This window comes from Comamonas antarctica (assembly GCF_013363755.1).
Classification (GTDB): domain Bacteria; phylum Pseudomonadota; class Gammaproteobacteria; order Burkholderiales; family Burkholderiaceae_C; genus Comamonas; species Comamonas antarctica.
In genome coordinates this window covers 112,568-170,238 of the sequence record NZ_CP054842.1, presented here as the reverse complement: position 1 = coordinate 170,238, position 57,671 = coordinate 112,568, and the positions used below count along the sequence as shown (strand labels likewise).

At 59.5% G+C, this 57,671-nt stretch carries 48 protein-coding genes and 10 pseudogenes (1 of these 58 cut by a window edge); 36 read left to right on the top strand and 22 right to left on the bottom strand.

All coding sequences use genetic code 11. From position 1 onward, the window contains the following. Positions 1-497 precede the first annotated feature (497 nt). Positions 498-932: a hypothetical protein gene (locus tag HUK68_RS23110; RefSeq protein WP_175506590.1), complete on the top strand. Its 435-nt coding sequence runs from the start codon at positions 498-500 to the stop codon at positions 930-932. Between the two features lie 61 nt (positions 933-993). Here HUK68_RS23110 and HUK68_RS23105 read toward each other — a convergent pair whose 3' ends face one another. Then, positions 994-1,275 (bottom strand): hypothetical protein, encoded by a 282-nt coding sequence (locus tag HUK68_RS23105; RefSeq protein ID WP_175506589.1) that lies wholly within the window; start codon positions 1,273-1,275, stop codon positions 994-996. A gap of 465 nt (positions 1,276-1,740) precedes the next feature. After that, positions 1,741-2,046: pseudogene (locus HUK68_RS23100) on the bottom strand (ABC transporter ATP-binding protein C-terminal domain-containing protein); the annotation flags it as partial. 418 nt (positions 2,047-2,464) lie between these two features. Here HUK68_RS23100 and HUK68_RS23095 point away from each other — a divergent pair. Further along, complete coding sequence (locus HUK68_RS23095) at positions 2,465-3,547, top strand: type IV toxin-antitoxin system AbiEi family antitoxin (RefSeq protein WP_175506588.1); 1,083 nt, start codon at positions 2,465-2,467, stop codon at positions 3,545-3,547. Further along, complete coding sequence (locus tag HUK68_RS23090; RefSeq protein ID WP_175506587.1) at positions 3,535-4,407, top strand: hypothetical protein; 873 nt, start codon at positions 3,535-3,537, stop codon at positions 4,405-4,407. Before HUK68_RS23095 ends, HUK68_RS23090 begins: the two co-directional genes overlap by 13 nt. A gap of 410 nt (positions 4,408-4,817) precedes the next feature. Here HUK68_RS23090 and HUK68_RS23085 read toward each other — a convergent pair. Together HUK68_RS23085 and HUK68_RS23080 are read right to left on the bottom strand one after the other, a co-directional pair. Then, a pseudogene (locus HUK68_RS23085) lies at positions 4,818-5,074 on the bottom strand (PIN domain-containing protein); the annotation flags it as partial. Further along, a complete protein-coding gene (locus HUK68_RS23080) occupies positions 5,071-5,475 on the bottom strand; it encodes a helix-turn-helix domain-containing protein (protein ID WP_244146436.1) in 405 nt (134 codons plus the stop codon). The gene HUK68_RS23080 and the pseudogene HUK68_RS23085, both read right to left, overlap by 4 nt. Positions 5,476-6,229: 754 nt before the next feature. Here HUK68_RS23080 and HUK68_RS23075 point away from each other — a divergent pair. Together HUK68_RS23075 and HUK68_RS23070 are read left to right on the top strand one after the other, a co-directional pair. After that, positions 6,230-9,163 (top strand): DEAD/DEAH box helicase, encoded by a 2,934-nt coding sequence (locus HUK68_RS23075; protein ID WP_175506586.1) that lies wholly within the window; start codon positions 6,230-6,232, stop codon positions 9,161-9,163. A 510-nt stretch (positions 9,164-9,673) separates the two neighbouring features. After that, entirely contained in the window at positions 9,674-10,240 is a 567-nt protein-coding gene (locus tag HUK68_RS23070; RefSeq protein WP_175506585.1) for a hypothetical protein, read from the top strand. Between the two features lie 166 nt (positions 10,241-10,406). Here HUK68_RS23070 and HUK68_RS23065 read toward each other — a convergent pair. Continuing rightward, positions 10,407-10,529, bottom strand: a pseudogene (locus HUK68_RS23065) (ATP-binding protein); the annotation flags it as partial. Positions 10,530-10,807: 278 nt separating this feature from the next. Further along, positions 10,808-11,422, bottom strand: coding sequence for a cation efflux transmembrane domain-containing protein (locus HUK68_RS23060; RefSeq protein ID WP_175506584.1), 615 nt, complete (start codon positions 11,420-11,422; stop codon positions 10,808-10,810). Between the two features lie 551 nt (positions 11,423-11,973). Between HUK68_RS23060 and nadE the strand changes: the two are divergent. Next, positions 11,974-12,176, top strand: a pseudogene (gene nadE / locus HUK68_RS23540) (NAD(+) synthase); the annotation flags it as partial. Positions 12,177-12,418: 242 nt separating this feature from the next. Here the strand turns inward: nadE and cadR are convergent. Beyond that, a complete protein-coding gene (cadR, locus tag HUK68_RS23050) occupies positions 12,419-12,817 on the bottom strand; it encodes a Cd(II)/Pb(II)-responsive transcriptional regulator (RefSeq protein ID WP_175506613.1) in 399 nt (132 codons plus the stop codon). A 97-nt stretch (positions 12,818-12,914) separates the two neighbouring features. Here cadR and HUK68_RS23045 point away from each other — a divergent pair, with 97 nt between their 5' ends. From HUK68_RS23045 to lspA, 3 genes are all read left to right on the top strand, one after another. Further along, complete coding sequence (locus HUK68_RS23045; RefSeq protein WP_175506583.1) at positions 12,915-15,827, top strand: heavy metal translocating P-type ATPase; 2,913 nt, start codon at positions 12,915-12,917, stop codon at positions 15,825-15,827. Beyond that, entirely contained in the window at positions 15,824-16,456 is a 633-nt protein-coding gene (locus HUK68_RS23040; protein WP_244146435.1) for a phosphatase PAP2 family protein, read from the top strand. Before HUK68_RS23045 ends, HUK68_RS23040 begins: the two co-directional genes overlap by 4 nt. Before the next feature lie 183 nt (positions 16,457-16,639). Then, positions 16,640-17,137: a signal peptidase II gene (gene lspA / locus HUK68_RS23035; protein ID WP_175506582.1), complete on the top strand. Its 498-nt coding sequence runs from the start codon at positions 16,640-16,642 to the stop codon at positions 17,135-17,137. Between the two features lie 316 nt (positions 17,138-17,453). Here lspA and HUK68_RS23030 read toward each other — a convergent pair whose 3' ends face one another. Further along, complete coding sequence (locus tag HUK68_RS23030; RefSeq protein ID WP_175506611.1) at positions 17,454-18,422, bottom strand: arsenic resistance protein; 969 nt, start codon at positions 18,420-18,422, stop codon at positions 17,454-17,456. A gap of 187 nt (positions 18,423-18,609) precedes the next feature. Between HUK68_RS23030 and HUK68_RS23025 the strand changes: the two genes are divergently transcribed. From HUK68_RS23025 to HUK68_RS22985, 9 genes and pseudogenes are all read left to right on the top strand, one after another. Next, entirely contained in the window at positions 18,610-18,960 is a 351-nt protein-coding gene (locus HUK68_RS23025) for an ArsR/SmtB family transcription factor (RefSeq protein ID WP_175506610.1), read from the top strand. Between the two features lie 578 nt (positions 18,961-19,538). Then, positions 19,539-19,862: an ArsR/SmtB family transcription factor gene (locus tag HUK68_RS23020; protein WP_175506581.1), complete on the top strand. Its 324-nt coding sequence runs from the start codon at positions 19,539-19,541 to the stop codon at positions 19,860-19,862. Between the two features lie 12 nt (positions 19,863-19,874). Further along, positions 19,875-20,325, top strand: a pseudogene (locus tag HUK68_RS23015) (ArsI/CadI family heavy metal resistance metalloenzyme). Positions 20,326-20,331: 6 nt separating this feature from the next. Further along, positions 20,332-20,838, top strand: a complete 507-nt coding sequence (locus HUK68_RS23010) for an arsenate reductase ArsC (RefSeq protein WP_175506580.1) — start codon at positions 20,332-20,334, stop codon at positions 20,836-20,838. Positions 20,839-20,893: 55 nt separating this feature from the next. After that, positions 20,894-22,183 (top strand): arsenic transporter, encoded by a 1,290-nt coding sequence (locus tag HUK68_RS23005; protein WP_175506609.1) that lies wholly within the window; start codon positions 20,894-20,896, stop codon positions 22,181-22,183. A 24-nt stretch (positions 22,184-22,207) separates the two neighbouring features. Continuing rightward, on the top strand, positions 22,208-22,639 hold the full coding sequence (gene arsC / locus HUK68_RS23000; protein ID WP_175506579.1) for an arsenate reductase (glutaredoxin): 432 nt from the start codon (positions 22,208-22,210) through the stop codon (positions 22,637-22,639). Continuing rightward, positions 22,626-23,342 (top strand): arsenical resistance protein ArsH, encoded by a 717-nt coding sequence (gene arsH, locus HUK68_RS22995; RefSeq protein ID WP_175506578.1) that lies wholly within the window; start codon positions 22,626-22,628, stop codon positions 23,340-23,342. Before arsC ends, arsH begins: the two co-directional genes overlap by 14 nt. 8 nt (positions 23,343-23,350) lie before the next feature. Then, positions 23,351-24,552, top strand: a pseudogene (locus HUK68_RS22990) (MFS transporter). A gap of 739 nt (positions 24,553-25,291) precedes the next feature. After that, a complete protein-coding gene (locus tag HUK68_RS22985) occupies positions 25,292-26,119 on the top strand; it encodes a DUF932 domain-containing protein (RefSeq protein ID WP_175506577.1) in 828 nt (275 codons plus the stop codon). Between the two features lie 93 nt (positions 26,120-26,212). Here HUK68_RS22985 and HUK68_RS22980 read toward each other — a convergent pair whose 3' ends face one another. After that, the gene (locus tag HUK68_RS22980) at positions 26,213-27,379 is read right to left on the bottom strand and encodes a Y-family DNA polymerase (protein WP_279614336.1); all 1,167 of its coding nucleotides are present in this window, start codon (positions 27,377-27,379) and stop codon (positions 26,213-26,215) included. Positions 27,380-27,461: 82 nt separating this feature from the next. Here HUK68_RS22980 and HUK68_RS22975 point away from each other — a divergent pair, with 82 nt between their 5' ends. Together HUK68_RS22975 and HUK68_RS22970 are read left to right on the top strand one after the other, a co-directional pair. Next, a complete protein-coding gene (locus HUK68_RS22975; RefSeq protein ID WP_175506575.1) occupies positions 27,462-28,499 on the top strand; it encodes a tyrosine-type recombinase/integrase in 1,038 nt (345 codons plus the stop codon). After that, on the top strand, positions 28,496-30,748 hold the full coding sequence (locus tag HUK68_RS22970) for a tyrosine-type recombinase/integrase (RefSeq protein ID WP_244146434.1): 2,253 nt from the start codon (positions 28,496-28,498) through the stop codon (positions 30,746-30,748). The genes HUK68_RS22975 and HUK68_RS22970 overlap by 4 nt, the downstream gene beginning before the upstream one ends. A 22-nt stretch (positions 30,749-30,770) precedes the next feature. Here HUK68_RS22970 and HUK68_RS22965 read toward each other — a convergent pair whose 3' ends face one another. The 7 genes from HUK68_RS22965 to HUK68_RS22935 all read right to left on the bottom strand — a co-directional run bounded on the left by HUK68_RS22965 (position 30,771) and on the right by HUK68_RS22935 (position 38,040). After that, positions 30,771-33,164 (bottom strand): copper-transporting P-type ATPase, encoded by a 2,394-nt coding sequence (locus tag HUK68_RS22965; protein ID WP_175506607.1) that lies wholly within the window; start codon positions 33,162-33,164, stop codon positions 30,771-30,773. 276 nt (positions 33,165-33,440) lie between these two features. Then, positions 33,441-33,782 carry a copper-binding protein gene (locus HUK68_RS22960; RefSeq protein ID WP_175506574.1) on the bottom strand — a complete coding sequence of 114 codons (342 nt, stop codon included), beginning with the start codon at positions 33,780-33,782 and terminating at the stop codon, positions 33,441-33,443. 7 nt (positions 33,783-33,789) lie between these two features. Beyond that, positions 33,790-34,290 (bottom strand): DUF411 domain-containing protein, encoded by a 501-nt coding sequence (locus HUK68_RS22955; RefSeq protein WP_244146433.1) that lies wholly within the window; start codon positions 34,288-34,290, stop codon positions 33,790-33,792. Between the two features lie 37 nt (positions 34,291-34,327). After that, positions 34,328-34,819 carry a cupredoxin domain-containing protein gene (locus HUK68_RS22950; protein WP_175506573.1) on the bottom strand — a complete coding sequence of 164 codons (492 nt, stop codon included), beginning with the start codon at positions 34,817-34,819 and terminating at the stop codon, positions 34,328-34,330. 32 nt (positions 34,820-34,851) lie between these two features. After that, a complete protein-coding gene (locus tag HUK68_RS22945; RefSeq protein ID WP_175506605.1) occupies positions 34,852-36,264 on the bottom strand; it encodes a multicopper oxidase family protein in 1,413 nt (470 codons plus the stop codon). A 16-nt stretch (positions 36,265-36,280) separates the two neighbouring features. Continuing rightward, complete coding sequence (locus HUK68_RS22940) at positions 36,281-37,711, bottom strand: TolC family protein (RefSeq protein WP_175506572.1); 1,431 nt, start codon at positions 37,709-37,711, stop codon at positions 36,281-36,283. Next, positions 37,708-38,040, bottom strand: coding sequence for a hypothetical protein (locus tag HUK68_RS22935; RefSeq protein WP_175506571.1), 333 nt, complete (start codon positions 38,038-38,040; stop codon positions 37,708-37,710). The genes HUK68_RS22940 and HUK68_RS22935 overlap by 4 nt, the downstream gene beginning before the upstream one ends. A gap of 158 nt (positions 38,041-38,198) precedes the next feature. On the opposite strand from HUK68_RS22935, the gene HUK68_RS22930 reads away from it, so the two are divergent. The 3 genes from HUK68_RS22930 (at position 38,199) to HUK68_RS22920 (ending at position 40,765) form a co-directional block, all read left to right on the top strand. After that, entirely contained in the window at positions 38,199-38,882 is a 684-nt protein-coding gene (locus HUK68_RS22930) for a heavy metal response regulator transcription factor (protein ID WP_175506570.1), read from the top strand. Beyond that, entirely contained in the window at positions 38,883-40,292 is a 1,410-nt protein-coding gene (locus tag HUK68_RS22925; RefSeq protein ID WP_175506569.1) for a heavy metal sensor histidine kinase, read from the top strand. A gap of 125 nt (positions 40,293-40,417) precedes the next feature. Then, positions 40,418-40,765 (top strand): DUF4148 domain-containing protein, encoded by a 348-nt coding sequence (locus tag HUK68_RS22920; protein WP_175506568.1) that lies wholly within the window; start codon positions 40,418-40,420, stop codon positions 40,763-40,765. Between the two features lie 68 nt (positions 40,766-40,833). Here the strand turns inward: HUK68_RS22920 and HUK68_RS22915 are convergent. Then, positions 40,834-40,947, bottom strand: a pseudogene (locus HUK68_RS22915) (DUF3363 domain-containing protein); the annotation flags it as partial. Between the two features lie 213 nt (positions 40,948-41,160). On the opposite strand from HUK68_RS22915, the gene HUK68_RS22910 reads away from it, so the two are divergent. From HUK68_RS22910 to HUK68_RS22885, 6 genes are all read left to right on the top strand, one after another. Next, positions 41,161-41,553: a hypothetical protein gene (locus HUK68_RS22910; RefSeq protein ID WP_244146432.1), complete on the top strand. Its 393-nt coding sequence runs from the start codon at positions 41,161-41,163 to the stop codon at positions 41,551-41,553. Positions 41,554-41,628: 75 nt separating this feature from the next. After that, entirely contained in the window at positions 41,629-42,861 is a 1,233-nt protein-coding gene (locus HUK68_RS22905; RefSeq protein ID WP_175506567.1) for a TolC family protein, read from the top strand. Further along, complete coding sequence (locus HUK68_RS22900; protein ID WP_175506566.1) at positions 42,858-44,357, top strand: efflux RND transporter periplasmic adaptor subunit; 1,500 nt, start codon at positions 42,858-42,860, stop codon at positions 44,355-44,357. Before HUK68_RS22905 ends, HUK68_RS22900 begins: the two co-directional genes overlap by 4 nt. Beyond that, positions 44,354-47,572 carry an efflux RND transporter permease subunit gene (locus tag HUK68_RS22895; RefSeq protein ID WP_175506565.1) on the top strand — a complete coding sequence of 1,073 codons (3,219 nt, stop codon included), beginning with the start codon at positions 44,354-44,356 and terminating at the stop codon, positions 47,570-47,572. Before HUK68_RS22900 ends, HUK68_RS22895 begins: the two co-directional genes overlap by 4 nt. A gap of 708 nt (positions 47,573-48,280) precedes the next feature. Continuing rightward, the gene (locus tag HUK68_RS22890; protein ID WP_175506564.1) at positions 48,281-48,622 is read left to right on the top strand and encodes a four-helix bundle copper-binding protein; all 342 of its coding nucleotides are present in this window, start codon (positions 48,281-48,283) and stop codon (positions 48,620-48,622) included. Positions 48,623-48,649: 27 nt separating this feature from the next. Then, positions 48,650-49,072 carry a DUF305 domain-containing protein gene (locus tag HUK68_RS22885; RefSeq protein ID WP_175506563.1) on the top strand — a complete coding sequence of 141 codons (423 nt, stop codon included), beginning with the start codon at positions 48,650-48,652 and terminating at the stop codon, positions 49,070-49,072. Between the two features lie 67 nt (positions 49,073-49,139). On the opposite strand, the pseudogene HUK68_RS22880 reads toward HUK68_RS22885, so the two are convergent. After that, positions 49,140-49,388 (bottom strand): annotated as a pseudogene (locus tag HUK68_RS22880) (transposase); the annotation flags it as partial. A 101-nt stretch (positions 49,389-49,489) separates the two neighbouring features. On the opposite strand from HUK68_RS22880, the gene tnpA reads away from it, so the two are divergent. From tnpA to tnpC, 3 genes and pseudogenes are all read left to right on the top strand, one after another. Then, positions 49,490-49,876, top strand: a complete 387-nt coding sequence (gene tnpA, locus HUK68_RS22875; protein ID WP_175506562.1) for an IS66-like element accessory protein TnpA — start codon at positions 49,490-49,492, stop codon at positions 49,874-49,876. Beyond that, positions 49,873-50,205: an IS66 family insertion sequence element accessory protein TnpB gene (gene tnpB, locus HUK68_RS22870; RefSeq protein WP_175506561.1), complete on the top strand. Its 333-nt coding sequence runs from the start codon at positions 49,873-49,875 to the stop codon at positions 50,203-50,205. Before tnpA ends, tnpB (HUK68_RS22870) begins: the two co-directional genes overlap by 4 nt. 71 nt (positions 50,206-50,276) lie before the next feature. Continuing rightward, positions 50,277-51,569 (top strand): annotated as a pseudogene (tnpC, locus tag HUK68_RS22865) (IS66 family transposase); the annotation flags it as partial. Here the strand turns inward: tnpC and HUK68_RS23385 are convergent. Next, positions 51,568-52,791, bottom strand: a complete 1,224-nt coding sequence (locus tag HUK68_RS23385) for an IS110 family RNA-guided transposase (RefSeq protein WP_434082478.1) — start codon at positions 52,789-52,791, stop codon at positions 51,568-51,570. The pseudogene tnpC and the gene HUK68_RS23385 sit on opposite strands and share 2 nt — an antisense overlap. Before the next feature lie 247 nt (positions 52,792-53,038). Here HUK68_RS23385 and HUK68_RS22860 point away from each other — a divergent pair. Then, positions 53,039-53,278: pseudogene (locus HUK68_RS22860) on the top strand (transposase domain-containing protein); the annotation flags it as partial. Positions 53,279-53,302: 24 nt separating this feature from the next. Here HUK68_RS22860 and tnpB (HUK68_RS22855) read toward each other — a convergent pair. The 3 genes from tnpB (HUK68_RS22855) to HUK68_RS22845 all read right to left on the bottom strand — a co-directional run bounded on the left by tnpB (HUK68_RS22855) (position 53,303) and on the right by HUK68_RS22845 (position 55,786). Further along, a complete protein-coding gene (tnpB, locus tag HUK68_RS22855) occupies positions 53,303-53,605 on the bottom strand; it encodes an IS66 family insertion sequence element accessory protein TnpB (RefSeq protein ID WP_175506560.1) in 303 nt (100 codons plus the stop codon). A 342-nt stretch (positions 53,606-53,947) separates the two neighbouring features. After that, a complete protein-coding gene (gene copM / locus HUK68_RS22850) occupies positions 53,948-55,435 on the bottom strand; it encodes a CopM family metallochaperone (protein WP_244146431.1) in 1,488 nt (495 codons plus the stop codon). Between the two features lie 24 nt (positions 55,436-55,459). Beyond that, entirely contained in the window at positions 55,460-55,786 is a 327-nt protein-coding gene (locus HUK68_RS22845) for a cupin domain-containing protein (RefSeq protein WP_175506559.1), read from the bottom strand. Positions 55,787-55,906: 120 nt separating this feature from the next. On the opposite strand from HUK68_RS22845, the gene HUK68_RS22840 reads away from it, so the two are divergent. The 3 genes in view from HUK68_RS22840 to HUK68_RS22830 are tightly spaced (at most 13 nt apart) and all read left to right on the top strand, a layout consistent with a single transcriptional unit that may run on beyond the window. Further along, positions 55,907-56,311, top strand: coding sequence for a group III truncated hemoglobin (locus HUK68_RS22840; protein ID WP_175506558.1), 405 nt, complete (start codon positions 55,907-55,909; stop codon positions 56,309-56,311). A 5-nt stretch (positions 56,312-56,316) separates the two neighbouring features. Next, entirely contained in the window at positions 56,317-57,564 is a 1,248-nt protein-coding gene (locus tag HUK68_RS22835) for an NnrS family protein (RefSeq protein WP_175506557.1), read from the top strand. A 13-nt stretch (positions 57,565-57,577) separates the two neighbouring features. Beyond that, positions 57,578-57,671: the 5' portion of an RrF2 family transcriptional regulator gene (locus HUK68_RS22830; protein WP_175506556.1), read on the top strand. The gene runs 362 nt beyond the window's last position; 94 of the gene's 456 nt are visible here — the first part of the coding sequence; it begins with the start codon at positions 57,578-57,580; its stop codon lies off the right edge, out of view.

Sequence of the window (57,671 nt, the reverse complement as noted above, 5' to 3'; positions counted from 1 at the left end):
GCCGATGCCCACTTTGCACCGCGCGCTTGGCTGCACCGACTGCTCGGCATTGCGCGCTCCCACAGTCCTGTCCGAATCGGCATGAAAAACGATCAGCGCCGGCAATGCCTCACCTACGCGCGCGGACGCCAGCTTGGCCGTTCCTCATTGTCGACAGTGCATCCATCAGGTTCCACGCCGCGTAGCCAGTCCTCCGAGCGAAACCAGTTCAAGCATCACTGTCTGATGCAGACTTCGTAAGCTCCTCCCACTCATCCAGCGCTTGCCGCAATGCCTGCCGGTACACGGGTGGAAGCGAAAGATCGTCGACTCGCTACTGATAAAAAGGGAGGTCATCCGCGTTCTTTTGCAACGCCCTTAGTACCGCTTCCTTCACCGATTTAGTAGCTAGCTCGACCATGCAAAATTCTCCAGGTTCAGCAGCATGGCTGCCTCATATGATGAATGTGGTTGCTCAGATCCGAGGTTTGGCCCTCGCCTCAGCCTAACTGCGATGGGTGGATGAAACCTCCACAAGCTGTCTTGGCCTGCACTGGATCGACACCGTTACAGGTGACCTACCAAGAAACTTGTATGTTGTTGCCGTATCTACAGGTGTCAACAATAATGAAGCCTCAAGAAAGAGGGTTCATTTGTCTGACTTTCCATTTTTCATAGCGTCGGCTGTACTTGTTGCCTTTGGCAGTGCACTTGTTCTCATGGCAGCCTTGGGCTTGGCCGACAAAATTTTTTTCTTCCTGTTGTTGATCTTCGTGCTCTCAGCTGGCACAGCCCTTTGGTGCGCTTTCTCAAGGAACTGGATCATCGACTATGCAGTTTGGACGATGTACCTTTCCGGCCTGGTCCTGGCGATACTGATGGTTTTACGAATGACACCGAAGCGTAGGTCGACACGACGCGAAGACTTCCAGAACTCCCGAGCTGACAACTGAACCTCAGAACCCTACACAAACCGCTAGAGGCGGTTTTTTTTCGCACGTTCGGAACAGAGGATCATGGGTAGGCAGACCAGATGAGCCACCCGACTAAAGCAACAACGGCACCCACCATGACAACCACCTCTACAACCCAGTTGTTCCGATGAGCCAGCCTGCGTTGTTCTAGCCACCTGTAGCAGAGCAACCGTTCCACCGGATCACGCGAAAAAAGACCCTCGTCGAGATGCTGCCGGATGATGTCCAGTCCGTGATTTTTCTCCCATGACATCAGAATTTTCAGGGTGCGCGCGGAGAGTTGGTTCGGCTCTTGCTCGGCCTTATTCGGAGTGATTCGCATCTGCCCAGATTATTGATTGAGCGCCCACTTCGCTGTCAGACGCTTTCCAGTAAACGTTTTGACTCATTCAATGCTCATCGCTACTCGACTTTCGACAGCTGTCTAAGGTGCAGAGACGATGTACACAATCGCAACCATACTCGGGCTGCGCTTTACGGATCTCGATGACTGCCTTGACCGACAAGATCTATTCCACACAGCAGGCGACTGTGGGTAGCCTGCTGAAGCTACGCGGCATAGAACATCAGGGATTTGTCCGTGCCCGTAAGTCCTATGGCAGTAACCCGTGGTCAAGGTCCTGAGAGTTGGCGCGCTGCCGTTTAGTACCAGGGCTATGGCCTGGGCCGCGGCGCTTGCCGCGTGCGACGGCACCTCATTCCAATGATGGTCCTGGGGCAATACGTTTGGCGCCGAGGAGGCAATGCGTTCAATTTGGCACACGCGCCGAGCGTCTTAGGCGTTTTCTCAGTGCTTGCCTAAATAGGCTTCGCGCACGGCGGGATCCGCCAACATCTCGCGGGCAGAGCCGGACGAGGCAATTTCGCCCGTCTTGAGCACATAGGCACGGTCGGCCACTTTCAGCGCCTGGTTCGCCATCTGTTCGACCAGCAGTATCGTCACACCGCGCTCGCGCAACGCGCGGATCACGGAAAAGATCTCCTTGACGATCAGCGGCGCCAGGCCCAGCGATGGCTCGTCGAGCAGCAGCAGCTTGGGACGGGCCATCAGCGCACGCCCGATCGCCAGCATCTGCTGCTCGCCACCGCGGATGGCCGCGCACCGCAAGATCTTGCGCGCGTTGAAGGCCCGGGATGGCACTGCAGCGCGCGCCGGCATCGAAGACGATATCCGCGAATCCGCATCTCACCTGTCATTGCAACTGCTGCAGGGCGACCGCCGGCGGCCCGTCAAGTAGATCGCCCAAGCGTTTGCAGCCCACACACCGGAGAGTAGCCTATCGGCCTGGCGCCTGGGGTGGCCTCAACCCCACGCTGCGCCCGCCTAGCTAGTCAGGATGTTGAGAAATTCCCTAAAAAGAGTAACTTGGTGTCTTGAGAGACGGTTGCATGCCACTTATCCAATCCACGGCTCATGAAATCTCAATGCGTAGAGTAGTTTCAGCAGATGCTGAAAAAGCTTTTTTGAGTGAAATATATCCAAAAGGCTAAAAATGTGGTAATTTCAGCAGATGCTGAAAAGTGCAAATCCAGTGAAAACCTCAGAGACTCATGCTGGGGAAGCCTTGCGCATCATGCTTGAAAAAATCCCCATTCTTCAGGTGGTGAGCATCGAGAGTGAAACGATACACGCCGATTGGGCGCCTGACTTCTGCGTTCGCTTGCTTGTGCACGGACGACCGCACAACCTCATCTGTGAGTACAAATCGAACGGTCAGCCCCGTTATGCAAGATCGGCAGTTCTAGAACTTAAGAACTATGTCACGCACCAGGCCCCGCAGGCGACGCCCATCTTCATGGCCCCTTACCTCTCACCTGCGGTGAGGCAGATGTGCAAAGAGAACGGCGTGGGCTATCTGGATCTGGAGGGCAACGCAAGCATTGCGTTCGACAGTGTTTTCATCGAACGTGAGGTAGCGGACAAACCTTCCGCGGTGCAACGCGAACTCAAATCGCTGTTCAGCCCCAAGTCTGCACAGGTGCTGCGCGCCATGCTGCGCGAGCCCGGTAAAGCATGGCGCGTCACAGAGCTCTCCGAAATCTCCAGGGTCAGTTTGGGACACGTCAGCAATGTGCGTAGCGGTTTGATTGACCGGGAATGGGCGCGCACCACAGACGACGGCTTGCTGCTGTCAGAACCAGATGCCCTGCTTGATGCATGGCGGGACTGCTACAGCGCACCGCCAGGCGAGCGACTGCGCTTTTACACGCCTATGCATGGCAGTGCGTTTGAAGATGCGGCGCGGCGCGCATGTAGCACCGAGAAGAGTCCCGGACATGCTGCCTTCGCGTCGTTCTCAGCTGCACATTGGCTCGCTCCGTACGGGCGCACCGGCACGCACTACTTCTTCGCCGACGAGGATGCCCTGAGCAAGCTGCAGAAAGCACTGAAGCTCGCACCAATTGCGAAGGGCGAGAACGTGGTTGTCACTGTGCCCAAGGACTTGGAACTGCTGGCCGACACAGTCGAGCCGGCGCCTGGCGCTGTCTGCACGAGTCCGATTCAGACCTATCTTGACTTATCCATTGCCGGCGAACGCGGTGCGGAAGCCGCCGAACATTTGCGCAGAGAAAGGCTTTCGTGGCCCAAATAAGCCCCCCGCAAGAACCTCAGTCTGCCGCAGAATACGGCGACCGCACGACCGCAGCCGTCAAATCCGTGCTGATCGAGATGGGGCAGATACTTGGAAGTTTCCAGGGGAAGTTTGCCATCATCGGCGGCGCGGTTCCTTGGCTGCTGCTGGCCAGCGAAGACATGCCACATGTCGGCACGCTCGACGTGGACATTGGACTGGATGCAGAAGCACTCGGCGACGGCGAGTATGCAACGTTGATCGGCGCACTCCAAGCCCATGGGTACGCCCAGCGCACTGAACTAAGACGCTTTCAACTGGTGCGCAAAGTTGCGGTGCAAGATGGCGGTGAAGCGATCGACATCGTGGTCGACTTTCTGATGCCGCGCGACGCGGCAATCATTAAGAATAATCCGCCCTTGATCAACGACTTCGCTGTGCAGCGAGCGCATGGTGCCGACCTGGCAATGCGGTTTTACCAACTGGTAGCGGTGTCCGGACCGATGCCCGACGGAGGGACAAACCGCGTGGAGATAGCGGTATGTTCGATCCCTGCATTGTTGGCAATGAAAGGCCATGCGCTGGCGGGTCGCTACAAGCAGAAAGACGCCTATGACATCTACTACTGCGTGCGAAACTATCCTGGCGGCATTGATGCTTTAGCACAGGAGTGCTTGCCACTTCTAGGGCATCCCAGCGGCGAAGTTGGCTTCCGACACATCGCCAATAAGTTCGATACCTTGGAGGGGCATGGTCCCACCTGTGTGAGGCGTTTCGTCGCAGACACCCAGGCGTTGGGTGATCGCACGCCAGAGCAGTGGCAGCAAGATGCATTCGGGCAGATTGACGCGCTGCTGCGTGCCATGAAACTGCGCGCTTGAGACTCGCTTACGCGCCTCATCTGGCGCGCTGCAGCATGCCTTGGGCGACGCGCTGAGGCCGGCCGCCACCAGGCGCTTTATAGCGAATAGGACGGGGCCAGGAATACAGGGGCAACATCAGGCTGGCTCAGCGACAGCTCATCCCTGCTGCGTTGGAAGAGGCTGGAACATGCGTATCTACTCGCATCTATGCCTTAATCTCATCATTGCCGCATAGCAGCGATAAGATTAACGCCCAATCTTGTCACTTTGACAAGATTTCCAACCAATGATTTCCCCGCCCCTATCACCCCATCACAACGCGTTGCTTGTAAGCTGCGGGGTGCGCCGATGGACATCCTGCGCCAATACATCAAAGAGCGGCAAACGCCCCATTAGGACACCTTCGGTGTCCGCGTTCTCAGCCCCGGGCCTTCGGTCAAGTCCTGGTAGCCTTCAACCAATCCATCAGGTATGGCGCGATCCATCAAGCCCGACGTCCGATTCAATTGCTCAACGGTTAAATCCGGCCTGTTGATCAGCAGATTGCGCTTCCACTCATCGTGAATTTGTGCGCTCCAGCGCGCCCGAAGACGCCCGAGAGCCCGAGCCACATTAAAAAATCTCGCATTGGTGCAGGATAAAGAACGCAGGCGTCGTAGACCGCCGTGAACGGCGAATGCCTCATTCGTACCCCATTCCCAATTCCTGGGCTTGCTGTGCCAGGGCCTCCATGGCGAGCTGACTGGCCTCGTCGCGACGCTCTTTGAACGCAATCAGATCCGCAAATCGCACCCGGCGATGTTTGCCAGTGCGATGGAAGGCAAGTTGACCATCTTCCAGCAGCTTGACCAGGTGCGGCCGCGAGACATTCAGTATATCCGCCGCCTCCTGGGTGGTCAGCTCTGCATGAATTGGCACCACCTTCACGGCATTGCCATCGAACAGCTGGGCCAGGATATCAAGCAGCCTGGTGCGTTCGCCACATCGGTCAACACGCCCATGCCGCAGACGCTTCGTGCGCTTTTTTGCGGCATGAAGTGCCTGGTGAGGACTGCACCTTAGAGCTGCACTGCGATTAATCAACACGCACCACAATGAGAGATATGATGCGTCGATAAATTCAAATTAAATCCAGCGAGAGAAAAAAAGCTACAGGAAACGGGTTTTGCAGCTCCGATAACCGGACGTCAGAATGGCATGGCCGCTGTGTGGCGGTCACTTATCGCGAGCTATTGGAAGTGGACGCGTTACCCGTGCCAAAGAGTCATATCAGTTCATATCGCACGTTCGAGGCGAATGCCAGTCTGCGGATCTGTTGCCTCTCAGTGACCTGAGCGCAGCCAGTAGTAGAAAGCAACGAATCAGCTCGCTCTCGTAACTGTATGGTGCACGCTGACTGCTGCCATTTACTCCTGTGTCAACTGTGGCTCCTGTCGAGAACAGACCGTGTGGGTCGGTTGGACATGGTTTCCACATCCCATCCCAGACAAGTAACTCGATTTTTTAGCATAGTAGACACCGTTCGGATTACTGCTATAGCAAACGTCAAGATGGCGCTTTTGAACCCTTGCGGACAATCGTAAAAGGCAGATTTCCATTGAGAGTGGATATCGGATCTGACTCGTCGGATCAGCACGAGTCGTCGCGTGCAGACCTTTTACGGGTATTGCAATCCGTTAGTTAGTGCTTCCACTCATCCAAGACAGTACAAATTATTGAATTGGTATGCCTTCCTACTCGTTAGCCCGCGGTATTACTATAAACGCTGCCCTGGAGCTTCATATACTGATACTATGACTACTAAAAGCGGTACGTATCTTTCTTGATAGGGGCTGACGCAATGGATGAAACGGCAGGGAAATACTCAGACGTTTATGGAAGCTGGCAGCAGCACCTATTCAACTTTAACTTGGCCAATCGTGAAACCTGTATGCCCGGCCTGCGCAAGCCTCAGTTGGCTGCGCTCTACTCATCGCTGGGTCATCTCGTCATGTCGCCCTCTTCGACCGCCACGGTTGTGATGCCTACGGGCACAGGTAAGACAGATACTATATTGGGACTGCTCATCGCTGGAAGGTTGGCCAGGACATTGGTGCTTGTTCCATCTGATGCGTTGCGTTCGCAACTTGTTAAGAAATGCGATCTTAAAAAGCTCCGTGAGATCGGTGCAGTTTCTGAAACTGCACTCAACCCTGTGGTCATGGCCGTCCGTACTGGAATGTCGATAGAAGAAGTACAGCAGTTTTCTGAGGCGAATGTCATTGTCGCGACACCTCAAGCTCTGCAGCGCTTCACTACTGATGCGCTTCAGGCCCTGGCTGACTTATGTAGCCATCTAATCATTGACGAGGCGCACCACGTGGCCGCTAAGACGTGGGAAAGAGTTAAATCTGCGTTTAAACAAAAGCCCCGCTTACAGTTCACTGCTACGCCGTTTCGTGAAGACAACCAAGCGCTGGACGGCACAATCATCTACAACTATCCGTTGAAGGATGCTCAAAACGATGGGTACTTCAAAGCGATCGAATTCCATCCTGTGCGCGAATACAACCTCGTGTTGGCGGACCAAGCGGTGGCTGACAAAGCGGTAGAACTGCTGCGAAGCGATCGCGAGCAAGGCTTCGACCATCTGCTGATGGTGCGTGCACGATCTCAAAAACGCGCCGAAGTGTTGTTTGATATGTACAAAAAACATGAAGATCTCACACCCATTCTCATCCATAGCAAGGTGCCAGGTCGCGCTAAGCTGATGGACGATATTGTTGAGAAAAAGCACAAGATCATCGTCTGTGTTGACATGCTTGGCGAGGGGTTCGACTTACCTGAATTGAAGATAGCGGCGATTCACGATCAGCATCGAAGTCCTGCCGTCACGCTCCAGTTTATTGGGCGACTTACCCGAGTTGATCAGGCCCTTGGTGACGCTAAATTCGTTTCTAACATCGCGAATCAGAATACGGATTACCAAATGGCTGCTCTCTACAAAGAGAGCGCGGACTGGAGCGCGATCATCCGCGACGTTAGTAATGACAAGATTGAGCGCGAGATTAAAAAGGAGGCGTTCAACGGACAATTCTTAAACGATCCCGATTCCGATGAAATATTAGGGCTTAATCCAAATCCCAAAATCAGCGCGATTGCCTTTCATGTCGACCTAGACAAGTGGCAGCCCAAGAAAGCACGGCACTTTTCGCAAAAGAAGGAGCAATTGCAGTTTCTCTCCATCAACGATGAACAAGACACTGTCATCATGGTTACGCGTCGCGACACGCCGGTTGGGTGGGCCCAAACCTCTGCGATCGTAGATACGACCTGGCTTCTTTACCTTGCGTATTACCATAAAAATGACCAGACTCTTTTTATCCACTCTTCAGGTGATGAAACGCAATCTGCGCGATTTTTAGGCTTGATCGCGAAGGACGCTAGGCGTATCACCGGCGAGCCGGCGTTCCGCACGTTACATAACATTAAACTTCTGAAACTGCAGAACGTTGGTCTGTCCAGAGTGCGCAAGGATCTAAGATTTACCATGCATGTTGGGCGCGATGTCAATGCCGTCATCAATGAAATTCAAAATGGAACGGCCAAGAAGTCCAACATCTTCGCAACGGGATTTGAGAATGGACAACGCATTACCGTAGGCTGCTCTCACAAGGGTAAGATTTGGGAGATGAATTCCGAGAGCATCATTTACTGGATCCAATGGTGTAAGCAAGTCTCCCTAAAACTCAACAACGCATCGATTAAATCCTCTGACGTGCTCAAGGATGTGATGCGTTCGGACAAAATTGAAGGCATGTGGCCGAAAGGGATTTTTTATGTTGACTGGCCAGAAACTATAGCGATAGAGAATGAGCAAAAGATTTTATTGTCGTACAACGCTGAGGTTTTCAATCTGCTCGACATAATGCTCGGCAGGCCCCTGCGTACCGATGATCTCACGCTGAGTGTACCCGTCATTGCAGCAGCGCCGGATGGCAATCGGTATCTCCCGGACATCACGATTCGCCTACTAGACGATGGTTACAAGGTAAGTTGTCCGGGGGTGAAGATCATCTTCGCAGAAGAAAAGGCGCTTGAGCATTATCTTGATGCCGAACCACTGGTATTTCTGGCGGTGGATGGATCACTCGTGGAGGGGAACTATCGCTCCTATGCTCCTAACAGCTTGGATTTGAAGCTGCCTACAGCGCTCATTGAGTCTTGGAACTGGGGAACAACCCCAATTCACAGCGAGTCGATGAAGGCAGCACGAAATCTTGAAACCGTGCAAGGATTCACTTTTAGTAAAATTCAGAATGACTACTCCTTTATCTTTAATGATGACGGCGCTGGTGAGGTCGCCGATCTAGTGGCCATTAGGGAGAGCACAGACGCTATCTATGTCGACCTCTACCACTGCAAGTACTGTCCAAAAAAAGACGGAGTCGCTCGACCTGGCGCACGCGTGGAGGACGTTTATGAGGTTTGTGGGCAAGCATCACGTTCGGTGAAATGGCTGCATACCCATGAAAAATTCTTTGATCGCCTGATGCTCCGATATCAGCAATCATTGTCTAACAATTTCCAGCGAATTCTAAAGGGCACTCCGGAGGACTTGGAACTACTACGAAATAAATGTCATGACCACGAAATGATTTTCAAGTTTGTGATTGTTCAACCTGCCATTTCAGCAGCAAAAATCTCTGCAGAACAGCTTGCTGTACTGGGCACTAGTTACTCCTACATCAAAAGTGTGTCATCTGCAGATGTGAAAGTGATCACCAGCCCCTAAACCGGACCCCGCAGGCTAGATTTTAATTTGGAAGTTTCATCTAACAGAAATACTTGGATGACAACCAAAATATTGCGGCATTTCATCAGCGTCGCTTGAACACAGAACAATATAAAAATTCCCCATGCGTAGCGTGCTACGCCTAACAATGCAGCCTAGGCGCGGGCACCGCCGAGCCTGATTTTTTTCGTAAGAGTTTTGAGGGATTTATCATGCCTGTTTCAATAAAACACTGGGTTGAACTCAGGGAGCTTCCATCGAGTCAGAAATCTGAAATATCTATTTTGCGTAGTAAAAACATAGAACGAGTTTCAATGATTGAAAGCAGATCAGATGAGTTTCATGTCTTGGTTCATGCTCTCCAACAGACTTTCCTTCATTCAACACATGAAACCATGAACGAAGCTCAAACCACCTTGATCGCCCTCGTACGCTCACTAGAAGACTAATTTTTCAAGTTATCACTCAGGCCACCGTGCCCTTGGCTCGTTCAATGAAATAGGAGAGATCTTGAAGATACAAGATATTAACTACATCTGCAAGCAGATGCTCAATATTAATCCTCCCCCCATACTTGATAGTAACGTTCTCAGAATATTGGCTAAATGCGACTCCAAGCTGGAACAGATGTTTATTCTGGGAGCCTATGAATTCATTCGTCAGCGCTGCCCAGCGGCTCCAACGTTATCTACATCCTCAGTCCGCATAGGTGAGCGTACATATGAGGGAATTTGGCTTTGGGAGCCTTGGTTCGCTTGGGATCTCGATGACCTTCCAGAAGACAAGCGCGGCGGGCCGTCGGCGCTCCTCTTTGTTCCTCAATTTCAATCTCCAGAAAAGAATATCACACACGACTTGGCCCTATTCTATGGAGATGATAACGGGAGTCCAAAATGGTTGCTAAAGCACGTGATCGAGATAGATGGGTATGGAGTTCACAAAGACAGAAGAGTTAAAGACGATTTGAGGGACTTCGGCCTTTCTTATAGCGTTTATAGATTCTACGAAGAGACTGACAAGCCGTTAGATTGGTTCAGAAAGATAGTTTATAACGATGCTGAATCCGGTGGTATCTAACCCTTCTATCGGATGGACCCGGCCCTCCAAGCCGCTTCGGGCCTCTCAAACGTTCTCGTGGCAGTCTGCTCTGGATCGAGAGCTAACCACTCGCTAAGAATAGCTAACGATAAGTCAAACGGTTATCGCGATCTATTGCAGCAGCGCATCCAGTGGAGCCTGCAAGCAGCTTGTAGCGCTGGTCCACGATGGATTGCAGCGGCTCGGCCCTCACATCGGCGATGCGCTCGGTCAGGAAGAGATCATCGAGCACCAGCAGATCGGGTGCAATCCAGCCCTTGAGCTGCCGGCCAACCGTAGCGGGCGAACTCGGTGACCGGATATAAGTGGGGCACATCGGGGGCCCGAAAAGCAGCCGTGCTGAATTTTTTCTGGTTTCTTGCGCTTCGCCTCGGTCAAAAGAATATGTGTTTATCTGTCTTGATGCATTTGAAATGCAAAAATTCGATCCTGAGGGATGTAACGCGTTGTGAAGGGGCGCATTCGAAGATGGCGCCGCAGCTCTAACGACTGAGCGCGATGCTTTTATGCACCATGGTCCCAATTACGATTTCGCAGAAGCCCGCATCACTCCGGTACGGCTTTCGATGCTTCCTTAAGTATTTCGCGTCCTCCGTTCGCTGCAATTGCAGCTACAACGATCCCCAATATCAAGTCCGGGATATTTGATCCCAGCCACATGACCAACGCACCGGACAGGACGATGGCACCGTTGACGATGGAATCGTTATTCGTGAAGATTGCTGAGGCCTTGAAGTTCACGTCATCACCTTGGTGACCGCGCAGCAGCCTCAGGCACACCAGATTTAAAGCTGCGTTCGCCGCAGCTATAACCATCATCGCTGGGCCCACAGGCTCCTCGTCCCCGGCAAAGCGGCGTAAAACCTCCACCATCAGCAGCACGGCAAGGCCTATGAGCAAGAAGCCCGACAAACGCGCTGCGCCTACCTTGACCATAGCCGTTCGGCCGACGGCGTACAGGCTGACTGCATAAACCGAAGCATCGGCTAGGTTGTCTAGGCCGGAACCCATGAGTGCGGTAGAGGCAGCCCACATGCCAAGGCCGATGCCGGCGGCGGACTGTGCCAGGTTGATCAGCAACACAGTCCTCAAGATCTTGCGGTCAGCCTCATTATTTACGTCACGCCCGCCAAGTTCGCCGTGTTCGTCTTTTTCAGCCATGCTTGTTCCTTTCGAGTACGCACATCATGAGACCTACAGTGACTGGAGAGTCAAGCGCCAAGCCTAACAACTACTGCGGAGCACTCGGAGCTGGTAGCGACAAAACCGAGGGCAAAGCCGAGAGCGTTGCGCAAAGTTCGGCCGCGCTCCACTATCTCCGACAAAATTTGCGCAGGCGCATTCCGGTGTCGAGCTCGTACAAAGGTACGCCGCTTCGCCCTTCAACCGGCAATAGCACAGCGTGCTCATAGGGCATACGCAGTTTCTCTTGGACTACGCGCGTGGCGGCACGGCCGGATCGCTAGTGCTTGGGGCCAGTGGTGGGGTGGACTCCACTGTCGCCGGGACGGCTCTGCCAACTCGCGGCAGAGCGGCTGCGCATCCTCAGGGATGCAAATTCGCTTCTGCGCGATGCGACTGCCGTATGGAGCATAGGCTGATCAAGAGGACGAAGAGGACGCGCAAAGCTATCCGAGTGAGACGCTGGAGGTAGATATCAAGTCGGCCTCCGACGCAACCCCAGCTAAAGGCCGGCGGTCTCAAATTCCGCGATGGCAAGAGGACTTGTGCTCGGCAACATCAAGGCGCTCCAGCGGATGATTTCGCAGTATGCGGTAGCGGGAACAACAGGGGGCCTTGTGGTTGGCTCGGACCATGCCGCAGAGGCACTGATGGGCTTTTTTCCAAATTCGGTGACGGAGGGTTTGACCTCAGCCCGCTGGGCGGTCTCACCAAGCGTCGTGTTCGGGCGATGGCTTCGGCACTCGGTGGTGACGAGGTTCTAGCGCATAAGACTCCCACAGCCGACCTGGAATCTTGCGACCACTGCGCCCGGATGAAGTCGCAATTGGCGTCAGCTACGGTGCGATCGACGACTTTCTGGAAAGTAAGCACGTGGACCCGGCAAGCGCAGCAGTCATCTTGGAAACTTACCGTTGCACGGCCCATAAGCGGGCATTACCTGTCGTTCCTTCTACCCTGCATGCCGCGTGAGTCTCAAGCGGGTTCGGCCAGCCCCTTAAGAATTCCGCACTCACGCGCAGTGCGGGCGGTATCGCAGGAACGCCGCAAGTCCGTCAACTCGCGCTCCAGCTCCCGCAACTCCTTGATTTTGGCCCGTACCTGGATGATATGGGAGTCCACCAGCGAGTTCACCTCACCGCAGTCCAACTCGGGCCGATCCCGAAAGCTCAGCAGTTGCTGGATTTCGGCGAGGGTCATGTCCTTGGCTCGACAGCGGCGAATGAACAGCAAGCGCTTGAGGTGGGTATCGTCGTACAGCCTGAAGTTGCCCTCGCTGCGTGCCGGCTCGAGCAGCAGGCCCTCGGATTCATAAAAACGCACCGTCTGCACCAGACAGTCCGCCCTTTTGGCCAGCTCACCGATCCGCAGCATCATTGTTCTCCCCACAAATACTTGACTCTACATCAACTAGAGATTGTTCAATCATGCCATCCGGGGAAAATCCTCGCCAACCAACAGTGAGCGATCCATGAACAAAGACCCGTTAAATACCTGCGGCTGCTCGGGGGGCAATGGCCAACCTGTGACTTTTTCTGAGAAGCGGGCCGGCACGGATATAACTATTTTTCATGTCAGCAACATGGACTGCCGCCGCGAAGAGGGACTGGTGAGATACACGCTAGAAGGGATACCGGGCGTGGAACGAATGGAATTTGACCTTCCTCAGCGCAAACTTACCGTTGAGCACAGCTTGGTTACGGCCGACGCCCTGGAAGACGCATTGAACGCGGTAGGCATGAAGGCGCAAGCCGTCCGAGAAGCGGCGGTCTTGATCACCTACCGCATCGAGAACATGGACTGCCCGAGCGAGGAGAAGATCATCCGCTCGAAGCTGGGTGAGGTCAAAGGGGTCCAGGACCTGGAGTTTGACCTAGCTGGGCGCACTTTGTCGGTCAAGCACCTCGCCGAGTCGCGCACCCAGATTGAGCAGATTCTGGCTGCCATTGGCATGCATGCCAAGGAACAAACCGCCCATCCCGGGGGGACGGTGGCAGCCGTGGCGATGGTCGAGTCCCCGGCGTCTCAGCTTCGGCCAACCGTGCCGACTTCCGCGACACCTGCCGGCGAGCGCGTAACGTACCGGATCGAGAACATGGATTGCCCAACCGAGGAGGCGCTGATCCGCAACCGCTTGGGCAAGGAGCCTGGCGTAACTGCCCTGGACTTCAATCTCATGCAACGGGTACTGGGCGTTCAGCACAACCTTCCCTCGCCAGCGCCGATCGAGAACGCGCTCAATTCCATCGGTATGCGCGCCGAGCGGCTGGATCCGCACACCGTCACCACGCAGCTGCGCATCGCAAAAATGGACTGCCCGACCGAGGAAAGTCTGATCCGAGGCAAGCTGCAAGGCATGCCAGGTGTGCTAGGCCTTGACTTCAACCTGTTGCAGCGCACGCTCACAGTCCAACACGCGCCTGACGCAATCAAGCCAGTGGTCGAAGCGATCGAATCGCTGGGTATGGAAACCGAGGTAGACAAGGCCGATGAGCCGTGCGCTTCTCAGGCATCCGCGCACAAAGCCAGTTGGTGGCCAATGGCAGTCTCCGGCGTCACGGCAGTGTTTGCTGAAGGAGTCTATTGGGCCAACGACGGATTTCACTGGGCAGTGGTCGTGCTCGCCCTTGTCTCGATTTTCACTGGCGGCCTGAGTACCTACAAGAAGGGCTGGATCGCCCTGAAAAACCGTAACTTGAACATGAACGCGCTGATGTCCATCGCAGTCACAGGCGGTATGGCAATCGGCCACTGGCCCGAGGCAGCCATGGTCATGTTCCTCTTTGCGCTGGCCGAAGTGATCGAGGCGAAGTCACTAGACCGCGCACGCAATGCGATTCGCGGACTGATGGACCTAGCACCTGAGACCGCGACCATGCGGCAGCCCGACGGCTCGTGGAAAGAAATGCCCGCCAAGGAGATCGGCAAGGGGGCACTGGTTCGCGTCCGTCCCGGGGAGCGCATTGCACTGGACGGCCTCATCACGGCAGGCCGTTCGGCCATCAACCAAGCCCCCATCACCGGCGAGAGCCTTCCAGTCGAGAAGGCGGAAGGCGACCAGGTGTTCGCTGGCACCATCAACGAGACTGGCTCCTTCGAGTACAAGGTAACTGCTGGCGCAAGCGACTCGACGCTCGCGCGCATCATCCACGCAGTGGAGTCCGCGCAAGGCAGCCGCGCGCCCACCCAGCGTTTCGTGGATCAGTTCGCACGGGTCTACACTCCGGCTGTATTCCTAGTGGCCTTGCTTGTTGCCGTCGTTCCACCACTGGCCTTCGGCGGCGCCTGGTTCGATTGGATTTACAAGGCACTGGTGCTACTGGTGATCGCGTGCCCATGTGCTTTGGTGATTTCCACCCCCGTCACGATTGTCAGCGGTCTTGCCGCAGCCGCTAGGCGCGGCATCCTGATCAAGGGCGGCGTCTATCTAGAGGGCGGGCGCAAACTGAAGGCCTTGGCGCTGGACAAGACCGGCACGCTCACGCACGGCAAGCCAGAGCAGACCGACTTCCTGGCGCTGAGCGGAGATGCCCAGCAGGTGGCCGCCTGGGCTGCAAGCCTCGCTGTGCGTTCGGACCATCCGGTTTCCCAAGCGATTGCTCGTAAGGCGCATCGGGACGGAATCTCGCTGCACGAAGTCGACGACTTCGCGGCGTTGCCGGGGCGCGGCGTGCGGGGCCGCATTGACGGCCGGATGCTGCAAATGGGCAATCACCGTCTCGCGAAAGAGCTCGGCCTCAGCGAGGTCGCGTTGCAATCGCAGCTGGAAGCCCTCGAGCGCCAAGGCAAGACAGCCATCCTGCTGATGAGCGACATCAAAGTGCTCGGCATCTTCGCCGTCGCTGACACGGTGAAGGAAACTAGCCGCGAAGCCGTGGCCGACCTGCAGTCGCTCGGCGTGCGCACGCTGATGCTCACCGGGGACAACCAGTACACGGCTGACGCCATCGCCGCCCAGGTCGGGATCTCCGAAGCCCGTGGCGACCAGTTGCCCGAAGACAAGCTCAAAACCATTGAGAGCCTCATCGGCGATAAGGGCCAAGTAGGCATGGTAGGAGACGGTATCAACGACTCGCCGGCCCTTGCGCGTTCCGACATCGGTTTCGCCATGGGTGCGGCCGGCACAGACACCGCTATCGAGACGGCCGACGTCGCCCTGATGGATGACGATTTACGCAAAATTCCGACGTTCATTCGCCTGTCGCGCACCACCGCCTCGATACTGACGCAGAACATCGTGCTGGCTTTGGGTATCAAGGCGGTTTTCCTCGCGCTGACATTCACGGGTCATGCCACGATGTGGATGGCAGTGTTCGCAGACATGGGAGCCAGCATGCTCGTCGTCTTCAATGGCTTGCGCCTGCTGAAGCTTAAGACGGCATGACGGATATGCAAGTGCCGGCCACCGCAGCACCGTGGACGAAACACTGGCTGTATGACTGGGGTGGTGCCAACTTGGACATCTTCCTTGCCACCCAGCGCGCCTTGTCTGACGGCTGGCTCTGGGTGCCCGAAATCCTGAGCGCGCTCGGCAGCTACTGGGGAGCGCCTGCAGTTGTGCTCTTAATGCTGGTTTGGCGGCGAGCACCGGTCCGGGAGGGGGCAGCTTCGATTGACGTGCCGTTATACAGATTTGCGCTCGGCCTGCCCCTTGCGATTGCCGTTGCTGCAATCTTCAAGACGATTATCGCGCTACCGCGTCCGTTCGTGGTCATGGGAGATGCGGTGTATCGCGCTCACTCCGCACCTGAAAGCCAGTACACGATGCCCAGCGGGCACTCGGTCTACATCGGCGTCCTGACAACAGCACTTTGGCCTTCATTGGGCTGGGCCGGCAGGGTCACTATGTTGGTTTTCGCCGCCGCAGTTGGCTGGTCGCGCATCGTACTAGGCGCGCATTTTCCAATCGACGTGATCGCCGGCCTTGCATTAGGTTGGGCGTGCGTTGCGGCTGCGGGTTCTTGGGCCCAGCGCATGGCGCGAAACGCCCCGATCAAAGGGCGGAACTTGTGAATGTCGCTGCCAAGTCGAGCTGTGCGACATCGTCTGCTTCTACCGTTAATACGCAAATTTGGGGGACTGGTTCGTTTTCGGACGTTCCTCATTCTGACTCTGCTCGCGCCAATCTAGAGCAACGGGCTCTATTCCACACCTCCGCAGTGCCGAACATGAAGTGTCTAAATCGAAGTAAATGATATGAATCATCTCGCCAAAAAATTGCATTGGTATGCGCTTGCGATCGTCGTGTTTATCGCCGATCAGGCTACCAAGAGTTATATCGATGCTACGACCCCGTTAGGTTGGTTGCACAAAGTCACATCTTTTTTTAACCTCGTTCACATGCTTAATCCTGGCGCGGCGTTCAGCTTCCTCGCTGGAGCAGGTGGCTGGCAACGGTGGTTCTTCCTCGGGATCGCTATCGTGGTCTCAGCTTGGCTGGTGTTGCAGCTATACCGCCCGCTGCGAAAACTGGAAGCTCTCTCCTACAGTCTCATCCTGGGCGGCGCCTTGGGCAACGCATTCGACCGGGCGCTGCGCGGTCACGTCATTGACTACCTCGACTTTCACCTGCACGGATGGCACTGGCCTGCCTTTAATATCGCCGACATGGCCATCATGGGGGGTGCGACGGCGCTGGTGATTGCCTCGCTGATGGGTGAGGAGCGTCCTACCGCAGCTAATGAGCCCCGGTAAACCAAGGGCTCCACTGGAAGAAGCAATCGGATAGGCCCTCAATTCCCCACCCACCCAAACAGGTGCACACATCCGATTTAAAGTCCTCTCCCAACCATCAACGCATCGAGGCAGGTTTACGCGCTGCATTGCGCCGCGGACTTGCTGCCTCTGTTGGGCGGCCAAGCTTGAAGACGAATCGGTACGTAGCAATGTGCCCAGGTTCTCCGGGGTGCTGGATAGCGCTGGCAGATTTTCCTTGCCCAGTTGGGTGGCCGGCATGTGGTTGTGTTGACGCATAGCTGTAGCCAATGCCACCCAGGATCCCGCATGCCTTCTAACCACCCTGACGTTCGCGCCCAAGCTTTGGAATCACCCGGATGTAAATCAATTCGCTGACAAGCTCAACCATGGTCTGGGCAACGATGATGGCAGGCAGTATCGGTACCGCACCTGGGACCGCCAACGCGAGGGGCAGCACCACCAGCGAGTTGCGAGTGGCGGCGCTGAAAGCCACGGCCCGCCCTGCGGGTGCATGAAGGCCAAAAGCGCGTGCAACCAGCCAGCCGGCCACCGGCGCGGCCACCGCGAAGGCAATATAGACCGGAATGACCCGGGCTGCCGTGCCTACGGCGGCCCCAAGCTGGGGCATGACGGCCGTAACGACCACAAACAGAACAAGCGCTGTGGCGGGCACTGGCAAAAGTCCGAGGCGCACGGATAAGTGCTCACCTGTGGGGCTGCGAGCCGCCCAAACCTGCAACAACGCAGCCAAAACCAGCGGTACGGCGATTAGCCAAAGGAACGCATCGAAAAACGGGCCAAGTCGAACGAGGTCTGCGGATGCCTCGCCAAGGAATAGCGTGAGGTATGCAGGCAGCAGCAGCATCTGCAGCGCAAGCAAGGCCGGCGTTGCGGCCAACAGCAGCTTGGCATCTGCGCGTCCCAAATGTGAGAAGGTCACCACATAGTCGATACAGGGCGTTAAAAGTACAAAGAGAACGCCTAGCCGAACCAAAGGGTCTTCGGTCAAAAACTGAACCAGTACTGCGACGACGAGAGGAATGACCACGAAGTTCGCGCAAAGCAAAGCAGCCAGAAAACGCACCTTAGTGAACGCCTGACCCAGCTCGGCCATCGGCACTTGAAGGAAGGTCACGAACAGCATGAAAGCCAAAGCGGGGTTGATGGCTTGCTCCAGCATGCCGGTGTTTGGCATGCTGAGAGCGCACACCACGGCAGCGCAAATCGCGATGAAATAGATGGAGACTTGGCGCGTCTCCAGGCGCTCTCGAAGGTCAGTCATCATGGAATGCAAAGCGTGGGATGGCGGTGGGGTCTGGGGCCGGCGCGGGCCGACTTTGTCTGCTGCCAGCTGGATGGCGCAGTGAGTGTACATTTATCTCAACATCTATTGAGATATTGAGATGAAGCGCAGGCCATTTTGTAAACGCAGCATGCGCGACACTCAGAGCCAAGAGGTAACGTCAATGATCAAAGAACAGGAGGCCTTAGATGGCTTCGCGGCAATTGCGCAGGGAACCCGACTGCGCATTCTTCGCATGCTGGTGGTGGCAGGAGCGGATGGCCTGGCGGCCGGCACGATCGGCGAGCAGCTCGGAGGCGCCACATCTTCGCGGGTCTCATTTCACCTGACGCATCTGGAGAGAGCCCGACTGGTGCAAAGCCGACGCGAAGGACGCTCCATCATCTACAGCGCAAAATTCTCCGTGCTGTCGGACTTAGTGGCGTTCTTGATGCATGACTGCTGCCAGGGACATTGCAAGTACTGCGATAGGGCCATCGCGCTTTTCGCTAAATGCGAGGGTCGCCCGAGTGAGTAGAAGCGCCCGCAGATAGCCACTTCTATCGACTGACCATTCGGCCTCAACCCACCATTGGAAACGTTCATTGTCGAATGAAAGAAATCTCAACCCACGATTTCCGCCCCACTCAGCCTGAAAAACAATGCGTCCCATGCTCCGATCAGGGGCTGGGGGCATGCGCAGTGTCACGGCAGTCGGTCTGTCCGGCGTTCAGAAGTATTGACGCCAAATTTTGACGCCCCCGGCAATGACGACTTGCTTGTTTCGGGAATTTCCGCTGCAAAAACGAGACCGTGCTGCCGTGGAAGGCGGCCTTGAGCGATGAAAAACTGATCCACAGCCTGGGCGGAGTAACTCCACCAGATGGGCGATCTCCGCCGGCCATCACACACTCGGCGGGTCCATGAACACAGGCCGTGCGTCATCAGGCTGCCGCATATTGCGCACGCGTTGCAGATTGCAGTTGCGCCATCAACAAGCTCTACTGGCCCAACATGCGTTGCAGTTCTTGCGCCAACGGCAGAATCGTTGGCAGAAAAACCGCAGACTTCAGGTACATCGTTTCAATATTTCAATAGTTGCTGTATTATTGATTTATGCAAGAAATCCAAGTCATACGTTCTCTTTCTGCCTTGGCCCACGAAGCCCGTCTGCGGGTGTTCCGTGCGCTGGTGGTGGCAGGTCCCGATGGATTGACGCCGAGCGCTCTGGCCGAGCAACTGGGCATTGCGCCCAATGCGCTGTCCTTTCACCTCAAAGAACTGTCGCATGCCGAGCTGGTGAGCCAGGAGCGTCAGGGCCGCAACGTCTTGTACCGCGCGGCCTTTCCGGCGATGAACGACTTGTTGGCCTATCTCACAGAAAACTGCTGCCAGGGCGCTGTGTGCACTCCGGCGGATGCCGCTTCCTGCAACTGCTGACGGGAGTCGATGATGAAGCGTTTTCATGTCCACATGACTGTCGGTGATCTGGCCCAGAACATCGCCTTCTATTCCAAGCTCTTTGGCGCCGAGCCAGCGCGCGTCGAAAGCGGCTACGCCAAATGGATGCTGGATGAGCCCCGTGTGAACTTCGCCATATCGACACGGGGTAGCAAGCCGGGGCTGGACCATCTGGGCTTCCAGGTAGACGAAGCCCACGAACTCACCGCCATCAAGGAACGTGCCCAGGCAGCCGACATGACTTTGCTCGATGAGGGAATCACCTTGCTGTTACGCGCGCAGTGACAAGCACTGGATCACCGATCCGCAGGGCATCGCCTGGGAGCATTTTCATTCGCTTGAAAACATTCCCTTGTTCAATGAAGCCGCAGCGGCACCCGTCAAGGCCGGCGCTTGCTGCGCGCCTGGCGCTACTTCTTCCCCTTCCAAATCCTGCTGCTAAAGACCTATGACTGCAACCACCAAACCCCTGAATGTCCTGTTCCTGTGCACCCACAACTCGGCGCGCAGCATCCTGGCTGAAGCCTTGCTCAACGATATGAGTCCGGCACGCTTCAAGGCCTATTCGGCTGGAAGCAGCCCGCGCGCCAACCAGCAGCCCAACCCTCTGGGCCTGCAGGTGCTGCAACGTGCTGGCGTGTCGGTGGAAGGCCTGCGCAGCAAGAGCTGGGACGAGTTCGCGGTGGATGATGCACCGCAGATGGACCTCATCATCACCGTCTGCGACAACGCCGCAGGAGAGGTCTGCCCGATCTGGCCCGGCCATCCGGCTACCGCGCACTGGGGTTACCCGGACCCTTCCGAAGGCGACGAACCAGAAGAAGTCAAGCTGGAAGCCTTTCGCCAGACCATGCACATGATGCGTCGCCGCCTGGAGTTGCTGGTCAATCTGCCCGCTGACAAGCTGGAAAAGGCTCGGCTGCAGGGCACGGCCCGAGAGCTTTCCGCCCACTGAACCCCTGCGCCGTCATCCTCGATCCCCTCCTGTCAACCCATTGCACTCCGGCATGATGCTTACTGCTGTCCTGATCTTTGTTTTCACCCTTGTGTTGGTTATCTGGCAGCCGCGAGGATTGGGTATTGGCTGGAGTGCTTCTCTAGGTGCTGTGGTAGCGCTACTGCTCGGCGTGGTGCACCTGGCAGACATTCCGATCGTCTGGAACATCGTGTGGAACGCCACAGCCACTTTTGTGGCGGTGATCATCATCAGCCTGCTGCTGGATGAAGCCGGCTTCTTTGAATGGGCGGCGCTGCACTTTGCCCGCTGGGGTGGCGGCAAAGGCTCCAAGCTTTTTGCGTTCATCGTGCTGCTCGGTGCGGCGGTGTCGGCACTGTTCGCCAATGACGGTGCCGCGCTGATTCTCACGCCCATAGTGATGGCCATGCTCGTGGCCCTGGGTTTTTCGCCGGTAGCCACGCTGGCTTTTGTCATGGCCGCAGGCTTCATTGCCGACACCGCCAGCCTGCCGTTGATCGTGTCCAACCTGGTCAATATCGTGTCCGCCGATTTCTTCAAGATTGGCTTCAACGAATACGCGGCCGTGATGGTGCCCGTCAACATCGCTGCGGTGCTGTCCAGTCTGGCGGTACTGATGCTGTTTTTCCGGCGCGACATTCCTGCGACCTACGATCTCACCCAGCTCAAGCGCCCTGCCGACGCGATTCGGGATCTTCCAACCTTTCGCGCTGGCTGGGTCGTGCTGGTATTGCTGCTGGTGGGCTTTTTTGCACTGGAGCCCCTGGGGGTGCCGGTCAGCGTCGTCGCGGGTGCAGGCGCCGCCTTGCTGCTGGCGGTCGCTGCGCGCGGATCGGTCATTTCCACGCGCAAGGTACTGCATGGCGCGCCTTGGCAGATCGTGGTGTTCTCCCTGGGCATGTACCTGGTCGTTTATGGCTTGCGCAATGCCGGGCTGACCGATGACATCGCGTCGCTGCTGAACATTTTTGCGCAGGGCGGCGTATGGGGAGCGGCCATGGGGACCGGCCTTCTCTCGGCCCTGCTGTCTTCCGTGATGAACAACATGCCGACCGTATTGATCGGCGCCTTGTCCATTGATGCGTCGGGTGCCAGCGGTGTCGTCAAGGAAGCCATGATCTACGCCAATGTGATTGGCTGCGACCTGGGCCCCAAGATCACTCCCATCGGCAGTCTGGCCACGTTGTTGTGGCTGCACGTTCTGGCCAAGAAAGGCACCACGATTGGCTGGGGCTACTACTTCAAGGTCGGCGCCGTGCTCACCGTTCCGGTGCTCCTCGTTACCTTGGCAGCTCTCGCATTGCGCCTGAGCCTATTCGCTTGAATCCACACCTTGTACGGACCCGGCATGAACACGATCACGATCTATCACAACCCCGCCTGCGGCACGTCACGCAATGTGTTGGCATTGATCCGCAACAGCGGCGAAGATCCCACCGTCATTGAATACCTCAGGACGCCTCCCGACCGCACCACTCTGGAGCGGCTTGTGGCGGACCTGGGAATTCCGGTGCGTGAGGTCCTGCGGCAAAAAGGTACTCCGTTCGATGAGCTCGGCTTGGCGGACCCGAAGTGGACCGACCCTCAGTTGATCGACTTCATGCTCCAGCACCCGATTCTGATGAACCGCCCGATTGTGGTGACGCCGCTGGGAACACGCCTGTGCCGGCCATCGGAGGCCGTGCTGGACATCCTGCCTCAACCCCAGCAAGGGGCTTTTTCCAAGGAAGACGGCGAAGCCGTCATCAACGCCAAAGGACAACGTGTTGCAAAGCACTGATCTACCGAACCTCGACACCTTGTCATTCGATGCGCCTGACTTGGCGCGCCTGCTGCCAGAGACACGGTCAACGCATGCGCCTCGCATCCTGCTGCTGTACGGATCTGCCCGTGAACGCTCCTTCAGCCAGCTGCTGACCGAAGAGGCGGCCCGGCTGCTGCGCAAGATGGGCGCCGAGCCCCGCATTTTTGATCCGCGCGGGCTGCCGCTGCCCGACGACGCGCCGGACAGCCATCCCAAGGTCCGGGAATTGCGTGAGCTGGCGCAATGGGCGGAAGGCATGGTTTGGACCTCTCCGGAGCGCCATGGCGCCATGACCGGCATCCTCAAAGCCCAGATCGACTGGATTCCGTTGTCGATGGGTGCTGTTCGACCGACCCAGGGCAAGACCTTGGCCTTGATGCAGGTCTCTGGGGGCTCGCAGTCTTTCAATGCCGTCAACCAGATGCGCGTGCTGGGTCGCTGGATGCGCATGCTCACCATCCCCAATCAGTCGTCGGTGGCCAAGGCGTTCATGGAATTTGATGAGGCCGGTCGCATGAAGCCTTCCTCGTACTACGAACGGGTGGTGGATGTGATGGAGGAGCTGGTGAAGTTCACCCTCCTGACCCGTGACTGCGCAGACTACCTGGTAGACCGCTACAGCGAACGGCGGGAAACCGCAGAAGCGCTGTCCCGTCGGGTCAACCAACGCAGCATCTAAATACCGCCATGCTTGAACGCCGCATGCACGTAACCGTCATGCTCGGTGTGGCACAAACACTATCGTGGGCGTCGTCGTACTACCTGCCAGCCGTTCTGGCTGAGCCGATAAGTCGTGAGGTCGGCATCGCCTACTCCACAGTGTTTGCAGCGTTCTCTGTCGCGCTGCTGGTGGCGGCGGCCACGGGGCCGGTCGCGGGAAGGCTGATCGACCGATTCGGTGGTCGCCCAGTGTTGATCAGCAGCAACCTCGTATTTGCCGCAGGGCTGATTATTTTGAGTCAGGCCACACAAGCCAGCCATGTTTTCCTGGGCTGGGCCGTGATGGGCATTGCCATGGGCGGGGGCCTGTACGAGGCCGCTTTTGCCACCGTCGTGCGCCTGTATGGCCAGGATGCTCGCCGCGCTATCACGGGCATCACGCTCTTGGCCGGCTTTGCCAGCACCCTGGGGTGGCCGCTTTCCAGCTACCTTGCACACGATTTTGGCTGGCGTGAGGCGTGCATGACTTGGGCGCTGCTTCACCTTGTTCTGGGACTGCCGCTCAACCTGCTTTTGCCACAGATGGCAGCGCTGACCGGAAAAGAGCACAGCGATGGCGAACAGACAAAGGCAGACGTCCCGCCAAATAGCGGAGCCCAACCTCGCCGGCATATCGCCTATCTGATGGCCTATGTGTTTGCGGTATCTTGGTTCATCAGCACGGCCATGGCAGCCCACCTCCCTCAGCTTCTGCAGAGCACGGGCGTGGCGTGGCGGTGGCAGTCGCCATTGGCGCTGCTGCGCTGGTCGGTCCGGCACAGGTGGCAGGGCGTCTGGTGGAGTACGGATTCCTGCGAAACGCCCACCCACTGCTGTCCGCAAGGCTGGCAATTCTTGCGCATCCTGTTGCGGCCATTTCACTGGGGCTTATGGGTGCTCCTGGCGCCAGTCTTTTTACCATCGTGCATGGGCTTGGGAATGGAATCCTGACCATTGCCGTGGGCACGCTGCCGCTCAAAGTGTTTGGCGCTCAGGGCTATGGCCAGCGCCAAGGCTGGCTGATGGTGCCTGCGCGCATTGTGCAGGCCGGCTCTCCGTTTCTCTTCGGCCTGGTCATGTCTCGGTGGGGCTTGGGATCGCTCTGGGTCACTTCGCTTCTGGGTCTGAGCGCTTTTCTGGCACTGTGGGCGATGTACGTCCACATGTCGAAGCCGCCGATCAGCCCATAACCACAGCCACGTGGCATGGCTCCTGTCTTGTGGTCTATCCCCGCATTGACGACCTCTGTCGCGCGCTTAGTGCGCATTTGAATAGGTCAAAAGTAGCGGCGGTCATGGCGCATGGGTGTGTCTTTGGCGATCCCCTCTTGCTGCTGAGCATCCCGGCGTTCCGCCGGCGGGCTCTCGGTCTTCGCCCCGCGCCGCGTTGTGCGGCGCAGCCGTTTCCGGCTTCGATCCCTGATGCCTTCGGCCGTTCCGGCCTGCGCGCTTCGCTTGCGCTCCAGGGGATCGTCCTGCGGACCATCCCCGCCGCACGTTGTTTGGCGCCCCTGAAGTACCGCCGACCAGGCTGCGCCTGATCGGGCAGGCACCAGCCAGGCATGCCTGCGGCATGCAGCGGCGCTCGCCGCGCGGCGTTGATTCGGCGCAGCGACCTGGTCTGTAGGCCGCTGGCCGTCTTTCCCCAGTTCATCGCCTTTTCCGCGACCGTAGCCAGCGGTGCCTGGCCGTCAAGGCGCGCAGGGCCGAGTCCTCGGCTAGCGCCTGCGGGCCGCACCTACCCTGCGCTTGCCTCCTTGACGGCCAGTCACTCGCTGGCTTCGGTTTACGCGGGCGATGAACTCAGGAAAGACGGCGGCAACAGGACCGGCCCAGGTCGCTGCGCCGAATCAACCAAAGCCACAACCGGCTCCGAATCTTGGAATCCGGTCAGCCTTGGAACCACAGCAGCCAACCCAGGAGAAAGACCATGCAACTCGCATCACGTTTCGCTTCCCACTCCCCCGCCCTGCGCAGCGACTGCCCGCTGTCCGATGCGCAAATTCGCGAGGTGGCACCCTCTATCTTTGCGGAGGAAAAGCACGCCAGCCGGTCAGATCGATACCGCTACATTGCGACCAGCGCGATTCTTTCGGAACTGCGCAAGGAAGGGTTTCAACCTTTCATGGTGTGCCAGACCTGCGTGCGCGACGAAGGCAAGCGCGAGCACACAAAGCACATGCTCCGGCTGCGCCATGCCGATCAGCTCAATGGTGCCGAGGCCAATGAAATCATTCTGCTGAATTCCCACGACGGCAGCAGCAGCTACCAGATGCTGGCGGGCATGTTCCGATTCGTCTGCAACAACGGCCTGGTCTGCGGCGATGTCATGGCCGATGTGCGAATTCCCCACAAGGGCGATGTCATCGGCCAGGTGGTGGATGGCGCCTTTGTCGTTCGCGATGGCTTCAAGCTGGTCGACGAGCACCGCGATGCCATGCGCGCCACCACGCTGACCGCGGGCGAACAGGAAGTGTTCGCCCAGGCCGCGCTGTCTCTGAAGTACGAGAGCTTGGCCACGCCCGTGCCCATCACACCAGCGCAACTTTTGGTGCCGCGCCGCCTCGAAGACGATAGCCCTGATCTGTGGAGCGCCTATAACCGCGTGCAAGAGAATCTGACCCAAGGCGGCCTGCATGGACGTACGGCGACCGGGCGCAGACACAGCACACGGCCTATTCAGGGCATTGACCAGAACCTGAAAATCAACCGCGCGTTATGGATCCTGGCCGAAGGGATGAAACAGCTCAAGGGCTGATGGATGCATGAAGGAAGAGGCCATAGCCTCTTCATAAACCGGCCATCCTCCACAGGCACTGCGCCGATAAGCCGCGGCGCAGGCAACCAGCGATTAAGCCCGCGCAATCGGAATCTCGGCCAGCACCGTGGTGTAGCGCGGGGTCCTGCGCTCCTGCTTCATCTTCCAGTCGGACGCCGCAGCGGCTGTGTCCCCGGTGCTTCCCACATGCACCGTGGCCTTGCCCCAGCGCCCGTTGATGCGGTCCATGATTTCCATCAATGGGCCTTGATCACGCGCTGCCGCAGTTTCGGTAAAAAGTAATTCGCGCTGCGCAACTGCGGCCGATCCCAGATCCAGCAGCATCACCCCGGCCTTGGCCAACTGGTAGCCCGGCGCGTAGATGGAGCGCAGGCCGGCCACGGCGGCTCCGACCAGCAGCTTGGTGTCGGCGGTCGGCGGCTGCAGTTGAATCGTTGCCGATTGGTAAAAGCGCGGTCCGGGCCGAAACGGGGAGGTGTGCGCGAAAACCTGCAGCGCGCCTGCGCGCTGGCCGCCTTGGCGCAGTTTTTCCGCGGCGCGCGTCGCGAACTCGCTCACGGCTTCGATCAGGGGCGGCAGCGCGGTTACCGCCTGGCCAAAACTGCGCGTACAAGCGATCTGCTGCTTTGGCGCTGGGGCCTCGTCCAGGCTGATACAACTCGTTCCCTGGAGTTCGCGCACGGTGCGTTCGAGCACTACGCTGCCCACGGTTTTGGCCTTGGTTGCGGGCATCTGGGTCACGTCCCAAGCCGTTAGCACCCCCTGCTCCGCCAGCTTTGCGGCGATCCGGCGGCCTATGCCCCAGACTTCCCCGGCCGGTGTGCGTTGCAAAATGTCCTGTTGGGTGACCGTGTCCATTTCCGCCCAGTTGCAGACCTGGGCAAGCTCCCTTGGGTAGCTGCCCAGCTTGCGCTCGGCGTCCTTGGCCACATGGTTACAGAGCTTGGCCAGGGTCTTAGTCGGCGCCAGGCCGACACAGGTCAGCAGGCTGGTCCAGCGATAAATGCGCGAGCGGATGGCACGGGCGCGGTTTGTTATATCGACGATGCCTTCCAAATCACCAATGAAGCTCTCGTCGATGCTGTAGATTTCCTGCAACGGGCCCAGGCCGGCCGCCAGGCTCATCATCCGGTCGCTGAGGTCGCCATAGAGTTCGAAGTTGGCCGACAGGCACACCAGCCCGGCCGTTTGCTCCAAGCCACGGATCTGATAATACGGCTGGCCCATCTTGACTCCCAGCGCCTTGGCTTATCTGTTACGTGGAATGTCTGACTGACTGCCGTGCCCAACTGGAGTAGCTTAGGCAATCACAGGAGGCACTATGTCTACAGAACCTTGGCGTGCGTTGGCGAACCTCTGCAGCGATGCCCGAGCGTACGCGTGGGTGTCCCTGCAGGTTGATCTGCTAAGAGCTCCCAATACCGTCGCCGCCTACGCGCGCGGGCTGGATCACTACCTCGGTTTCTGTCGACGGATGGAGGTGAGCGTCATAAGTGTTGGGAGTGCTCAGATCGCTGCTTACGTGCGAGAACTGGCTGGGCGCTCCTGTGGCGTGGAGGTACCTTCCAGCACCGCTTCCGCTCTTGCCAATGCTTCGATCCGCCATCGGCTCACCGTCGTCCGGTTGTTCTATGACTACTTGGTCGAAGAGGGTGTGCGAACAACGAATCCTGTCGCGCGCGGTCGACGCGGACCCGCTTCCGGTGGCTTCGGTGTCGGACAACGCGGCCTAATCCCCATTCAGCGGCGGCTTCCCTGGATTCCCGACGATTCGGATTGGCAGGCTTTACTGTGCACGGCGTGCAGCGAGCCAATCCGCAACCGCTTGATGCTCGCCCTTGCGTATGACTGCGCGCTGCGTCGGGAGGAACTGTGTTCGCTTGCCACGGGAGACATCGATCCGGCAAGACGCCTGCTTCGCATTCGGGCCGAGACGACCAAGACCCAGCAGGAGCGAATTGTTCCCTACTCGGTGGTGAGCGCAGAGCTCTACGTGGCCTACCTTGCCGAACGTCGTCGCTTGGGCAGCCCGCGAGGACCGTTGTTCCTATCGGAGTCCTCACGCAATCGAGCGACGCCTCTGACCAAGTGGACTTGGTCGAAAGTAGTACACAGGCTCGCGTTGCACGCCGGGGTGCCCGCACTGACGACCCACAGCTTCCGTCACCTCTGCCTGACGGACCTGGCACGTGCTGGCTGGGACATCCAGGAGATCGCCCGTTTTGCCGGCCATCGCTGCATTCAATCGACCTTGCTCTACATTCATCTGAGCGCGCGTGATCTCTCAGACAGGTTTACGCGCAGCATGGCTGCGGTCCATGAGGCACGACTGGACCAACTCCGGGGAGGCTCAGCATGAGCAATGTGGCGAACGCGATCGCGCCGGCGAATGCGATACCGCAAAAGTCGTTTTCGCTCAAGGAACACAGCCCTGTGCTTACTGCCAACGAGCGTGCGGCACTGGAGGTGCTTCGCGTGCACTTCGCTAGCCATGGACGGCAATGGCCCACAGCGTCCCGTAAAGCACTGGCGCGACTGTTATGCCCGCTTTACGAACTGCTGGAACGCATACCTGCTGCAAAGGCGCCATGCAATTCTGTGATTCACCTTGTGATTGTCGAGATGCAATACCGCGGTATCGCCTACTGGGGATGGTCCACCGATGACTGGCTCGACGTGATGTGCAGCAGCGAAGCGGCCTTCCGAAGTCGCTACGGGGGCAACGGCAACTGCCGACAGTACGTCATCGCAGTGGCCTATCTCCTGTGCGGCTTTGATCGGATCACGGAGATTGGACGCTTCTTCCCGTACCGCCTCGCGATCAAGGTGTTCGGACGCGAGGCCGTAGAGCACGCCAACCGCCAAGTTTTCGACGAGATGAGTAAGGTCGGTTTCAAGTCGGTCCATCGGCCCAGCGTTTCGAATGCGCTCTATACCGCGCTGCTCATCCAATGCAGTCCGTGTATCGAAGACCTGACCCTTCATACATTGCAGCAAGTTGCTCGGACCGGTGCGGCATTCATTCGCAGTGGGGTTGCAACACTCTCTCGGACATTGGTGCGTTTGAAGTTGCTAGCGCATGGCTTGGATCACCGCGTCAACGATCGTCGCCGTCCAGTAGACGAGTACCGTGCGACCGACGGTATCCCAGATGAGTGGCTGCAGTGGTGCGAGCGTTGGAGAGCCACTGCCGTACGAGCTGCCTCCTCGATCACGGGAGACTATTACGCGCTGTTGAAGTGTGGTCGCTGGATCGCCGAAATACATCCTGAGATCAATAGCCCTGCCGACTGGACTCGCGCGACGGCGCTGGAGTACGTGGCGACTGTTGCCCGAATGACGATTGGCCAATGGTCGAATCCCGGTGGCATGTACCTGAAGCAGCGTGGTGGCCCGCTCAAGCCTGCTGCTAAGGCTTCGCATCTGCGTAGCGTTCGCAGCTTCTTCCGTGACCTTCAGGAATGGGAGTGGATCCCCCAACGCTTCGATCCAGTGCGCGCGCTCGGGTTGCCGCGCGCCGTCGGTGTACTGATCGGACCCCAGCCACGCGTCGTGGCCGACGACGCGTGGGCAAAGCTAATGTGGACGGGTCTCAATCTGAGTGAAGAAGATTTGAAACCTACCCCAAGTCGGCAAGGCTGTGCCGATCAACCAACACGCTATCCAATCACGATGATTCGGGCCCTGGCAGCACTCTGGCTGTTCGCAGGACTACGCCGCGACGAATCGCTGCGGCTGCGGATCGGTTGTATCCGCTGGCAACCAGGCCCCCATGATGTGGCTGCTTCACCGACGTGTTGTCTCGACGTGCCCGTCAACAAGACGTCCACCGCCTTCACGAAGCCGGTTGATGCCGTCGTGGGCCATGCAGTCGAGGCCTGGGAACGAGAGCGCTTGCCTCATCCGAGCATGACCGATGCTAAGACGGGTAGCGTGGTGGATTATCTATTTGTGCATCGCGGAAGGCGCGTTGGCGGGGCATACCTAAACCGAGCTCTCATTCCGCTGTTGTGCAGGAAGGCCGGCATACCACTGGAAGACGCACGCGGGCGCATCACCAGCCACCGCGCGCGCGCCACCATTGCAAGCCAGCTCTTCAATGCCAGGGAGCCGCTGGGTCTATTCGAGCTGCAGGCCTGGCTCGGCCACGCTTCACCTCAATCCACCCAACACTACGTCACGGTGACACCGACTAAGCTCGCGGGTGCAATCGAGCGGGCTGGGTACTTCGAGCGCAACTTGCGCACGATCGCCGTGCTCGTCGACCAGGATGCAGTGCGCAGCGGCGCAGCTGCCCGGGGCGAGCCCTGGCGTTACTATGACCTCGGACACGGGTTATGCACCTACGACTTCTTCGATCAATGTCCACACCGGATGGCATGTGCCAAATGTTCGTTCTATCTGCCCAAAGAATCAGCCAAGGCCCAGGCGCTCGAAGCGGGAGCGAATCTCACGCGCATGCTTCAGGAGATCCCCCTGCAAGACGCAGAGCGTGCTGCGGTTGAAGATGGCATCGAAGCAATGGAAAAATTGGTCGACAGCCTGAGCGACACCATTACGCCTGATGGACGGACACCGAATGCCATCAAAAAGACAGGGCGACCATGATCAAGGCGACAGCACAAACCGTTCATTTCGCGCCGCGCAAGCGCAGTGCGTTGAAGATGACCGAGACTGAACTCAGGCTCATTGCCAATGCCGCGATCATCGGAGACAGCAACCAGCCGGTCAACGGATAGAGCACGCCGGCAGCGATCGGTATGCCGATGCCGTTGTAGACAAAGGCGAACATCAAGTTCTGCCGCATGTTGCGCACGGTGTCGATGGAAATCTCACGTGAGACGGCGATGCCGCGCAAGTCCCCCTTGACCAGGGTGATCTGTCCGCTGTTCATCGCTACATCGGTGCCGGTACCCATCGCAATGCCAATGTCGGCTTTAGCCAGCGCCGGGGCATCGTTGATGCCGTCCCCGGCCATCGCGACGACATGACCTTCCTTCTGCAGTTTTTCCACCAGTGCCAGCTTGTCGGCGGGCTTGACTTCGCCGTGCACTTCATCGATGTGCAGCCTGGCGCCGACGGCCTTGGCCGTGGTGAGGCCATCGCCAGTAGCCATGACGATGCGCAGACCGCTGTCGTGCAATGTCTGGATGGCTTCAGGTGTGCTGGCCTTGATGGGGTCGGTCACGGCCAGAATGCCCGCGAACTTACCATCACCGGCCAGATGCATGATGCTGGCTCCTTCGCCGCGCAGGCGTTCGCCTTCGGCTTTCAAGGCGGCCAGGTCGATGCCCTCCTGTTCCATGAGCGCGGTGTTGCCCAACGCCAGCCGCTGGCCTTCAACGGTGCCCCGCACCCCAATACCGCTGCCTGAATCGAAGTCGATCGGCTTGGACAGCTGCATATTTTTGGCGCGTGCCGCGCTGACGATGGCGTGGGCCAGCGGATGCTCGCTGCCTTGGTCCAGACTGGCTGCCAGACGCAATACCTCATCGGGCATGTAGCCCGTGGCCGCAATGACGGTATCGAATGTCGGTTTACCTTCTGTCAGGGTACCTGTTTTATCCACGATCAAGGTATCCACTTCACGCATCCTCTCGATCGCGCCAGCATCGCGGAACAGCACACCTTGCGTGGCAGCACGACCCGTGGCCACCATCACCGACATCGGCGTAGCCAGCCCCAGCGCACAGGGGCAGGCGATGATCAGCACTGCGACGGCGTTGATCAGGCCGAACACCCAGCTGGGCTCGGGACCAAACAGGCCCCAGATGAAGAAGGTGGCGACAGCAATCAGTACCACCACGATAACGAACTTGCCGGCCACCACGTCGGCCATGCGCTGCATCGGTGCCTTCGAGCGCTGGGCATTGGCCACCATCTGCACGATCTGCGACAGCACGGTCGCTGCACCGACTTTTTCCGAACGCATGACCAGGGCTCCGCTGGTGTTGAGCGTGGCGCCGATCAGCTGATCACCCAAGCGTTTGGTCACCGGAACGGGCTCGCCAGTGAGCATGGATTCATCGACCGCGCTGCGGCCTTCGGTCACCACGCCATCAACGGGTACTTTTTCGCCGGGGCGCACGCGCAGCAGATCGCCGACATGGACATGGTTCAGCGGCACGTCCTCTTCGCTGCCATCGGCATTGATACGCCTTGCGGTCTTGGGTGCCAGTCCGAGCAAGGATTTGATGGCCGCAGAGGTTTGTGAGCGCGCCTTCAATTCGAGGATCTGGCCCAGCATCGTCAGCGAAATAATGACCACGGCGGCTTCGAAGTACACGGCCACGCGCCCCATGGAAACGAACGATGCGGGAAACACGCCCGGCGCCAACGTTGCAACGACGCTGTAGGCAAAAGCGGCCATCGTGCCCAGGCTGATCAGCGTCCACATGTTCGGGCTGCGATGGACGATGGACTGCCAGCCCCGCACGAAAAAGGGCCAGCCGGTCCACAACACCACGGGCAGCGAAAGTAGCAGTTCTATCCAGGTCTGGGTCGCCATGGCGAACCAGCCTAGGCGATGGCCGAACATGGCCAGGATAGCAACGATCAGCGTGAGGGGGAGCGTCCCCCAGAAGCGGCGCTGAAAATCGCGCAGTTCGCTGTTGTCTTCTTCGTCCAGGGGGATGATGGGCTCTAGCGCCATGCCGCACTTGGGACAGTTGCCGGGATGGTCCTGCCGCACCTCAGGGTGCATAGGGCAGGTGTAGATGCTGCCTGCAGGGGCACCCTTTGGCGCTGCGGCAGAAGCCGCCGCAAGCTGTTCTTCCGCAGAATGACCGTGATGATGGTGGCCATGCGCCGCCTGGCCTTCGAGCACCAGATCCATCTGGCACTTGGGGCAGCGACCCGGGTGCTCCTGCCGCACTTCTGGATGCATGGGACAGACATAGAAAATGTCGGAATGCACGGCCTCAGACTCCGTGTCATTGGTTGCATGCAAAGCATCTGCTGCCGCTGGAGCCCCATCCAAGGCAGCCGAGCCCCTCGTGCCGTGATGATGTAGGTGATTGCTCATGTCAATGCCTTCGTGGAGTTTGACTCGACTCTGGACCTTGCCATGGTGGAAGGTCAAGCCTGCTTCTGGGACGTCGAACCTGGCTTGCACCAGGAGGGTGCCAAGTGTGGCCGCTGGGATGGTGCGGCGGCGCAGGAAGCAAGCCATCCCAACCATGATCACGCCAGTTGGGTTTGTCGTTCGCGCTCGGGTGATGCGCAGACAAATCGCTGGTCCACTCCATGAGCTGGCTGCGGTCATGTTCGATGGCGCGGCCAGTGCATGGTGAGGGCACGATCAGCGTGCGGGTTGGATATCGGTGACGATCATCTTCCCCCCCTCCTGGACGACCATGAACTTCACTTTGTCGCCAAGCTTCAGGTTGGACAACAGATTTTTGTCCTTGGCGGTAAAGACCATGGTCATGCCGGGCATATCCAGATGCTGGATGTCGCCATGCTTGATGGTGACCTTGCCGTTATCCAGATCAACTTTCTTGATCTCGCCATCGGTCAGGGACGTCGACTGAGCCGCTTCTGTTTTGGCAGGCTCCATGGTTGCCTGGGCAAAGCTGCTCATGGGCAGCGCTGCGCCCAAGGCCACGGCGGAAATGGCAAGAATTTGTTGGATGATGTTCATGATGACCTCACGAGTACGAGTTGAAGACTTCCACTGATCCATCTTTTTGGATCAGCAGCACTTTGTAAGGATCGCGTTGACCGCCGTAAGCCGGTCCGTCCATCCCGGGCGAGCCGATGGGCATCCCCGGCACGGCTAAACCGAGCGCCTTGGGTTTTTCCTTGAGCAAGCGCCGAATATCGGCAGCAGGCACGTGGCCCTCGATCACATAGCCTTGCACAAGAGCGGTATGGCACGAGCCGTGTTTTTGCGGCATGCCCAGCCGGCTGCGCATCGCGCCGTTGCCCTGGTCGATCACGCTGGCGGTAAAGCCGTTTTGCTGCAGATGGACTATCCAGTCTTTACAGCATCCGCAGTTCGGGTCTTTCCAGACCTGAATGGCAACGGATTGCAGCGCGGCAACGGATTGCAGCGCGGCAACGGCGGGCAGCGCGCTCGAGCCAAGGAGCACGGTTCCCAACAGCAATCTGCGTCGCTGAGGACTCATGAGAGAAGCTGACGATGACATGGAGTGGATTCCTGGTTCGACGCGCTGCAATGGGGGATTACTTCTTGCCAACTTGGACAGCGCCCTTCATGCCGGCTTCATAGTGACCAGGCATCAGGCAGGCAAAGTTCACACCGCCCGCCTTGGTGAACTGCCAGACGATTTCGCCCTGCTTGCCAGGCTGCAACGTCACTTTGCTGGGTTCGTCATGCTCCATTTCAGGGAACTTCTTCATCTGTTCCAGGTGCTCCAGCAGTTCTTTCTCTGTACCCAGGCTGAGTTCGTGCTTGACCTGTCCGACGTTCTTGACGATGAAGCGCACGGTTTCGCCCTGTTTGACCTGAATGTTCGACGGCGTGTAACGCATGTTGTCGCTCATTTCGATGGTGATGGTGCGGCTGGCCTTGGCGACGACGCCGGGTTTTCCAATCGCTGTTTCACCCCCGTCACCGTGGCCACCTGCATGGGTGCCGCTAGCGAAGGCTGCCCCCGATGCGGCCAGTGCAGCCATAGCGAAGAGTTGAGGAATAGTGGATTGCGTGAATTTCATGGATGGGTTCTCGTTGAAAATTGAAGGAAAACTCAATGCTCGCCATGCGATGTAGGCTTGCGCACCTTGACTTCGGTCGGCGTTGCAGGCTTGCGAACGCGCGGCATGGACTGGCCACCCTCTGCGCTGAAGCGCGCGGGCTCGGCCATCGGGCCGGTGTACTCATGCGCGACCGTGCCTGCCGGATGCTTGAACCAGCCGGGGTCCTTGTAGTCGCCGGGCTTCTGCTCCCTGCGCACCTTGAGCACGCTGAACATCCCGCCCATCTCCACCGATCCGAACGGCCCCTGGCCGGTCATCATGGGCATGGTGTTGTCAGGGATTGGCATTTCCATCTCGACCATGTCAGACATGCCGCGTTCGCCCATGACCATGTAGTCCGGGATGAGCTTGTTGACTTTCTTGGCAAGGCCGCTGTGATCCACGCCAATGAGTGTGGGAACGTCGTGGCCCATGGGGTTCATGGTGTGGTGGCTCTTGTGGCAGTGGAAGGCCCAATCGCCTTCCTCGTCGGCCACGAACTCGATCTGGCGCATCTGGCCCACAGCCACGTCGGTGGTTACTTCATGCCACCGCGTGCTCTTGGGCGTGGGGCCGCCATCGGTGCCCGTGACCAAGAACTCATGACCGTGCACGTGCATCGGATGATTGGTCATGGTGAGATTGCCCATACGAATCCGAACCTTGTCATTGAGGCGGACATTCAAGGAATCGATGCCTGGAAAGACGCGGCTGTTCCATGTCCACAGGTTGAAGTCCGTCATTTCCGCGACCTTGGGTGTTGCGGCCCCTGGTTCAATGTCATACGCACTGAGCAGGAAGCAGAAATCCCGCTGCACTTCGTCGATCAGGGGGTGCTTGGCTTTTGGGTGCGTGACCCAGAAGCCCATCATGCCCATGGCCATCTGTACCATCTCGTCCGCATGCGGGTGGTACATGAAAGTGCCGGGGCGGCGCGCCACGAACTCGTAGACAAAGGTCTTGCCAGCTGGGATGGCCGGCTGTGTAAGGCCGGTCACCCCATCCATGCCGTTGGGCAGGCGTTGACCATGCCAGTGGATACTGGTGTGCTCGGGCAACTTGTTGGTGACGAAAATGCGCACGCGGTCGCCTTCCACCACTTCGATCGTGGGGCCGGGGCTCTGACCGTTGTAGCCCCACAAATGGGCCTTGAAGCCCGGCGCCATCTCGCGCACCACCGGCTCGGCCACCAAGTGAAACTCCTTGACGCCTTGGTTCATGCGCCACGGCAGCGTCCAGCCGTTGAGTGTGACCACCGGGTTGTAGGGCCGCCCCGAGTTGGGCACCAGAGGGGCCATGGTGTTCGGGCTGGTCTGGATCACCGGCTCGGGCAATGCCGCCATGGCCACGCGGCTCACCGTGCTGGCCGCGACCGCTCCGCCTGCGATGCCTGCATATTTGAAAAAATCTCTTCTGGATGTCATGACATGAATCTTTGCTTTAGTGGCCCGCATCGCCCGCGCTGGGCGCGCTGGACGTGACTGACAACGTGGTGTTGGTGGGGCGCCCGATTACGGATGCCTGTATGGCGGCATCGGCCAGCCAGAACTGTTGCTGCGCATCAATGGCGGCCGTGACGGCGCTGACCTGATCGCGCGCGTCGGCCAATAGCTCAAAGACGCTGATCAGCATGCCGTTGTAGCGAAGCTGGTTTTCCTCCGAGATCACCTTGCGCAGGGGTACGATTTCGTCGCGGTGGTGACGCGCCACGTCATAGGCCGTGCGATACGCTGAATAACTTTCGCGCAGGCTGGAGCCGGCAGAGCGCACCGTGGCTTCGAGCTGGTTGGCCGCCGCCAGGGTTTGGGCATTCATTGCGTCTCGCTGCATCCCGCCCCAGTCGAAAATGGGGAGGCGTACTGCGATTTCCCAGCCGCGTGCGGTCGAACGCGTGCCGTCGGCTCGATCAAAGCTGGTATTGCGGCGCCCCTCCAGTTCGATGTCGGTGAAACTGGTCACCATGTTCATTCCCTGGGCCTTGGCCGCACCATTCAACGCGCCTTGCGCCAGACGGATGTCCAGACGTGCCTGGGTTGCTTGCGAGGCGACCGTCTGTGGCTCCAGTGGCTGCTTAGGCAGCTCCGGCAATCGCTCTGGCAGCTTAAGCGCCTGTTCCTGCGCCCCATCCAGCCCCATCAGTCGCACGAGTTCTTCACGGCTGGCCGTGGCCTGGTGCTGCGCGGCGCTCAGCCGGGTGGCTGCATCGGCGTAGAAGGCTTGCTCGCGTGCACGGGTAATCCGGTTGAAGTTGCCAGCCGCCTGCATGCGCCTGGCCAGTTCCGCTCCTGCTTCCGCGCTTTCATAGACCTGCTTGGCGTATTTGAGCGTTTGCTGCGCGGCCACGGCCCGCACCCAACCCTGACGCACACGGGTGATCTGGTCTACCACGTCACTGGTCAGGCGCAATTGCGCTTGCTCAATGCGTCGGGTCGCGACGCCGTGCCGTGCTGGAAGAGTCAAAAGATCCAGCAAGCCAAAGGATAAAGCGCGCCCCAACTCCAGCTCGCTGCCTGCGACCATGCGCTCAAAACTGAAAATGGGGTTGGCAATTCGCCCGACCTGCGCGGCATTTGCCGACTCTGCCCAACCCTGCGCCAGAAGGGCCTGCAGGGATGGGCTGTTCACCAAGGCCAACTGGACAGCATCCTTCTGTTCCAAAGGCTGTGCCAGCAAGGCTTGAGCGGCCTGCGCACGCTGGTCGCGTTCATCCTGGGTACGAGCCAACGCGAGTTTGCCGCCGGTAAAGTTGCCAGCCTCGTCGTTGACGCGATTGATGTTCTGATCCAGGTTGGCGCTGGCACATCCTGCCAGCACTGCCAATCCGAGTGCAGACAGAGCCAGTTTGGCATGAGTAGCACGCAACCCCATCATGGCTTGTCTCCCCCATGATGGCCAGAATGTGGGTCGCTGGCGGGACTATTTTTGTCTGACGCGGGATCACTCATCTTGATTTCCTTGGCATAGGTGCGCCAGCCCCCAATCTGGCCCACGCGATCATTGGCTTCGCGCCAAGACTGCACCGGTTGATCCGCATAGGCTTGGTAAGCCCCGATAGGGGACGAATACTGCAGCGTCGTCAGCGGCGATGACTTGGGCGCCGCGGTATCTGCTGGAGCTTGTGCGAAAGCCGCCCCCACAAACAACACGAATGTCGAAGACAACAGAGCCCTGAAGGGCGGCAGGTAATTGGAAGTGACCATGGTCTCCTCTAGAAGAATTTTTGATCTCACGATATGGAGAGATTCTGAAGAGATCTCCCTTTCATTCAGGTGTTATGAAAATTACATTGTTGTTATCTACATGTCAGAACGCCTCAAACTTGGCAAACTCTGGCCAACGCATTGAACGGAGCCCATACGTGAAAATATTGATCGTCGAAGACGAGCCCAAAACGGGTGAGTATCTGCGCCAGGGGTTGACAGAAGCCGGATACATTTCCGACCTCGTGGCCAACGGCGCGGACGGCCTGCATATGGCCCTGCAGGGCGAATATGACTTGCTGATCCTGGATGTCATGCTGCCTGGCCTGAATGGCTGGCAAGTGCTGCAATCCCTTCGTGACCGGGGGATGGGAATGCCCGTCCTGTTCCTGACTGCCCGTGATCAAGTGGAAGATCGTGTCAAAGGACTGGAACTCGGGGCCGACGACTACCTTGTCAAGCCGTTCTCGTTTGCCGAGTTACTGGCGAGGGTGCGGATCATTCTGCGGCGCGGCCACCCTGGCAACGAGAGCACCGTGCTGCGAGTGGCCGACCTGGAACTGGATTTGCTGCGCCGCCGCGTTTCCAGAAATCACAAGCGTGTGGACCTGACCGCCAAGGAGTTCGGTCTGCTGGAGCTGCTGATGCGCCGTCACGGTGAAGTGCTGCCACGTTCCCTGATCGCATCGCAGGTGTGGGACATGAACTTTGACAGCGACACCAACGTCATCGAAGTGGCGATGCGACGCCTGCGCGTGAAGATTGATGACGGGCAACCAGTCAAGCTCATCCAGACCGTGCGCGGCATGGGCTATGTGCTGGACGTGCCAGAGGAGGAATAGGTGGAGTCGAAATTGCGTTTGGGCAAGCTTTCGCTGACCCGCCGTTTAACCCTTTTTTTTACCGTCGTGGCCGCTTTAGTGGTGCTTGGGTTGGGAGGTCTTTTTCTGGTGGAAATTGAGCAGCATTTCGTCGAAATGGACCGGATGGCTCTGCAGGAAAAGCGGCATTTGATCGAGGAAATTCTTAACAATGCAAACTCAGTGAACGACGCAAGCTTGCGCTTGAGCGAAGCTTTGAACTATCACCATGATCTCTATGTCCTAGTGCAGAACACCCCGGGAGAGACCGTTTTTCAATCTTCAGCATCCAACCTCAATGTGCAAAGCGGCGATGTCCTGAGCACCGAGGAGAAGAGTATTTTCGGGGTTTGGCGTCACCAGGATATCGAGTTCCACACATTGAGCTTTGGAACTGCCCCGGCTTACTCCGCATCAGCGTTGCAGGTTTTGATAGCAGCGGATACAAAACACCATACCCAATTCCTCAATGGGCTGCGCAGCAGTCTGACGTTCTACGTGATCGCAGCCATCATCGTGTGCGGTCTACTATCCTGGCTCGCAGCACGCCAAGGACTGGCACCTCTGCGTGAAATGAAGTCTCGCGCAGCGGTGGTCACAGGCCAGAAGTTATCCGAGCGCATGCCAGTTGAGGCCGTGCCGGTGGAAATGGCCGACCTGGCGCAAGAGCTGAACCGTATGCTGGATCGCCTGCAGGAGGACTTTCGGCGCCTGACCGACTTCTCGTCGGACCTGGCTCATGAGTTGCGGACCCCCATCAGCAATCTGCTGACGCAGACACAGGTGGCGTTGGTGACCAAGCGCGATGCCGCAAAGTATCGCGACATCCTGGCTTCCAATGCCGAGGAATTTCAGCGTTTGGCACGCATGGTGTCGGACATGCTGTTCTTGGCCAAGACCGAGCGCGGCGTGGATCTGCCGCACAAGGAGCGGTTTTCCGCCCGGCAGGACGCGCTGGCGTTGCTGGAGTTTTATGAGGCAGTTGCCGAGGAAAAACGCATCCGGCTCCAGCTGGAAGGTGACGGCGAGGTCGAAGGCGATCGCCTGATGTTCCGCCGTGCGGTGAGCAACCTGCTGTCCAATGCTGCGCGTTACACGCCCGAGGCCGGCGTCATCACCATCCGTATCACCAGCACGGCACAAACCACGACAGTGGCCGTGGAGAACACTGGGGCCGACATTGATGCCAAGATCCTGCCCCGGCTGTTCGACCGCTTCTACCGCGCCGATGCTTCCAGGGCTCATCCGGACTCCGATGGCTCCGGGCTGGGCCTGGCCATCACACGCGCCATCGCACAAGCCCACGGCGGCCGTGTCACGGCGACGTCGGGCCACGGGCTAACCTGCTTCTCCTTGGTGTTTCCTCACCGGGGCTCACTACCATCAAGCTGACAACATTGTCATCGGGCGGTCCAGATTCTGTTGGGTTGCGCTCCCTAAGATGAACACATCACCTCAACGCCCGACCCAGGCATGAGAGATGCAAATTCCATCCACCTTCGTTAGGAGCTTCAATCATGACCCAACAACGCCTCACCTTTTCTTCCATCATCGCAGCCGCAACCGCAGTGGTTGTTCTGGGCCTTCCAGGGATGGCTTCGGCAGCGTACGAGCATCCTGCCAACAATGAAAAGGGAATAATCGTTCACCAGGAACACTTCAAGAGCGAGAAGACGCGACAGCAGGTTATCGCGGAAACCAAGGCTGCTATGCAGCAAGGACGCCTGTCTTATGGCGAGAGCAACTACCCCATGCCTGTGCCTAATGTGGGCCCAGGGAAAACTCGTCAGCAAGTGATCAACGAAATGCTGAACGAGTCACCTGCCGAACGCGACGCGCGTCAGCGTCTCTACTACCCGGGTTGATCGCCCTTAGTCGGGATTGCAGCGGATCATGTTGAATCCCTTATGTGAGATCGCTGGCGGCGGCCTGACTAACCTCGCGACAGCCCAGGCCGCCGTCCAATTTCCCATGACACTCCACCGTCGCGCACTGTCGCGGCAACCTGCTTTCCCAACTGCTGCTCGATCACCGCTTTCCACGGCACTGAATCGCACCGGTGCGATTCAGTTCAAAGCCGGGGAGGTTCACACCGCTTCATCTTCTCAAGAGTTGGGGACCTTTCAAGAACCGGGGTGATCCAGTGTGGCCATTCGGTGCATTGCTTGGAATGCGTTGAAGTGGGCGCTACTGCATCGCATCCGGCAGCGTTACTCATACGGGACGAAGTTCTGGCTGTTTGAAGCGCAGAGTTAAACTCTTGCAACACATCATGCCGCGCAGCAGATCTATTCACCGCCTTTTGACCTTCATGGTCTTGTCGTTGCTGTTCTATCAGCTGGCGTTGGCGAACTATGTTTGCCCCCAGCAGTCCGCTGCGGCAGCAATGGCCGAGATGATGGCGGCTGGCGAGCCATGCGCGGGCATGGACACCGAGCAACCGGTGCTGTGCCATCACTACAGCGTCAACGCACCTCAGTCGGCTGAATGGACCAAGGTGCCCACACCCTCCTTGCCGGCCATCATTCAGATGCTTGTGGTGCCTGCGGTAGTGGACGCAAGCAGCGCGTCCGCATGGACCATGGCCACGGCACTGGAAACCAGACCGCCTCCCGACCCCGTCTTCCTCTCCACGCTCAGACTTCGCGTCTGACCTCTCCGTCGACCAACCGGCGCTGGTGCGGCTCGTCCGCTCGCCAGCCATTGCGCGTTTGTCCTCGGAGTTCCCATGTCCCTCTCTTTTCTGCGTGCGGCCGCTCTGGCCACCGCGTTTGCGCCCTGTGCCGCCATGGCGGTGCCTCTTTCGCTGGAAGAAGCGTTGAACCTGGCCGTTCAGCGCTCCGACGCGTCACGCTCCGCCAATGCCGCCATCCAAAGCGTGACGCAAGCAGCTCGCACCGCCGGGCAACTTCCCGACCCCGCCCTGCGCATCGGCGTTGACAACCTTCCGGTGACAGGGCCCGACCGCCTGCACACGACCCGGGACTCGATGACGATGAAACGCATCGGCATCAGCCAGGAATGGCTGTCACCAGAAAAGCGCGCCGCACGCCAGGCCGCCGCTGACGCGTCCGTTGAGCGCGAAGCGGTCTCGCTGCAAACGGCCGTGGCGGACACGCGGCTGCAGACGGCGCTGGTCTATCTGGACGCATTTTTCGCCGGCGAAGCAGCCAAACTGACGGCCTTGATGGAACACCACGCCCACGAGGAATGGGAAGCCTCGCGTGCCCGCTTGTCGTCGTCTGCCGGTAGCAGCCAGGATGTACTAGCCCTGACTGCGGCACGCGGCGTGGCGGCGGATGAAACGGCTGAAGTCTTGCAGCAGCAAAGTGCGGCCCGGCTCACCTTGCAGCGCTGGGTGGGTGTTCCGGCCGACACACTTACGCCGATGCCCGCGCTGAACCTGCCCACTGAAGCAGCGTACGTGGCAGCCCACCCAACGGTGGAAGCGTTGCGGCGCGATGTCGAAGTCGCAAAAAAAACGGCGGCGGTCGTGGCGACCAACCGCCAGGCCAACTGGACCTGGGAGGTCGCCTATGGGCAGCGCAGCGGCTATGCGGACATGGTGTCGGTCGGCGTCAGCATTCCGCTGCAGCTCGCGCCCGCGCAACGGCAAGACCGCGAGACTGCCGCCCAATGGGCGCTTGTCGACAAGGCCGAGGCCGACCTGGCCGAAGCCACGCGGACCGTAACCGCCGAATACCGCACAGGGGTCAGCGATGCGCGCAGCCTGCAGGAGCGCATCGCGCGTTATCGCCACGCTGTGCTCACGCCGAGCGCCCAACGCACTGCGGCGGCCACAGCGGCCTATCGCTCCAACCAGGCCAGTTTGGTGACGCTGTTCGAAGCGCGGCACGCTGAAGTCCAGGCGCAGCGCAAGCTGCTCGCCCTGCAGCGTGACTGGACCAAGGCCCAAGTCCAACTCACCTACAAACCGCTAGCCCTGGGAGCTGCCCCATGAAATCCACCCACTTCGCAAGCCTTGCCCTCATCGCCGCTGCGGCCGTCGCAGTGGGCTCTTTCTATGCGGGCCGCCAGACCGCGCAGAGACCGGCGGAACCCGCAGCCGCGTCGGACGCCCGAAAGGTCCTCTACTGGCACGACCCCATGGTCCCGGGCCAGCGCTTCGACAAGCCGGGAAAATCCCCCTTCATGGACATGCAGCTGGTGCCGGTCTATGCCGACAGCGACGCCAACATGTCAGGGGTCAACATCAGCGCCGCCGTGCAGCAGAACCTGGGCATCCGCTATGCCACGGTGCGTCGCGTCGACGTGGTGGCCTCGTTCGAAGCGGTCGGCTCGGTGCAGTTCGACGATCGCCTGAGCACTGCCGTGCAAACGCGGGTCGCTGGCTACGTAGAGCACCTGGCGGTGCGCGCGCCAATGGAGCGGGTGCGCAAAGGCCAGGCGCTGGCGACGATTTTCGCGCCCGACTGGCTTGGTCCGCAGAATGAGTGGCTGGCCCTCAAGCGGGCGGGTGTCTCCCCCGAGCTGGTCACCGCAGCCCGCGACCGCATGCGAGCCCTGTCGATTCCTCCTGAGCTGGTGCGCCAAAGCGAAGAGGCTGGCACGGCGCAGGCACGGTTTACACTGAGCGCGCCCATGAGCGGCGTTGTGGCCGAGTTGGGTGTTCGCGAAGGGGTTGCGGTGACGCCCGGCATGACGCTGTTCCGCATCGCCGGATTGGAGAAAGTCTGGGCGGTGGCGGAAGTTCCTGAAGCGCAGGCACTGCGTCTGGCGCGCGGACAAAAGGTCAGGGCGGTGCTGCAGGCCGATGCGGCACAACACTTCAATGGAGCACTGGCAGAAATTCTGCCCGAGGTCAGCACCAGCACGCGGACGTTGAAAGCGCGGTTCGAAGTCGACAACCGCAATGGCCAGCTGGTGCCCGGCATGCTGCTGCGGCTGCAGGTCGCAGGCCCCATGGCGAGCCGGCTGGTGGTGCCGTCCGAGGCCGTGATTCGCACGGGCAAGCGCGCTGTGGTTATTGTGCGCGGAGAGACGGGAGCGTTCGAGCCGCGTGAGGTGTCGCTGGGCGTGGATTCGGAAGACGACGTTGAAATTCTGCAGGGGCTGAGCGAAGGCGAGCAGGTCGTGGCCAGCGGCCAGTTCCTCATCGACTCCGAGGCGAGTTTGCGTTCGGTGCTGGGAGGCATGGGCACATCGGCGCCGGCCCAGCCACCAGCCTCCGTGGCCTCGGCCCCCGCCGCCATCGGCGTAGTTCATACGGGCCGAGGTAAGGTCGAAGACCTGGCACCGGACAGCATCACGATTTCGCACGGTCCCATCGCCTCGCTGAAATGGCCACCGATGACCATGGGGTTCAGCCGAACTGTGCCCCAGGCTTTTGCCGACATTCAGGTGGGCGATACGGTCGAGTTCGCGTTCAAGGAAGGCGGTGCTATGGGCTACGAACTGCTATCGGTGCAAAAGCAGCCGGCGGGTAGCAAGCCATGATCGCCGCGCTGATTCGCTGGTCGCTAGTCAACCGGTTTCTGGTGTTGATGGCGACGGTTCTCTTGATCGTGGCCGGCCTTTGGTCGGCTTCCAAGACCAGCCTGGATGCGCTACCCGACCTGTCTGACGTGCAGGTCATCATCCGCACACCGTTCCCTGGCAAAGCGCCCCAGGTGGTGGAAGACCTGGTGACCTACCCACTGACCACCACGATGCTCAGCGTGCCCGGCGCCAAGACGGTTCGCGGCTATTCGTTCTTCGGTGATTCGTTCGTCTACGTGCTGTTCGACGACAAGACCGACCCTTACTGGGCACGCTCGCGCGTTGTCGAGTACCTCAACCAGGTGCAGAGCAAATTGCCACCAGGCGCTAATGCCGCGCTCGGGCCTGACGCGACCGGTGTCGGCTGGGTCTACGAGTACGCGCTGGTGGACCGTACCAGCAAGCTCGACATCGGGCAGTTGCGCGCCCTGAACGACTGGTTTTTGAAGTTCGAACTCAAAACCGTGCCCGACGTGGCCGAAGTTGCCAGCATCGGTGGCATGGTGCGGCAGTACCAGGTGGTGCTGGATCCGGATCGCATGCGTGCGCTCGGCGTGACCCAGGCCATGGTCGTGGCGGGTTTGCAGAACGCCAACCAGGCGTCGGGCGGCTCGGTGGTGGAGCTGGCCGAGGCCGAGTACATGGTGCGCTCGCGCGGCTTCCTGAAATCGCTGGACGATTTCCGCACGATCCCGCTCGCCGTTTCCGGCGCGACTCCGGTGTTGCTGCGTGACGTGGCCACGGTGCAGATAGGCCCGGAGATGCGCCGCGGCATTGCCGAGCTGGATGGCGAAGGGGAAGTCGTGGGCGGTGTGGTCGTGATGCGCTCGGGCAAGAACGCTCGCAGCACGATAGCGGCCATCAAGGCGAAGTTGGAAACACTCACCCCAAGCCTTCCCGCCGGCGTCGAGGTCGTCACGACCTACGACCGTTCTTTGCTCATCGACCGCGCCGTCGACAACCTGCGCACCAAGCTGCTGGAAGAGTTCCTGGTCGTGGCGCTGGTCTGCGCCATTTTCCTGTTCCATTTGCGCTCGGCGCTGGTGGCCGTGGTTGCTCTTCCCATTGGGGTGTTGACGGCGTTCATCGTGATGCATTGGCAAGGCGTCAATGCCAACATCATGTCGCTCGGTGGCATCGCGATCAGTATCGGGGCCATGGTGGATGGCGCCATCGTAATGGTGGAGAACGTGCACAAGCATCTCGAAGCGTTCGAGGTGCAGCACGGCAGACGTCCGACCACGCAGGAGCGGTGGCAACTGGTCGGGACGGCATCTGTCGAGGTCGGGCCGGCACTGTTTTTCTCGCTACTCATCATCGCGTTATCGTTCGTGCCGGTGTTCTCGCTTGAAGCGCAGGAGGGCCGGCTGTTCTCTCCCCTGGCATTCACCAAGACCTATGCGATGGCGGCCGCAGCCGGGCTGTCGGTGACCCTGGTGCCGGTGCTGATGGGCTACCTCATTCGAGGGCGCATCCCGCACGAAGCCGACAACCCGGTGAACCGCTTCCTGATGGCGGCCTACCGGCCCTTGCTGGAGGCAGTGCTGCGGTTTCCCAAGGCGACTCTGGTGGTGGCCGCCGTGCTGCTGGCGCTCACGGCCATCCCCATGCTGCGCCTGGGCGGAGAGTTCATGCCCGCGCTGGACGAGGGTGACTTGCTGTACATGCCATCGGCTCTGCCAGGCCTTTCCGTCTCCAAGGCTTCCATGCTGCTGCAGCAGACTGACCGGCTCATCAAGACCGTACCCGAAGTCGCCCGCGTTTTCGGCAAGGCCGGGCGTGCCGACACGGCCACGGACCCAGCGCCGCTGGAGATGTTCGAGACCACCATCCAGTTCAAACCACGTGAACAATGGCGCGCAGGCATGACGCCCGACAAGCTGATCGAAGCCTTGGACCGCGCGGTGCAAGTGCCAGGACTGACCAATGTCTGGGTGCCGCCCATCCGCAACCGTATCGACATGCTGGCTACCGGAATCAAGAGCCCGGTCGGCATCAAGGTTGCCGGCGTGGACCTCGCCACTCTCGACCGGCTGAGCACGCAGATAGAAGCCACTGTGAAGAACGTACCAGGGGTCTCGTCCGCACTGGCGGAGCGGCTGACCGGGGGCCGCTACATCGATGTCGATGTAGACCGGCCAGCCGCTGCGCGCTACGGCCTGTCGGTGGCAGACGTGCAAGCCATCGTCTCCACGGCGGTCGGTGGCGACAACGTCGGCGAAATCATCCTGGGGCGTGAGCGTTACCCCATCAACGTCCGCTACCCGCGCGAGATTCGCGACTCGCTGCAGCGCCTGCGAGAACTGCCCTTCGTCACAGACAAAGGCGCCCAACTGTTGCTGCAGGATGTCGCCAAAATCACCATTACCGACGGCCCACCCATGCTGCGCAGTGAAAACGCCCGCCTGTCGGGCTGGATTTACGTCGACGTGCGCGGGCGTGACCTGCGTTCGGTGGTCAACGACATGCAGGCAGCGGTGGTCAGCACGGTGGCAATGCCCGCAGGCTACGCCGTGTCCTGGTCAGGGCAGTTCGAGTACCTAGAGCGGGCGATAGCGAGGCTCAAGCTGGTTATCCCCGTCACCCTGGCACTCATCTTCGTGCTGCTGTACTTGTTGCTCCGGTCGTTCGGCGATGCGGCGCTGGTAATGACGGCCGTGCCGTTCTCGCTGATTGGCGGTTTCTGGCTGGTCTGGGCCATGGGGCATTCCGTTTCGGTGGCCACGGCGGTCGGCTTCATCGCGCTGGCTGGCGTCGCGGCGGAATTCGGCGTGGTGATGCTGGTTTATCTGAAAAACGCTCTTGCAAGGCGCCTTGCGGCTGGCGAGCCCATGAGTGAAGAAACGCTTCTCGCCGCCATCCGTGAAGGCGCGGTGCTGCGCGTGCGGCCGAAGGCGATGACTGTCGCTGTCGTCATGGCTGGCTTGCTGCCTATTCTGTGGGGGAGCGGAACGGGCTCGGAGGTGATGACGCGCATCGCGGCGCCGATGGTGGGCGGTATGGTGACCGCGCCCCTGCTCAGCATGCTGGTAATGCCTGCCGCGTGGTACCTAATGCACCGGTGGCCTAAACCGCACCCCGCAGAAAAACCCCCTGGACCGTTCAAGCCGGCTGCCGCGCAAGACTCCTCAACAAGCGACGTACTTCCCTCAGCCTTGGAAAGAAATCCATGAGATTACTCGCTGCACTTTGGGGCTTGGCACTCACTGCATTTGCCGCGTTTCTACAACTGACATGGAGCAGGTCACTTCGCAAGCGACTAGCGGCGTTTATCGCGAATAGGGCGGGGCCGGGAATACGGGGGCAATATCATTCGGCCTGACATGGGCGATGACGACTTCCTTGTCCATAGCCCGATATGGCTTGGTTCTGCGCGATGGCGGGCCTTCGAGGCAGCACGGCGTCATGTGATGGCGCAGGGTTCTCAACCCGAAGCGCTATCGTCCCAGTGCTGGAATGGGCCAGCGCCGAAGGCATTGCGAACCACAGTGATGCCGTCAACGTTTAAACCAAGTGAACACGGCAGCTTTCAACCGTTGGGGTCGTGTGGCATGTCGGCCTTCTTGAGCTTTGCCAGTTGGGGGATGTGATCAGACGCGAGCTCGACTAGGGCATGCAGATCGCAGCCTTAGGTTTTGTGCCAAGGAATCAAGTCTAGAAGCCATGCCAGACCTAAAGGTGACCTTGCGATTACGGTTCTGAAATCTCTGCGTAATGCTCGACACCTTACCTGTGCAATATGCGCCGTCGAGTGGTCAATCGTCGGTGCTTGCCTACAGTGCATACCGCGTGCAGGCACGGAAGATGGCCTTTCCTCGCAATGCGAAAGCGCAGGATTTTTGTTCTATCAGCACTCCCTCCAACTACCTAAGGAGCTTCATATGGAGCTTAACGAAACACCTAACCAAACCTGTATTCAAGCCTGCATTGCTTGCGCCACGGCCTGCAATCAATGCTTTGCCGCATGTCTCCGGGAAGTTGACGTCAAGATGATGGCGCGTTGCATCGCACTTGATGTGGATTGCGCGGCTATGTGTAGCCTGGCCGTCAACGCGATGGCCCGCAACAGCGAACACGCGCAGGCCATCTGCGCCCTGTGCGCCAAGATCTGCAGGGCGTGCGGCGATGAATGCGCCAAGCATGACGCGCAGCATTGCAAGGCCTGCGCCGAAGCTTGCTACCAATGCGCCGATGAGTGCGCCGCCATGACATCGGCCCATTGAGCGTCCCGTGAACAACAGGAGAACTCCATGAAAAAACCATTCCTGATCCAGAAGCACTCGGTCGCTGCAGCACTTCTTGTGGCCGCGGTTGCTGCACCTTTTGCGCTCCATGCCCAGTCAGGGCCATCCTCAGGTTCCAAGACAGCCGGGATGGATCACTCAGCATCAGATGCAAAGATGAACATGCAGTCCATGATGAAGGAGAACAACGAGAAAATGGCCGCTGTGCCGATGACGGGCAATGCCGATGTGGATTTCGCGCAGATGATGCGCATTCACCACCAAGGCGCAATCGACATGGCCAAGAGCCTATTGCGCGATGGCAAAGATCCGCAAATGCTGAAGATGGCAAAGGACATCATTTCGGCGCAGAAAAAGGAAATCGCTGTGCTAGATGCGTTCCTAGCTCGCAACAGCAAGGCGGCTTCAGGTTCTGCTAAGACCCGTTGACACCATCCCTGCAGTTCTGGGGAGCGCCGTTATGCTGGGCGCTCATTGATCAACCTGGATTCAGCAGCTGGAGCGCCTTCGCAAGCTCGGATGCGGGAACTACTGCCTCGCCTGCGGACACGGTAGACAGGGCGCCCGCCTGGTGCAGCTTGCGCCACTGGAATAGCTGATTCGGGTTCACTTCGTGGCGCCGGGCAACCATGGAAACAGAGTTACCTGGCTCGTAGCTTTCGCGGACCATCTGCAGCTTGTCTTGCAGTGACCAGCGCCGACGCCGCTCTGGCCCGACCACCGCCGATGCACTCTCAGACTTCATGTTGGTCATAAATACAGTCATATGTATGCAGCTGGCGATCCCATCTTGAATGCACCGCTTGAAGCGGGCATCGTGCCCACGATTGGAGGATCGTGGAGACGATGGAAAATTCTTTGAATCAAGACCGCCCACGGCGGCGTGAGTACAGCAAGCAATTCAAGGCAGAGGTGCTGGACCGCTGCGCCCAGCCTGGCGCCAGCGTAGGCGGCGTGGCCCTGGCGCACGGCCTGCACTCGAACATGGTGCACCGCTGGGTCCGTGAACAGCGAGAGCGGCAAGTAGCGACTGCGCCCACGTTCGTGTCGTTGCCGATAGCCACTGCCCCATGCAGTCCAGCGCTCAACGCGTTGCCTGCCCAGTTGCCTGCGCCTGCTGAGGAGGCACCTCTACGGGAGGTTCATCTGCAGATCCAGCGCGGCGAATTGCTGGTGCGCTTGCAATGCCCGCTGTCGCAATGCGGGGCATTCCTTCGCGAGCTCTTGCGATGATCCGCATCGATGCCGCCTGGCTGGCCACGGCCCCGCTGGACATGCGCGCTGGCACCGATACTGCGCTGGCCCGCGTGGTCGCCGTGTTCGGTGCTGCTCACCCCCACCATGCCTATCTGTTCGCCAACAAGCGCGCCAACCGCATGAAAGTGCTGGTGCACGACGGTATTGGCATCTGGCTGGCGGCCCGGCGCCTGCACCAGGGTAAGTTCGTCTGGCCTGCGCCCGTCGATGGCCATTGGCAGCTGGAGCGCACCCAGCTCGATGCCCTGGTACTGGGCCTGCCGTGGCAACGTATGGGAGACGCTGGCATCATCACCGTGGTCTGAAGCCGGCGTGCAATCCGTGGATCTGCGCATGACAGCGCTGGGCCTTCCTTGGCACACTGCCTGCCATGTTGATGCGGCCGCAATCCCTGGATGATCTGAGCGCCGAGCAGTTGCGCGCGATGACCACGCGCCTGCTCACCGAGCTGCGCCACAGCCAGGCACTCAACGCCAAACTCACCCATGAGAACGCGCTGCTCAAGCGCATGAAGTTCGCCGCCCAGTCCGAGCGCTTCAACGCCGAGCAGCGCAGCCTGCTCGAAGACGAGATCGAGGCCGACCTGGCGGCCGTCGCCATCGAGATCGAGCAACTCCAGCCGCCAGCGGCTGCCCCCGAGGTCAAACAGCAGCCCAAACGCCAGCCGCTGCCAGTCCACCTGCCGCGCCGCGAGATCCGCCATGAACCCGAGTCGACCACCTGCGCCTGTGGCTGTGCGATGAAGCGCATCGGCGAAGACGTCGCAGAGAAACTCGACTATGTGCCCGGGGTGTTCACGGTGGAGCGTCACATCCGCGGCAAGTGGGCCTGCACGAAGTGCGAAACCATCACCCAGACGCCAGTCGAAGCGCACGTGATCGACAAAGGCATCCCGACCGCCGGCCTGCTGGCCCAGGTACTGGTGGCCAAGTACGCTGATCACCTGCCCCTGTACCGCCAGGAAACTATCTTTGCTCGTGCCGGCCTGGCCATCCCCCGCTCGACTCTGGCGCAGTGGGTGGGCACCTGCGGGGTGCGGCTACAGCCGCTGGTCGATGCGCTCAAGGCCGAGATACTCAGCCACCGCGTGCTGCACGCCGACGAGACTCCGGTGCAGATGCTCAAACCCGGCAAGGGAACGACGCACCGCGCTTACCTGTGGGCCTACGCCCCAGGCGCCTTCGAAGACATCAAGGCCGTGGTGTACGACTTCTGCGAGTCCAGGGCCGGCGAGCACGCCCGCAACTTCCTGGGCGACTGGAAAGGGGCGCTGACCTGCGACGACTTCGCTGGCTACAAGGCCCTGATCGCCAGTGGCGTGACCGAGGTCGGCTGCCTGGCGCATGCGCGGCGCAAATTCTTTGACCTGCATGCGGCCCACAAAAGCCAGATCGCCGGGTTCGCGCTGGAGCAGTTCGCCAAGGTTTACGACATCGAGCGCGAGGTCAAGGAGCTCAATGCCGATCAGCGCCAGACGATTCGCCAACAGCACAGCAAGCCGGTGCTCGATGCGCTGCACGAGTGGATGACATTGCAGCGGCAGAAGCTGCCGGACAGCTCGGCGACGGCCAGGGCACTGGATTACAGCCTCAGGCGCTGGACAGCGCTGACGCGCTTCGTCGATGACGGGCAACTGCCCGTGGATACGGATGTATTTGACAAGCAAATCAATGATGTCCTCGCTGAGGAGTCGACTTTGGTGGTTTCTCTTTCCAATGTGCGACGAAGTATTTGTACTCTTGCTCGACACCAAGAATCCAGGCTCGTTCTTGGTCGCGCACGGCCTTTAGACTGTAGTCGCGTGCTGGACCGGGTTTCTTGCCGCCGCGGCGGGACTCGTGCCCTGCTGTCAGCTCAAGCGCTCGGATCTTGAATTGCAGCAATGCAGGTCTCGCCCATTCATAGTCCTGCCCTTTGGAGAGCATGTGCCAGATAAGCACCGCCAATTTTCGGGCGGTCGCAACAGCCGCCACCTGCCGTCCACGTTTGGCGCCGATGCGGTGAAAGAACGCGCTGAGTGGTCCTGGACTTGCTGCCAGAGTCCACGCTGCTTCAACAAGCATCCCCCGGGCATGGCCACGTCCTTGATGGGTGATGTGTCCATGGAATGCCGGATGGTCTCCCGATTGATGAACTGAAGGATTGAGTCCCAGGTAGCTCACCAGCTTTTGGGGACTGGAAAATCGTGTGATATCACCGACTGCAGCCAAGACACTTGTCGCCACCACCGCGTTCACACCATTGATGGTCATAAGGCGCCGGACGTTGGGGTCATCCAGTGCTTTCTTCGCAAGTGCTCGATCTGCCAAGGCCAACTCGCCACCGAGCCGTTGCAGTTCGTCATGATGCCGCAAGGCCGTCCGCATTTGATCGGGAGGGATCGGTAGCGACATCAATCGATCTCGGCCCTTGGCCCCGTATACCCGTCCGGTCTCTCGAGGGAGCAGATTTGCGTGAAGAATCGACTGGATGCGGTTCTTCAGCCGTGTCATCTGGGAAACCAATTGCGTTCGTTCTGCAACCAATCTGCGCTGTAGCTCGACCTCCTCGGTCGGCATCCAAACCTCGGGCAGGAAGCGAGCAGCATGCAGGCGAGCGAGAGTGGCTGCATCGATTTTGTCTGTCTTGACCTTGGCCCAGGCGATTGCACGAACTTGCAGCGGGTTTGCGATCACGACCCGATGCACGAAGGGCTGCAGCAAACGAACGACGGTTGCAGTATTTCCAGTTGCTTCCAGGACGACGTCATCATCCTTGTTGAGCGCCTTTTGGGCGAATGCGAGTACGGCATCGCGATCCATGAGAAATCGACCATGGTCCTTGACCACGCCGTCCTCGAGGATTGCAACCTGGGCAAAAGTGCGATGAATATCGAGTCCGATTATCTTCATGACACACCTCCATCATTGAGAACACGACGGAAGCTCACGGGCAACACGACAACTACGGATTCGCGCTCGCAGCGCAACCGGGCGAGTCGAAGGGGCGGCCAGTTAACAACCCGAGCTCGCGGCTCATTGTCTATCTTCGGCCTGCCCGCTATGACATGCTTCCGACGCCCCTATCCCGGTGCGAACACGATATACCTTGATGGCAAAACGTGCGCGCCGGAGGGTGCGCACGAATAGCATGCCTGGTAACAACTGGATCGAGAACCAGATCCGGCCGGTTGCCATTGGCAGAGCCAACTGGTTATTCGCCGGCAGCCTGCGCGCGGGCCAGCGGGCGGCGGCGGTAATGAGCCTGGTTCAGTCGGCCCGTATGAACGGGCATGACCCCTATGCCTACCTCAAGGATGTGCTCACGCGGCTGCCCACGCACAGGGCCAGGCGGGTGGAAGAATTGCTGCCGCATCGTTGGCAAGGTGCCCAGCCGTAACTGACGTTGGTGGTCAAGACGGGATCACCGCGTGCTTACGGTCCAACACCTGAGGGGATCAAGCTGAGCAGACTCCAGCGGCCTTTGTTCATTGCCAGGTGTCGGCCAAACGAACTTGCCTTGATGCAGACGCCGAGCGGCCAACCACATGCCTATGCCGTCGTGCATCAGCACCTGGATCTGGTTGGCGCGCTTGTTCACGAACAGATAGGCAGGGTGAGGATGGGCGGAACCGAACATGGTGAGCACCCGGCCCAGGGCTGTGTCGATGCCGGTAGGCATGTCCGGCGGGGCTGTGGCCCGCCAGGCGACGTCGATGCGGATCATCGCAGCTCGTGCAGGAGCGCCCCGCATTGCGGCAAAGGGCACTGCAGGCGTACCAGCCAGTCGCCGCGTTGAATCTGCAGGTCAATCTCGGGCCGGAATTGTTCGCCTGCAGATGCAGCCAGCTTGTCAGAGAGCACTGCAGGAATGGGGGGCCGTTGGCATTGGCAAAGAAACGAATGCGGGCGCAACCGCTGTGTGCCACTGTCGCCGTTGTCGCCCGCGCACCTTCGATGAATGATGAAGCTCTGATCAGCTATGCAGGCCAGGCACACGTGGGTTCCCGCCCGTTTCGCAGTGCCTAAGTGCAGGCAGCCATCGGATGCAATTGCTGCGACGGGTGTGTCAGTTCGGTTGCGGGATGCCCCTTGCTGCCAGCCAAGCCTTCATCTCCTGGATCTCATGCCGCTGCGCGGCGATGATCTCCTGCGCCAGCTTGCGGTTTACGGGGTCCTGTCCGTACTGCAACTGGATCTGCGCCATGTCGATTGCACCCTGGTGATGCGGGATCATGCCGAGCACGAACGCCACGTCGGGATCGGGGTGCCGGATCCCCACCTGCATCGGGCGGTGCATTCTGGCCATGCTGGCTTCGTAGGCCTCGCGCGCCGAGCCACCCGATGCGCTTGCAGGCGGCGCTGTATGCCCAAGCCCGTGAGCACCAGAAGGGGCGGGAGGCGCGGTTGCTTGGCCGATGACCTGCGGCCCATGCGGATGTTCGGCACTGTACGTGTGGGTCGCCATCTCTGCGGTGGGCGCGTTTGCTTCACCGCTCGGGCCGTACAACGCCAGATGCAGGCCCCAGTAGCCGCTTGCAAAGACAAGCAACGCCGCACTGAGCATAGCCGGAATCGTCCAGACCGAACGCCGAATGGCGAAGCGCACCTGAGGCGTCGGGTCTGCGGCAATGGCCACGATGATGGCCATGATCAGGGCATGGCCCACCATGTCGATGCGCCCGAACGGATAGACCGCTGCATTGAAGATCACGAACAGCGTGATCGCCGACAGGCGCCGGACCAGCGCTGTCCAGAGCAGGCCGAAGCCCATCGTGAACTCTGCGACTCCGGCCATCGGGATGAACATGTCGCGCGGCATGCCAAAGGTGAGAAACGGCTTTTCTTCGACCAGCGGGTAAAACCAGTCCGGATACGCGAACTTCTCCAGGCTCGACCACATCAGGGCGATGGCCACGCCCCAGCGCAGCACTTCAAAGCGGTACTTGCGCCACTGCGGTTTTTTCGACGATTCAAGCACCAGGTAGCCCGCGACCGAGACACCGAGTGCCAGATAGTCCAGCAGGTGGAACAGGTCGTACTCGGTCAACGCCAGCACCCACAGCACGATGATGCCGGCAGCCGCCAGCGGCATCGTCCGGCGCGAGAAGACGCAGGCGGCAATCAGCAATTGCATCCACGACACCCACTCGTTTGGTGTCTTCAGATCTGGCGTCAGATAGACCCCGCCGACCGCGAAGATCGCGACGAAGAAGGCCGCGATGACCACCCGCACGAAATCGTCCAGGCGCATCCACAGCGGATTCATCACCTTGTCCATGCCGGCGAGGATGCTTTGTCCGACGGACATCTTCTCGACGGCCCGGGTGGCCAGGAAGAACATCAGCACCAGTGCGATGCCGATCCAGAACCACTGATTGGTGAGCGTTGCGCTCAACGGCTGCGGTGGCGCGCCCACGATGTAGGGCGCAAACCATTTCACATGCGCGTGGGCGGTCGAAGCCACGCCGGCGCAGCCCAAGACCGCGAAGCGCAGCAGCATCTGACGCGGTCGGAGTGCTGTGCCGTCAAGCTCATCGAGAGCGTTCTTTTTCATATCGGTCTTCTTTCTGAAAAAATTTCAGTGATGCAGCATCGTCACTAGCAGCACCGTGTCCCTATGGGCCTGCACGCAGTGGGGTTCTGCGGCGGGCAGCATCACCAAGCAGCCTGGCACAAGTCTGCACGTCCGCGATGGTGTCGCGACATCCGCCTCGCCCGACAGACATTGGACCGTGATCTCGCCGGGCACGTGGTGCTCTGGCAGCGACTGTCCTGCTGCCAGCACTACCCGCATCAACTGGAGATGCGGCGTCTTGAGCAGGCTGCTGCTGACCGCCGTGCCCTGCGAATGGTCCATGGCGTGCAGATCGATGACTTCTAGGGGATGGGAATGTTTGAGGGCCATGGCGCTTTGGGGTTGATGTAGGTCAGAAAGGGATGCCGAGGAAGCCGCTTGGCGCTATCATAAGGTATATTATTTATATATCTTATGAATAATCCAACGTTACAAACGACAGAGCACGCAATGCCCGGGAGCAATCTCTGCACCGAAGCCGAAGCCACGGCCCTGGTGCACACGTTCTATGCCCGTGTCCGTGAGGACGAGGTGCTGGGTCCGATCTTCGAGGCACACATTGACGACTGGGACCGCCACTTGGCCAAGCTGGTGGATTTCTGGTCGGCCATTCTCCGGCGCACGGGCCGGTTTTCGGGCGCGCCCATGCCTAAGCATGCGGTGTTGCCCGGGCTCTCGGCAGAGCTGTTCCAGCGCTGGCTGAAGCTGTTCCGCGAGAACGCGGTGGCGCAGCCCAATCAGGCGATGGCCGAGCAGGCCTGCGCGATGGCCGAGCGCATCGCGCAAAGCCTGTGGATGGGCTACCAGATCAGTCGTAATCCCGACGCGCTGCCCGCGGCGTTGGCACAGGGTTGAGCGGTATGGCTGAACTGTTGCAGATCGAGGAGCCTAGTAGGGCGAAGCCGCCCCCGCCGCAATGGGCAGCGTTTCTGGAGCTGGGATTTCGGCCGCTTTACCTGGCCGGCTGCTTTTGGGCCGCCGTGTCGGTGGCGCTGTGGGTGTTTGCGCCCGAGCTGCTGCGCGGGAAACTGGCCGGTGTTGTCTGGCATGCGCACGAGATGCTCTGGGGCTTCATCGCCACCATCGCGGTGGGCTTCCTGCTCACGGCGGGCAGCAACTGGACGGGCACCAATCCGCTCAAGGGCAGGGCGCTGGCCGCCTTGAGCCTGCTGTGGGTTCTGGCGCGGGTGGGCTACCTCGTGCCGGGAGACATTGCGTTTGCACTGGCGCTTGCCTGCGAGGTACTGTTCTTCGCCGTGTCGGCCCTGGCCCTGGGCCGCGCCATCTACGGCGCGCGCAGCCAGCGCAACTACGGCCTGCCGTTGCTGGTGTTCGCGTTGGGCGGGGCTGATGCGTTGTTCCTGCTTGCAACCCGGCAGAGCGACCATGGCCAGCTCATGCAGCACTTCAACACCGGGTTGCTGTGCATGGCGATGATCGCGCTCCTGGTGGCACGCCGGGTGATTCCGTTTTTTGCGATCCGGGCGGTGCCGGGTTTGACGGTTCCGATGCACACGCGCAGCGGCCATTGGCAACTGGCGGCCGGCGGCTTGGCCATCGGCTGCGGACTGATGGGCTGGGCAGAGGCATCGGCCCTGTTCCTGAGCGTGGCTGGCGTGGTTGCGCTTGTGCAGGTCCTGGCCTGGAAGCCGGCAGCCGTGCGGCGCGTGCCGCTGCTCTGGATTTTGTATGTCGGGTATGCCGCAATAGGCGTGGGGCTTCTGGTGGCCGCCGCCCACGCTGCAGGCGCCGTGCTGCGCGCCGCATGGCCGGCACATGTGATTGGCGTGGCCGGATTCTCGGTTCTGATCATCGGCATGGTGACCCGCACGGCGCTGGGACATCTGGGGCGGCCGCTGCGCCCGGATCGCCTTATCGTGTGCTGTTACGGGCTAGTGATCGCGGCCGCGGCGCTGCGCCTGCTGGCGCTGCTGCCCACCGGCTTGGCGTTGGGTGCCTTGCACGCATCCGCTGGCGCCTGGGTGCTGGCCTTCGTGCTGTACCTGTGGCGGTTCTTCCCGATGCTGATCCGCCCGCGCATCGATGCGCCGGCTGCGCCGGTTCTCAAGCCCGAACAGATTGCGGCGCGGCCGCACCCGCCGCAATGACTGGAGCCATCCCATGCGTTTGACCATGATGACCGACTACGCGCTGCGCCTGTTAATGTATGTGGCGCAGCAGCCCGAACGCCTGTGCACCATCTCGGAGGTGGCGC

Excerpts from the sequence above, each read along its gene's own strand:
- HUK68_RS23105 (WP_175506589.1), bottom strand. The coding sequence starts at position 1,275 with ATGCGAATCACTCCGAATAAGGCCGAGCAAGAGCCGAACCAACTCTCC.
- HUK68_RS23095 (WP_175506588.1), top strand. The coding sequence starts at position 2,465 with ATGCTGAAAAGTGCAAATCCAGTGAAAACCTCAGAGACTCATGCTGGG.
- HUK68_RS23075 (WP_175506586.1), top strand. The coding sequence starts at position 6,230 with ATGGATGAAACGGCAGGGAAATACTCAGACGTTTATGGAAGCTGGCAG.
- HUK68_RS23060 (WP_175506584.1), bottom strand. The coding sequence starts at position 11,422 with ATGGCTGAAAAAGACGAACACGGCGAACTTGGCGGGCGTGACGTAAAT.
- cadR (WP_175506613.1), bottom strand. The coding sequence starts at position 12,817 with ATGCTGCGGATCGGTGAGCTGGCCAAAAGGGCGGACTGTCTGGTGCAG.
- HUK68_RS23045 (WP_175506583.1), top strand. The coding sequence starts at position 12,915 with ATGAACAAAGACCCGTTAAATACCTGCGGCTGCTCGGGGGGCAATGGC.
- HUK68_RS23040 (WP_244146435.1), top strand. The coding sequence starts at position 15,824 with ATGACGGATATGCAAGTGCCGGCCACCGCAGCACCGTGGACGAAACAC.
- lspA (WP_175506582.1), top strand. The coding sequence starts at position 16,640 with ATGAATCATCTCGCCAAAAAATTGCATTGGTATGCGCTTGCGATCGTC.
- HUK68_RS23030 (WP_175506611.1), bottom strand. The coding sequence starts at position 18,422 with ATGACTGACCTTCGAGAGCGCCTGGAGACGCGCCAAGTCTCCATCTAT.
- HUK68_RS23020 (WP_175506581.1), top strand. The coding sequence starts at position 19,539 with ATGCAAGAAATCCAAGTCATACGTTCTCTTTCTGCCTTGGCCCACGAA.
- HUK68_RS23010 (WP_175506580.1), top strand. The coding sequence starts at position 20,332 with ATGACTGCAACCACCAAACCCCTGAATGTCCTGTTCCTGTGCACCCAC.
- HUK68_RS23005 (WP_175506609.1), top strand. The coding sequence starts at position 20,894 with ATGCTTACTGCTGTCCTGATCTTTGTTTTCACCCTTGTGTTGGTTATC.
- arsC (WP_175506579.1), top strand. The coding sequence starts at position 22,208 with ATGAACACGATCACGATCTATCACAACCCCGCCTGCGGCACGTCACGC.
- HUK68_RS22985 (WP_175506577.1), top strand. The coding sequence starts at position 25,292 with ATGCAACTCGCATCACGTTTCGCTTCCCACTCCCCCGCCCTGCGCAGC.
- HUK68_RS22975 (WP_175506575.1), top strand. The coding sequence starts at position 27,462 with ATGTCTACAGAACCTTGGCGTGCGTTGGCGAACCTCTGCAGCGATGCC.
- HUK68_RS22970 (WP_244146434.1), top strand. The coding sequence starts at position 28,496 with ATGAGCAATGTGGCGAACGCGATCGCGCCGGCGAATGCGATACCGCAA.
- HUK68_RS22965 (WP_175506607.1), bottom strand. The coding sequence starts at position 33,164 with ATGAGCAATCACCTACATCATCACGGCACGAGGGGCTCGGCTGCCTTG.
- HUK68_RS22960 (WP_175506574.1), bottom strand. The coding sequence starts at position 33,782 with ATGAACATCATCCAACAAATTCTTGCCATTTCCGCCGTGGCCTTGGGC.
- HUK68_RS22955 (WP_244146433.1), bottom strand. The coding sequence starts at position 34,290 with ATGTCATCGTCAGCTTCTCTCATGAGTCCTCAGCGACGCAGATTGCTG.
- HUK68_RS22950 (WP_175506573.1), bottom strand. The coding sequence starts at position 34,819 with ATGAAATTCACGCAATCCACTATTCCTCAACTCTTCGCTATGGCTGCA.
- HUK68_RS22945 (WP_175506605.1), bottom strand. The coding sequence starts at position 36,264 with ATGACATCCAGAAGAGATTTTTTCAAATATGCAGGCATCGCAGGCGGA.
- HUK68_RS22940 (WP_175506572.1), bottom strand. The coding sequence starts at position 37,711 with ATGATGGGGTTGCGTGCTACTCATGCCAAACTGGCTCTGTCTGCACTC.
- HUK68_RS22935 (WP_175506571.1), bottom strand. The coding sequence starts at position 38,040 with ATGGTCACTTCCAATTACCTGCCGCCCTTCAGGGCTCTGTTGTCTTCG.
- HUK68_RS22920 (WP_175506568.1), top strand. The coding sequence starts at position 40,418 with ATGACCCAACAACGCCTCACCTTTTCTTCCATCATCGCAGCCGCAACC.
- HUK68_RS22905 (WP_175506567.1), top strand. The coding sequence starts at position 41,629 with ATGTCCCTCTCTTTTCTGCGTGCGGCCGCTCTGGCCACCGCGTTTGCG.
- HUK68_RS22900 (WP_175506566.1), top strand. The coding sequence starts at position 42,858 with ATGAAATCCACCCACTTCGCAAGCCTTGCCCTCATCGCCGCTGCGGCC.
- HUK68_RS22895 (WP_175506565.1), top strand. The coding sequence starts at position 44,354 with ATGATCGCCGCGCTGATTCGCTGGTCGCTAGTCAACCGGTTTCTGGTG.
- HUK68_RS22890 (WP_175506564.1), top strand. The coding sequence starts at position 48,281 with ATGGAGCTTAACGAAACACCTAACCAAACCTGTATTCAAGCCTGCATT.
- HUK68_RS22885 (WP_175506563.1), top strand. The coding sequence starts at position 48,650 with ATGAAAAAACCATTCCTGATCCAGAAGCACTCGGTCGCTGCAGCACTT.
- tnpA (WP_175506562.1), top strand. The coding sequence starts at position 49,490 with ATGGAAAATTCTTTGAATCAAGACCGCCCACGGCGGCGTGAGTACAGC.
- tnpB (WP_175506561.1), top strand. The coding sequence starts at position 49,873 with ATGATCCGCATCGATGCCGCCTGGCTGGCCACGGCCCCGCTGGACATG.
- HUK68_RS23385 (WP_434082478.1), bottom strand. The coding sequence starts at position 52,791 with ATGAAGATAATCGGACTCGATATTCATCGCACTTTTGCCCAGGTTGCA.
- tnpB (WP_175506560.1), bottom strand. The coding sequence starts at position 53,605 with ATGATCCGCATCGACGTCGCCTGGCGGGCCACAGCCCCGCCGGACATG.
- copM (WP_244146431.1), bottom strand. The coding sequence starts at position 55,435 with ATGAAAAAGAACGCTCTCGATGAGCTTGACGGCACAGCACTCCGACCG.
- HUK68_RS22845 (WP_175506559.1), bottom strand. The coding sequence starts at position 55,786 with ATGGCCCTCAAACATTCCCATCCCCTAGAAGTCATCGATCTGCACGCC.
- HUK68_RS22840 (WP_175506558.1), top strand. The coding sequence starts at position 55,907 with ATGCCCGGGAGCAATCTCTGCACCGAAGCCGAAGCCACGGCCCTGGTG.
- HUK68_RS22835 (WP_175506557.1), top strand. The coding sequence starts at position 56,317 with ATGGCTGAACTGTTGCAGATCGAGGAGCCTAGTAGGGCGAAGCCGCCC.